Here is a 57055-nt window from a genome sequence, read left to right as displayed (position 1 = left end):
CCTACGACGTGAATTTCCAGCCGACGACGGTGGAGCGTGTCGACGGGGAAAAGAACATCACGATCGTGCCGGGCGAGGATCTCGGCGTGACGGCGACGTTCTTTGACTACGGCTATTTCGCTAAGACGACGGACGGCAAGGTGATCCCGACACGTGATTTCTCGGGCATCGAGAATCTCAAGGCCGTGACCTATGCTTACAAGTACAATGTGCACTACTGGAACGAGGCTGTGAAGCCGGCGGGCATCTACAATGTGCCGATCCAGATTGTGCCCGAGGTGAATCCGCTGACGCTGCGGCGCGGCGACACGCTGCAGCTGCGCATCTACAAGGATGGCGCGCCGTATGCGAATGCACCCGTGATCGCGGATGTGCTCGGCGACCTCACGAATGAAACGCAGGCCGATGCGAACGGCTATGTTACCGTGCGCATCGCGAACAACGGCCTCAACGTCATCGGCGTCGAGGTCGGCTTCCCGACGGACGATCCGATCGTGACGAAGAAGATCTTCAGCTCCCTCTCGTTCATCATCCCGGCAGAGTAAAATAGTATCGAACATAGAAAAGCGCAGCGGCTCGCGTCGCTGCGCTTTTTGTATGCGTATTTTCACATCGTAACCACCTCGGCACGGAGTTCAGCCCCGCAGGAGACGGGAGCTACCGCGTCACCGTCCGTGTGAAGGAGGAGAAGAGCGAGCATGTCCGTCTCTCCGTCAGCAACACGGGTTCGGAGTACACGGGCGACTGGCGCACATCGCTCACCTACCTCAATACGAATATCTCCGGCAATGCGGACACGTTTGGCGCGGCATTCGTCACCTCGCCGGGGCATTTCGGCGACGTGAAGGTCGGGGCACTCTCCTATCGGAAACTCATGCCGGAGTGGAACGGCGCGATCTCGGTCAGCGTTAGTCATGGACGCACAGGCATCGACAACTATCCCACGGGCACGAGCCTCTATGATCTCAATATCGGAGGCAAGAGCACGAACGTCGACCTGCACTATCAGCGTTTCCTCTCCTACACCTCGCGGAACAAGGATATCCTTGACTTCGGGATTGGCTACCGCAGCACGGAGAGCGACTACGGGTTCAGCTTTGGCGGGACGCCGATCAAGTTCGAAAACAACTACCGCGTCATCCTCGCTTCGGCGACCTACCTGCACAGCGAGCGCAAACCGAACAGCGTCTTCTCGTACAACGTGGGCGTTGCAACGAATATCAATGGGGATGCGGCAGACTATGAGCGCGTATCGCCGGGGTCAAATCGCCAGTTCAAACTCCTGCGCGCAGGCGTGAACTATCAGGCGCGCACGGCGGGCGACTGGATCGGCGCCGTACGCCTGAGTGGACAGTACACGAAGGATCACATCGTCCCCGCCGAGCAGATCGGTGCGGGCGGACAGATGAGCGTGCGCGGATTTGACGAGCGTGCGATCGGCGCGGACAAGGGATTTGTCGGCAGCATCGAGATCTACACGCCGGAGATCATGAAGCACACGCGACTCCTTGCCTTCACGGACTATGCACATCTCTCGAACAACCGCAGCGACAGGAACCGCAACCTGATCTTTGGCAGCGAGAGCATTGCGAGCGCAGGACTTGGCGTGCGCTACAGCGACGGGCAGTTCTCGCTCGCGCTCGACTACGCACGGATTCTGCGCGACGCGGACAAGGTGAACCTCAATGGGCAGAACAGCCGTCATTGGAACCTGACGGCGAGTGTGAACTTCTAAGGGCGTGCTCCCGATTAGGGGAAGCGAAGGCAGAAATTCATCTTGAAGGAACGAAAGGAAGGAACGGAATGAATCTTCGGAAGAAAATGCGCCGCAGCAGCCTTGCGGCACTCATCACACTCGCACTCACCAGCTCCGCACTCGCCATGCCGACGGGCGGCGAAGTCGTGGGCGGCAACCCTGACATTACCCTCAGCGGAGGCACATGGGATGCCGTTGCGAACAACGCAACCATCACGGCGACGAACGACGGTCAGATCAACTGGCAGGCATTCAACATCGCAAACGGTGAGACGCTGACTTTCAACATCGCGAGTAACAAGACCCTCGTCAACAATGTGACAGGATCACAGCTTTCCGACATCCTCGGCACAATGAATCAGACGGGTGGCGGAGATCTCGTGCTCGTCAACCCGAACGGCATTCATATCGGCGGGAACGCTGTGCTGAATGTTTCGGATATGACACTCTCTGCGCTTGGCATTGTCAAGGCGAACAACACGGAGCGCGTCCTACGGCAAAATGGTGAGGCTCCTATTACCATTGATGGGAACGCGGAGTTCAACGTCAGTAACCAACTCGATATCTTCGGCGGCAAGGTGAGCGTTGCAGACGGTGTCGTTTTCAATATGGGAGTTGTTGGCGGAACGAATGAGCCGATGCTCCAGATTAAGGCGGCGAACTCAGCGGCATGGACACTGAAGGACGGCGAGGATCTCACCGAGGAACTCGTCCACAATGCGGGCAACGATGTCGTCTTTAACGGCAAGGTCAATATGCTTGGTGGCAACCGCAGAGAGACCGAGATCGGCGGTGCAACAGTCTCTGCAACGGGAGCGAAGTTCCTCGGTGAGGAAGCGGAGACAACCATCTACGCTGCATCGAAGTTCAATGCGGATGAACGTGATACAGATGATGCGAAGGATGTCTTCACTGCGGACGTGACGGCAGCAAATAAAGTCTCCTTGGATGGTGTCACGGCAGAGGGCAAGTCCTTGCAGCTTGGCGGCGGCGTCATTGATGTCAAGAACAGCACGGCTGATGTCTATCGACTCGGGATGGAAGCTGTCGCGAGCTATCGATCAACCGGGAATGGTGCAGTGATGGATGATAAAAGTGCGCCCGACCGCACCATCAATATCGTAAACAGCATGCTAACGACGAATCAGGGCACGATCTACGGAGGCAAGATCACCGTCGCGGATGATGCAACAATTCGGATGGAAAGCGACGCGGGTCATGAAGCAGAAGTTATCATGATTGCGGGCAACCGCTTTAAGCGGCAACACGGTGATGATCATGGGAACGAGCTGCTTACCTATCGTGGCACACGGGGCAATGATCTCACGTTCCACGGAATGGTGAAGCATGAGACTGATGGGAAAGCATCGTTCGGTGTCGTGGGGTATACCGTCAATGCAGACCGTGCTAAGCTGCACGGGACAAGGACGGAGTTCTCGCTGAGTGCATTCAGCAAGTTCGACTACGACCAGACGGCGACAGATTGGAGGAGCTACTGGGGGAAAGCCGAGACGAGTGCTGCGAATACCTTGCAGGCGGATGGGTTGGACGTTCACACCAAGCGAGAGTTCTATGCGGATGGCGGCAGTGTCAGCCTCAAGAACAGCACAATCGCAACAGGCGGGTTTAATCTCTATGCGTTCACGCAGGATCGCGATGATGGCGACACGGATGTCGGCAATCGCGCCCATGAGCACAAGACAGCAGGCGTTGACAACGTCGTCCATCTGAAGAATGTCACGGTGACGCATCCTACGGGTGTGGACTACGACGGGACAAGAATCTTCGGCGGCAAGGTGACCATCGAGGACAGCAATCTTGGGGCAAATTCGTGGACGGATCTTTATGCAGGATCTTCGTTTGACCGTGTTTATTCGGGGCGCGGTGATCAAGAGGTCAAAGTAACCGTTACAAAGGACAACGAACTCGGTCTGTGGAAATCAGAGGTTGCCGCATACAATCTGAATCTCGGTGCGGGCAAGATCGGTGTATGGAAGGAGAGCGCGATTACAGCGACATCGGAGCTCAATGTCAACCCTGCTGCCATCGTTACGCGTACGGACAGCTCGGCCGCATCTCTGCTACGTGATGCGTCCTCCCATGTGAAGCTCGCGGGTACGGAGTCCACGGAGTTTATAGAGCAGGGAGCGGACAAACCCGCTCCACCCGTGCCGCAGCCGCCCGCACCGCCCGTGAACCCCGAAACACCGACGCTCTCGGAGGACGATCAGGCGAATATTGCCGAGGGCAATGCAAAGGCGCAGATTGCACTTACGGAGGCGACGCAGGAGGCACGCAGCGAAGTGCTGACCGAGACCATTGCAAAGCTGAATGAGAACGCAGCGACATCACGCCGCCAGACGGCAGGTGTCGTGGTCGGTGTCGTGCAGGCAATTGCCGAGAGCAGTACCCTGACGGACGCGGAGAAGACGGAGCTGCAGGTTGCAGTGCTGAACGCCTATGCACCCGTGCAGGAGGCAAAGGCAGGGCAGGACAACACTGTTTCCAGCGCAGTGGATGAGGCTGTCAGTGCGGTCGTAACGGCATCCGCCACTCCGGTCTATCCAGATGAAACTGAGGCGGAGGACGTCGTCTCCTTCGCGTAATAACGGTTTGTTCTGACGAAAAAGAAGCGGTCGCATCGTGCGGCCGCTTCTTTGTGTTGACATCTGTACGACTTCTGGTACAATGAATGCGAAAGGATGTGATTGTATGGTGGCGGTGAATTTCTCGGCGTTGCGCAGTAATCTGAAGACGTATTGTGACGCTGCGACGCGTGATGCGGAGACGATTGTTGTGACACGGCGCAATGAGGAGAATGTTGTTTTGATGAGCCTGGAGAGCTATAACAATCTGATGGAGAATGTCTTCCTGACGAGTGACCGCCGCAACTATGCGCATATTGTCGAGGGGATTGAGCAGCTGCGCGCGGGGCGCACGGTGATGAAGGATACGGCAGAACTGGAGCGCCTCTCCGATGAATAAGGTGTTCTCGGAGAATGCGTGGCGGGACTTCATGGAGTGGGTACAGGAGGATCGCAAGGTGGCGCGCAAGATTCACGAGCTGCTGACGGATATTGAGCGCAACGGTCACGATGGGCTAGGCAAGCCGGAGCAGCTGCGCCATGTGCTCGCGGGCTATTGGAGCCGTCGCATTACGCAAAAGGATCGGCTGATCTATACGTTCGACGAGAAAAATATCTATATTGCCGCCTGCAAGGGGCATTATGAGTAAGCGCGGAGCCATGGGATGAGGCTCCGCGCTTTTCACACAATATGATATTTCTTCCACGGGATCTGGTTTAGGCGGATACTGCTGAGAAAGTCTGCAATGTCTTTGCGTCCATAATATTGAGGCTTTCCGTCCTGCGTGAGGCTCATGAGGATGATCGGCATGCCGGGGAAGAAGCGCATGAGGGCGCGGCGTGTCTGTGTGGATTTGATGGTGTAGCGCGTTACTTCGGGCGCGACGTGGATGACGGCAAAGGTCACGCCCTTCTCGATGATGACGGCGCCTTCGATGGTCATGCTGCGCCTCCTTTCTGTATTTTGCCTATTCTAGCAGAGCCTATCGTCCAATACAATAATAAAATACCTCGGATAATTAAAATGATGTTGCGGAAAATGCAAGAAGCCCGTATAATATGCGATAAGGGGTATGAATCGCTTCATGGCTTTTTCATAGCCCGTCCTTATGATATTGACGGAAAATTTCAAAAAACTTTTCACTTATGTATACAGTTGTGGAAGGAAAAAGGATTTTTTCGTCGAATGTTGTTAAGGGTACTGATATTCAACGAAGACGGCGACCGGCGTAAGGCTCTGCGCCCAAGATGGTGCAGGGGCGGTTTTCTTGCGTTTCTTACGCCGCGGGACTGTCGGAGGAGGAATATGAAAGTCGTTTTATCGGTGTATCGGCGGCAGATCGTGTATGCGTTTGCGGCGGCTGTGCTCATCGGTGGGATCGCCCTGCTCGCTGCGGGTGAGATCACACTCATGGGTGGAGTCGCAGCAGGGGCGGCGGCTGCGGCGCTGTATTTCTGGCAGCTGGCGCAGCGCCTCATGCGTGCGGCGCGGCTGGGTGCGGCGGGAACGTCGCAGGTGCAGGTGGGGCTTGTACTGATGCTCGTGCTGATTGGTGCCGTTCTATGGGCGGCGACGACAGTGGGCGTGCACGATTTCTTCGCGGCAGTGGGAGGATTCCTCCTGATGCACGCGATCATGATGGTGCAGCTGATCGTGCGGACGATACGCGCCGATAGACGGAATCGCTGAAAGGCGGTTTCGACAGGTAACTGGGGGAGACCCCCCGAGGGAGGTAGAGGTTATGCACGAAATCGGTGTTCGCGAGGCAGTGCAGATCGCCGGATTTACCTTCAATTCGCAGACTCTGGTGATGACGTGGATTTCGATGGTCGTCGTCCTCTTCATCGGCTGGCTCGCAACGCGCAACCTCAGGGTTGTGCCGACATCGAACTGGCAGATGATGATGGAGACGGTGATCGAGGCACTGCATGACCAGGTCGAGGAGAATATGGGCCCGCGCGGGCGTGGATTCCTGTCCACGTTCATCGTGTCGCTGTTCCTGTTCCTCCTCGTGTCGAATTGGATCGGTCTGATTCCGACGATGGCATCGCCGACAAACGATCTGAACACCACATTGGGACTGGCTCTGCTGGTCATTGTCATGATGCACGTGCTGGGGCTTGCGGTGAAGGGGATGCACTATGTGGCGCATTTCTTCCAGCCGGTCGCACCGTTCATCATCATCAACATTGTCGAGGAGGTCGCGAAACCGATCACGCTGTCGTTTCGTCTATTCGGCAACATTCTGGCAGGTGAGATTCTCATTCACATCCTGCTGCAGCTTCTCGGGAATGGCTCCACCATCCCCTCGGTGATCTGGCTGGCGTTCAGTGTATTCGTCGGCATTGTGCAGGCGCTGGTCTTTACGATGCTCTCGACGGCGTACATCGGCGCTGCCATTAAGACCGATGACGGTCACTGATTTTTAAGGTTTTACGTGCGGCAAACGCACACCATCCAAGATTTTGTTCAATTGTTTAAGGAGGATCTTTTCATGGAAAACGCAATCATGGTCGCAGGCGCTCTTATCGGTGCGGGTCTCTGCTTTGGTCTTGCCGCGATCGGCGCGGGCATCGGTGACGGTCTTGTCACGGGCCGCTTCATCGAGGGTCTGGCACGTCAGCCGGAGGCGGGCGGCGTTCTCTTTACGCGTACGCTGATCTCGGTCGGTCTGATCGAGGCGCTTGCCATCATCGGCGTCGTTTTCGGCATCATCATGCTCTATGCAAATCCGCTGATTCACTAAGAAGAATGGATACGGATTTTGCAAAGGGGGCATAGGAATTGAGCGAAATTACGCAAGGGCTGATTGATCTCAACGGGACGCTGCCTGTCCAAATCATCAACTTCCTGATTCTCGTTGCACTCCTGCGCGCAGTGGCGTATAAGCCGATCGTCCGCATGATGGATGAGCGCAGAGCCAAGATCGCCGAGAGCATCGAAAAGGCGGACGCAGATGCGGCTGCTGCCGAGGCGATGCTGAACGAGTACAAGGCACAGCTCGCTGCCGCGCGCACAAAGGCACAGGAGATTGTTGATCTCGCCGAGAAGCGCGCCAGCGAGGATCGTGAGGCAAGACTGCAGGCGACGAAGCATGAGATCGAGCAGATGAAGAGGGCTGCAGAGCTGCAGATGGAGCGCGAGCGCGCCCATGCGGTTGAGCAGCTGAAGGCTGAGGTTGTCGCCCTGTCGCTCGCTGCGGCGGGCAAGATCATCCAGAAGAATCTGGAGGCGAAGGACAACGATGCCATCATTGGCGAGTTTATCGCAAAACTCGACGCAAACAAGATTGGTGATGCGCCATGCTGAACATGGAACTTGCACGCAAGTACGCACGCGCGATCTTTGAACTTGCCTGCGAGGACAATGCACTGCAGGAATACGGCGCGGATCTCGCGAAGGTGCAGCAGCTCTATCACGACTGCCCGGAGCTGAAGGCGTATCTCTGCAACCCGAACATCCAGCCGGAGGACAAGAAGTCCCTCCTGAAGGAGGTGTTCGAGGGCGGTGTGCGCGAGACGGTGCTGAACTTCCTCCTGCTGCTCATCGACAAGCGGCGCATGATGGTGTTCGACGCGATCAGCGCGATTTTCGGACAGCTCTCGAACGAGAAGCTTGGCATCGCCGTGGCGGATGTCACGACGGTGGAGCCTCTCGCACCCGCACAGCTGCAGGAGCTGACGGCAAAGCTCGAGAGCGTCACGGGCAAGCAGGTAACTCTACGCGAGCACCGCGATCCCTCGCTCATCGGCGGCGTGGTGGTGCGCATCGGCGACCGCCGCATCGACGGCAGCATCAAGGGACGTCTCGCAGCAATGACGGCAGAGTTAATGGCGAACTAGCGGGGTGACAGCGAAATATGAAAATGAATCCGGAAGAGATTACTTCCATTATCAAGGAACGAATCAAGAACTATGATGTCGATCTGAACGTCAACGACGTCGGCACGGTTCTTGAGGTCGGCGACGGTATTGCCCATATCTACGGGCTCGACAAGGCGATGGCAGGCGAGCTGCTGGACTTCGGCAACGAGGTCTACGGGCTCGTGCTGAACCTCGAGCAGGAGAGCGTCGGCGCGGTTCTGCTCGGCGGCGATACGGTCATCAAGGAAGGCGACACGGTGAAGCGCACGGGCCGCATCATGCAGGTGCCCGTGGGTGAGGCGATGATCGGCCGCGTTGTGGACGCGCTCGGTCGTCCGATCGACGGCAAGGGACCCATCGACACGAAGGAGTTCCGTCCGGTCGAGTCGCCGGCACCGGGCATTGCGGACCGCAAGAGCGTTCACGAGCCGCTGCAGACGGGTCTGAAGGCAATCGACGCGCTCGTCCCGATTGGACGCGGACAGCGCGAGCTCATCATCGGCGACCGCGGCACGGGCAAGACGGCAATCGCCGTCGATACGATTCTGAACCAGAAGGGGCAGAACTGTATCTGCGTCTACGTCGCCATCGGTCAGAAGGCATCGACGGTCGCGCGCGTCGTCAAGACGCTCGAGGACGGCGGTGCGATGGAGTACACCATCGTCGTTGCCGCAACGGCTGCGGACAGCGCACCGCTGCAGTACCTCGCACCGTATGCGGGCGTTGCGATGGCGGAGTACTTCATGTACAAGGGCGGTCATGCGCTCTGCGTCTATGATGATCTCTCCAAGCACGCGGCTGCGTACCGCGCAATGTCGCTGCTGCTCCGCCGTCCGCCCGGACGCGAGGCATACCCCGGAGACGTGTTCTACTTACACTCCCGCCTCCTCGAGCGCGCGGCGAAGCTCTCCGACGCACTCGGTGCAGGCTCCATCACGGCACTGCCGATCATCGAGACGCTCGCGGGCGATCTCTCGGCGTACATTCCGACAAACGTCATCTCGATTACCGACGGTCAGATCATGCTGGACACCGACTCGTTCTACTCGGGCATCCGCCCGGCGATCAGCGTCGGTCTCTCGGTCTCCCGTGTCGGAGGTTCGGCGCAGATCAAGGCGATGAAGCAGGTCGCAGGCACGATGCGTCTCGATCTGGCGCAGTACCGCGAGCTCGCGGCATTCGCGCAGTTCGGCTCGGATCTCGACAAGGCGACGAAGGCGCAGCTCGACCGCGGCGCACGCATGGTCGAGACGCTGAAGCAGGCGCAGTACAGCCCGCTCTCCGTTGCCGAGCAGGTGCTTGTCATCTTCACGGCGGTGCGCGGACACCTCACGGACATCCCCGTGAACAAGGTCGTCACGTTCCACACGGACTTCCTCAAGTTTATGCGTTCCTCGCATCCCGAGATCGCGTCGGCGATCACGTCGCAGCAGAAGCTCGACGATGCGCTTGAGGCGGACATCACGAAGGCGATTGCGGAGTTCAAGGACACCATCTCCTACAAAGAAGCGTAAAGGAGAGGTGACTGTATATGGCAAATTTACAGGACATCCGTCGGCGCATCCGCAGCGTCAAGAGCATCCAGCAGATCACAAACGCCATGGACATGGTCGCGACCTCGCGTCTGCGCCGTGCCAAGGAAGCGGCGAACAACAACCGTCCCTACGCCGAGAAGACCGCTGCGGTCATTCGGAGCGTGGCGGCGGCGGCAAGCGGTGTCTCGCATCCGCTGCTCGAAAAGCACAGTGAGGGCAAGCGTCTGATCCTCGTGATGGCGGCGGACAAAGGCCTCGCGGGTGCGTATTCCAGCAATGCTCTCAAGACGGCGATGACGCTCGTCGAGGACAAGGCGAACACGCAGATCGTCGCGGTTGGGCGCAAGTCACGCGATTTCTTCAAGAACCGCGGCTTTGATATCGTGCACCAGCATGTCGGCATCAGTGAGCGCCCGAAGGCGCGCAATGCGCAGAAGCTGGCACGGGTTCTCATCAGCGCGTTTGAAGAGGGCGGCGTGAAAGAAGTCTACATGGTCTACACACGCTTTGTGTCGGCGATCACCTGCGTGCCCGAGATCGTAAAGCTCCTCCCCTTTGAGGCAGAGAGCGAAAACGCGGCGCACGCGCAGGCACAGTACATCTATGAGCCGAATGCCGAGGAGGTGCTCGGGGCGCTGCTGCCGCAGTACCTGTTCACCACCATCTATGCGGCGCTCCTCCAGTCGGCGGCGAGCGAACTGAGTTCACGCATGAACGCAATGAGCAACGCGACCGACAACGCAGGCGAACTCATCGGGAAGCTCGACCTCTTCTACAACAAGGTACGTCAGGCGGGCATCACGAACGAGATCAACGAGATTGTCGGCGGCGCCGAGGCACTCAAGTGACATCCATGCACAATGGGTACATGGAGGTAAGGAGGTTTTCCATTGGCAAAAGGTAAAGTCGTACAGGTCATTGGACCTGTCGTAGATATTGAGTTTCCGGCGGGCGAACTGCCGGAGATTCTGAACGCCATCAAGGTCACGGGCAAGGCAGCCGACCAGGAGATCAATCTCACGGTCGAGGTCATGCAGCATCTCGGCGACAGCGTCACGCGCTGCATCGCCATGAGCTCCACCGACGGCCTGATGCGCGGCATGGAGGCCGACGATACGGGCGCACCGATCAAGGTGCCCGTCGGCGAGGCGACCCTCGGACGCGTCTTCAACGTCCTCGGCGAGCCGGTTGACCACAACCCCGAGCCCGTCGGCAACAAGGAGAGCTGGCCGATTCACCGTCCCGCACCGAAGTTCGACGATCAGGAGACATCGACCCAGATCCTCGAGACGGGCATCAAGGTCGTCGATCTGATCGCTCCGTACTCGCGCGGCGGAAAGATCGGACTCTTCGGCGGCGCAGGCGTCGGCAAGACCGTTCTCATCATGGAGCTCATCCACAACATCGCGACCGAGCACGGCGGCTACTCCGTCTTTGCGGGTGTCGGCGAGCGTACGCGTGAGGGCAATGACCTCTGGTCGGAGATGACCGAGTCGGGCGTTATCGACAAGACCGCGCTCGTCTACGGTCAGATGAACGAGCCGCCCGGAGCGCGTATGCGCGTGGCACTGACGGGTCTGACGATGGCGGAGTACTTCCGCGACGTGCAGGGTCAGGACGTGCTGCTCTTCGTTGACAACATCTTCCGCTTCATCCAGGCCGGTTCCGAGGTCTCGGCTCTGCTCGGACGTATGCCGTCCGCCGTTGGCTACCAGCCGACGCTGACGACCGACGTCGGCGCACTGCAGGAGCGTATCACCACGACGAAGAAGGGCTCGATCACATCCGTTCAGGCGGTCTACGTCCCTGCGGACGACCTGACCGACCCCGCACCGGCTGCGACGTTCACCCATCTGGATGCGACCACGGTTCTCTCGCGTCAGATCGCCGAGCTCGGCATCTACCCCGCCGTCGATCCGCTCGACTCAACCTCGCGTATCCTCGACCCGCACGTCATCGGGCAGGAGCACTACGAGGTCGCGCGCGGTGTACAGGCGGTGCTCCAGAAGTACAAGGAGCTGCAGGACATCATCGCCATCCTCGGCATGGAGGAACTCTCCGACGAGGATAAGCTGACCGTCTCGCGTGCGCGCAAGATCCAGCGTTTCCTCTCGCAGCCGTTCGCGGTCGCAGAGGTCTTTACGGGATCGCCCGGTAAGTACGTTGCACTGAAGGACACGATCCGCGGCTTCCGCGAGATCCTCGACGGCAAGTACGACGAACTTCCCGAGGCTGCCTTCTACATGGTCGGCGGCATCGAAGAGGCGATCGAAAAGGCGAAGAAGCTCAAAGAGGAGGAGTAACGGATGGCGACCATCAAGCTGGAGATTGTATCTCCCGACCGCATGGTCTACGCCGCCGATATCGACATGCTCATCGCCCGCTCCACGGGCGGCGAGATCGGCATCCTGCCGAAGCACATCCCCCTCGTCACGGGACTTCAGCCGCATGCCATGAAGATTCATGTCGACGCCAAGGAACAGCTCATCGCTGTGGCGGGCGGCTTCATGGAGGTCACACCCGAGAAGATCACCGTTCTCGCAACCGCTGCGGAGGAGCCGATCGACATCGACATCAACCGCGCACAGCGTGCCTACGAGCGCGCACAGGAACGCCTGCGTCTCCTGCGCGAGAGCCCTGAGACAGAGGGAAGCATCATCGACGAACAGCGTGCCTCCCTCGCTCTTAAGCGCGCCGCAGCGCGTCTGCAGACCGCAAAGGCACAGACGCCCGGAGCGTAAGACTTGGAATGGAAACGCCCCAACCGCATTGGTTGGGGCGTTTTTGTGCGTTGCTGTCGAATGATTGCAATTTCATCCATGTTCTGATGCTCAAAAACTATGAGCTTGCTCCTTGCTGCAGGGGATCTTCGCCGTATTGATTTTTTCCCGCAGTACCTTTCTTTACCGCACAGTAGAACCAAAAACCGGACTGTACATACGACAAAATCCGAAGGACATGCTCATCATCAATCGGGAGAGATATGATACCAACAATTAAAATGAGGCGTGCCGCACCCGGGCCATGCCCCATGTCTTCCAAACGGCGGGCAGCGATACAATAATTCGCGATCTGGAAAACAAATGCGGTTACCATTGACAGAACTTCAAATGGCTTCGTGTCATCGAGCACGGCAAAAAGCAAGAAAAAGCAAGGGAACGCCAGACCCGCTAACGCAAATGATCTCTTGATAAATCTCTTTCGATTCAAACGCCCATGAAGCTTGAAAAAATTCTCTATAATGCCCTCGTCCGGTTTGCGCGGAGTGCCGCTCATTTGTGTGTGCACCTCAGGTGTGGCAATCGCTGAGCCGCACGCCCGACAATACTTTGCGCCGTCCTCAACAGGATTTCCGCAATCTTTGCAGAACATTTTCCATCGACTCCTTCATGCCTCAATTGTATATCTATTAGGAATCACCGATAAACTGTTATTCCGTACAAATTCGGTCAGCTTCGCACACTCGTCCTCGGTGAAGCCTCTGTACTTCGTGCAGACAATGCTCGGAAGCAGGAACTCCGCCGTCTCAAAGCCGTGTTCCTGCGCGCTCTCCATGTGTACGAGAATGCTCTCACCTTTTGGGGCAGAGCAGTGAATATCCGAAAACGTCGTGACAATGCCGTCAATGGTGCTGTAGTAGTGTTTCATAATGACGCCTCCTTATAGAAAGTATACGTCAGACCGTGTTTTCGGTCAATAGATTCAATGAGACAGAAGTATTATAGACGGAGCACACTGAATATGCTATGATGAACCCCATACCGTCCACAGAAAGGAGGCATCTATGAATCTTGCCAACTACCGCACGTCCATCATTCTTGCCGTCACGTTTACGCTCCTGCTCTCAACGTTCTGGTTCTATCAGGACTTTGCGTTCATCATCTTCCTCTCACTGCTCCTGCAGCTCCTCCTAAAGCCCGCTGTGGACTTCATGGAGGCACGACGGATGCCGCGCTCGATTGCGTCGGCAATCGCCATCATCGCCTTCATCCTCGTGCTCGCCGCACTCGCGAGCATCATCTCGCGCTCCGTCCTTCCATCCTTTCAGCAGTTCGTCGCGGAGCTGCCGACCATCGGTCAGAGCCTGCAGCAGCTTCCCTTTCTCTCGGACACCGACTTCGTCCAAGATGAGTTCGTGAACATCCTCGACCGTCTACGCAGCGTCGGCGCAGAGCTGCTGCGCGCCTCGCTCTCCTTTCTCCTTGTTGCATTCGGGAAGGTCATCGACTTTGTCATCATCATTTTCGTATCGTTCTATCTTCTGAAGGATGGTCTCACGATCAAACTCTGGCTCGCGGATCTCTTTCCGCACACCGCGCGGCGGCGTGTCCTCCGCCTCTTTGACACCCTGCTCATCGCACTGCGCGCCTACATTTGTAGTCAGATTGTCATGTGTGTTATCACGGGCGTTGTCGTCTTCGCTTATTTCAAACTGATGGGGCTGCCGTATGCCTCGGTCTTTGCCCTGCTGTCGGGCGTCAGCGAGTTTGTCCCCGTGCTGGGACCCACCGTCGCCTCGACCCTCGGCACGCTCATGACCGCCTCAGCAATGCGCGAACTCACCGTGCAGACTGCACTCTTCTACGTCGCGCTTACGCAGGTCAACCACAACATCGTCTATCCCGCCCTCGTCGGCAAAAGCCTCCACCTCCACCCCGTCGCCGTCATCCTCGGTGTCGTCTTCGGCGGCGAAATCCTCGGCGCGGCGGGCATGTTCCTCGCCGTTCCCTTCATCGTCATCATCAAGATTGTGATCACCGACATCTACCGCGACCGCAGGGAGATGCAGAGTGCGGAGGAGGAGTGACCCGATGTGGGAAAGCCGCCGGCTTTGCAATAACAATTCATACAGAAAGAAGCAGATGCAATGAAAAAGAAATTCTCTGAGATTCCGAAGATCGTATGGTTTCAGCTGTTCCTGCTGGCACTCGGCTACGCCTTTTATTCGGCGAACCGTCTGTCGTTCGGTGTCGGGCTCAAGGCGGTTGCGGCGAGCATTTCGCTGACCGCTGTTCAGCTCGGTACGATCAGCACGATCTTTACGCTTGGGCAGGCACTCATTGACATTCCCGCAGGCTATCTAGCAGACCGCTTCGGACGCAAGCGGCTGCTTGTCATGAGCATGGTCGGCCTCGGATGCATGACGGCGCTCGTGACGACCTCATCGAACTTCATCAGCGCGGCGTTTTGGCGCTTTATGTTCGGTGTCACAGAGGGCTGCTGGAACATTGTCATGTACTCGGTGGCCGGCTCGATCTTCCCCGCAGCGCGGGCGATGCTCAACGGCCTTATGATGACGTTTTACTCGATCGGCGCATATGTCGGCCCTGCCTACTACGGGTGGAGCCTTGAGACTACGGGCGAGTGGAGCATCGGGCTTCAGTACATGGGGGCTGTGACGGTTGTTTTCGGACTCCTGCTCATCGTGGGGTTCAAGTCAAAGTACACGGACACGTCCAAGGATGTCAAGCAGCTTCATCTGGTCGAGGCGGTGCGCACCGTCGGCTTCAATAAAGTTGTCTGGCTTGCCGTGCTGATTCAGATTTTGAACATCATCCCGTACTGGGGATTCGCGTCGATGGGGCCGTATCTCTTCATGACGTACAAGGGGTTCAGTGCGACGGAGGCGGGGCAGTTTTTCGGCGCGATCTACGGCATCGGAGGACTCAGCGGTGTCCTCCTGGGGTTCTTCGCCGATCGCTTCGGACGGAGGCCAACGGTGCTCTTCCTCGCTGCGCTCAATGCCCTCTGTGCGCTGCTCATCTTCCACGTCATGCCGCAAAACTCGCCGCTCCTCTACGTCGTCGGCGCAGTCATGGGCATCGGACTCCATGCGATCTACGTGCTCGGCTATACGATTGCACAGGACGGCGTGAGCCGGCAGCAGATCGGTCTTGCAACGGGCATTGTCGGCGCATCGAGCTACTTCCTCTCGTTCTTCTCAGGCCCCTTGATGGGCTTCCTGACGAGCACACTTGGCCATGCGGCGGCACTCGATATCATCGTCGTCGCCTTCGAAGCCGTGCTTGTCGTCGTTGCGTTCTTTATGAAGGAGACGCAGCACAGGGCAGAATTGAAATGACAGTGGCTGCATCCAAGTAAAAATGGGATTGTTGTACGAACATCAACGTACAACAACCCCATTTTCGTTTCCGTTAGTTTTTCGAGAGCAATGCCTCGGTCAGCGCGTCCATGATCTCCTCCTCCCAGATATAGTTGCCGCTGAACTGTCCCGCGCTGCGCGGATCATCGTCCTCGGCAACAGCTTCGCCGTTCATGATGTAGACGAAGCCGTCCTTTGTCCCCGGGCGGAAGAATACGCCGGAGAGGAGACCGAACGCCTCGCCGTTATGGCCGACGAGATCGATCTCGTGTGTGCGGTTGACGCGCGATGTGCTGCCGCCCGCGATTTGTACCTCGCCAAGGCCATAGGAGAGCAGCGTGCCGCCTGCCGTACTCCCGTTTTTCAGCATCGGATCGTACTGCCACTGGGGGCGCAGCATCTCCGCGATCGAGGTGGGGGACAGGATCTGCTGCCCGCGGTAGTTGCCGCCGTTCATCAGCATCTCGAGGCAGTGTGTCAGTTCCTCGTAGGAGATGCGCAGCCCGCCCTGTGGGGAGAGCATTGTCGCATTCGTGCCGGGGACATAGCCCTTGAGCGAGAACCAGCCTTGAATGTCCTCGGCGTACGGGTTTTGCAGGTAGATGGACTCCTTCTTCGGCTGCCTGCCGCCGTAGTCGTCCGCCTTTCCGTACCAAGGACCGTGCTCGTCCCAGCTGCCGTTCTCGTCTTTCTTTTGATAGATCGTGCCGAGCTTCGCAAAGTCCTTTTTGGCGAGGTTTCCGGGCACGTAGTCCGCCTTCGTGTTCAGCTGCTTCAGGATATGTTCCTTCTGGTAGAGATCAAAGCGCTCGCCTGTGACCTTCTCGATGATTGTGCCAAGGAGACCATAGTTGATGTTCGCGTAGCAGAAGTAGCTGCCGGGTGCCTCCTCTGCAGGCGCGAAGTGATCGCCGTTTTCGTAGTAGCGTCCCTCGGGTGTGAAAAACTCGCGCACGCTGACCGAGGGCGGGATGCTGTAGACCTTGCCGTCGCGCAGCGAGGATGTGTGGCTTGCAAGCATCCGCACTGTAATCGGTGTGTTTGGGTGTGCGGGGTTGCGCAGGGGAAAGCCTAGGTAATCACTCACATCGTCGTCGAGACTGAGTTTGCCCGCCTCAACCAGCTGCATCAGCGTGAAGATCGTGAACTGCTTCGACACGGAGGCAATGCGAAAGCGCGTGTCACGCGTGATCGGCTCTGCCGCAGTTCCGTCCTGCGTAAGAAAGCGACGGCTGCCCGCAAAGTGACTGTAGACTTCCTGCCCATTTCGATAGAGCACAACGCCGAGACCCGGAACCTGCGTCCCCGTATCGCCGAGCATCGCATCCAGACGCTTCGTCAACTGTGCCTCTGCGGCGGGGGAGAGGGCGGCGCTGCCCACGGTCATGGGGAATGTCTGCATCTTATGTGAGGCGGGGAGCGGTGCGGGTGCGGCGGGGGCGTTGTTCGAGGCGGCAAAGGCTGCGGGCGCGCCCAAGACAAGCGTCACGCCGAGTACGAGTGAAAGACGGCGCAGCGTGTAAGTTCTGTTTCGCATAGGAGACTCCTTTCGTACAAATAAGATCCGCGCTGACTTCACGGAAGAATTGCAATATTGATTATAAAATAAAAGCGATCTATCGTACAATGGACTTTATGCCTAAAACGAAGTGATTTGCAAAAGAATTCTGTATACTTTTTCGTAAAACACAAAAAATGACAATATATATTTACCTATAAAACTATTGGAAAAAATGATAAATTCGAACTTTTAGGTATATGTTTGCAGGAAATCTTTGTATCTATGGCGTATTCTATATCCATGCGCAATACTACGTCTTTTTTTGTACGAGGAAAATGCAAGAGGAGGAAGACTGCCATGCGAAAACTCGGACTCATCGGCGGCATCGGACCAGAGAGCACAATTCCCTACTATCACGATATCCTTTACGGCGTTCAGGAGCGTGTCGGCAAACCGTATTTCCCGCCGATGGTCATTGACAGCTTGAGCTGTTTCGAAGTCATGCCAATGGCGTCAGCAGGGAAGCGGGAGGAGCTTGCCGCATATCTCCTTGGCAGCATTCGAAATGTCACCGCCGCCGGAGCGGACTTCGCCGCGATGGCCTGCAACACGGCGCATCTCGTCTTTGACGAATTGGAGCGGGAGTCGCCGATTCCTCTCGTCAGCATCGTTGACGTGACGCGCGACCGTGCCGCAGCGCAGGGATACCGAAAGGTCGGCCTCCTCGGCTCAATCGGGACGATGACGGGCGGCTTCTTTCAAAAGGTTTTCGATCAGGCGGATATTGCCATCGTTACGCCGCACATGGAGGAGCAGACCTACATCGAGCACAAGCTGCTGAGTGAAGTGGAACTCGGGAAGATTCTACCCGCGACGCAGGAGGGCTTTCATACGATCACTGCACGTATGGCGCGCGAGGACGGCATTGAGGCCGTCATCCTTGGCTGCACCGAGATTCCCCTTATCTTTGCGGGAATGGAGTCGCCTGTCCCCGTCCTCGACACCATGCGTATCCATATTGTTGCCCTGATTGAGGAAATTATGAAATAAAGCGATGATTGCCGATCGATTTTCGACCACGCATACAAAAACCGCCGCACAATCGTGCGGCGGTTTCGTGTATATGGGAAGTAAGGAAGAATGGACTGTGATTACGCAAGCATGGAGCGGAGGAACCAGATCTGCTTTGCGTAGTTGGTGACGTGATCCTCCATGAGGTTCGCAACGCCGAAGCAGTCATGTGCATTGGCAGCCTTGCGGATCTCAAGTGCCTGATCGCGGAGGAGTTCGAGATCAGCAAGTGTGATCTCGAGTGCCTTCTTCTGATCGACCGCCTCATCGCCGAGCTCCTTAATCGTTGCAATTTCGAGGTAGCCCTTGAGGCTCGCGACCGGCTGTGCGCCTGCCATCTTGAGCAGCTCTGCGGTCTCGTCGAGCACGTCCGCGAATGCATCATAGAGCGACTCGAGGTACTCGTGGACGGCCTTGAACTGCGAGCCGACAACGTTCCAGTGGAGGTTGTGCAGCTTGATGTAGCCGACGCCGATGTTGGCGATGTAGGCGTTGAGTGCGTTGTTAAGGTTTGCATCATTTGCGTGTGACATAGTGAAAAATCCCCTTTCATAATTTTGTACTGCAGATACCTTGTGTATCTGTTTCATATCTCATTACGTGTGCTATTATATCCCAGAAGTTTTTTCTTGTCAATAGTTATTATTAAATATTTTGTTCATAAATCAAAAAAGAACTGGTGCACGAAGTCGTTTCGACTCGTGTAACAGCTCTTTGTTAGCGTTTCTCGGACGCTCAAGGCGCCCCTACCACCGCTCACGCGGTCCCCCTCCCCCATCGGTACGGGGGAGGCTTTGCGTTACAGTATATCAGTCCTTCACATTGCGGAAGGCGAGCGAGTAAAGGAGCACGACGGCAAAGCAGAGGACGGGGAGGTAGAATGCAGTGCGGATGGCGGCGACATCAGGGGTGAAGCCGCTGACGAGTCCGGAGAGGGTGCCGCCGTCGACGAGTGCGCCCATCATCGGCGTGATGGGGATGGAGCCGAGCGAGACGACGGTCTCGATCATGTCGTAGCGGTCAAGCGGTATGTGCGCGACGGCAAATCCGGTCGCCGTGGGCGGATGTGCATGCACGACGGAGCGCACGTCTGCGCGATCCTTGTAACAGCGCAGGTGCATCTTGATCTCTGAGGAGGGACGATAGCCCTCGTTTGCCTCAAGGATGTTGCCCTCACGGTCGATGCGCACGAGTTTCTCCGGCGTGATAAAGCTCTTGCTGATGCCGGTCGGCGTTGCGAGCAGGGTGTCGTCGTCCAGGAGGACGGTGACGTTTCCGTCGTTCGCGGCGACCTAGCCGAGCTGCCACATCTTGTGACAGACATCGCAGATCGCGTCTTTGATTTCCTTTATATTTTCCATTTCTCTCACCTTTCAGGCGTCCGTGACGACACCCTTTTGCAGTATGATGTTGGCGTACAGTGCGGATTCGCCCGTGGTGACAATGGCGTACGCCGTGCGTGCCTCGTCGTAGAAGCGGAACCGCTCGATCGTGCCGACGGCTGCCGCGCCGCGCGCGTCATGCTTTGCAATGATCTCCTTGTACGTGTCCCAGATCGGTGTTGCAACGGGATCGCCCGGCATGACCTCCATGAGGCTGACCGGTTTGTCGACGTAGGGGTCGAGCGGGAACAGTGTGAGGATCGCGTCGAGGAGTTCGGGAACGCCGTGCCCGTCGGCGCGGATGACGATGCAGTCCTTACCGACCGATTCGGCGGGGAAGTTGCCGTCGCCGATGACGATGCGGTCGCTGTGCCCCATCTCGGCGAGCACCTTGAGCAGCGCAGGGGAGATGATCTTGGGGATTCCTTTCAGCATGGGGTCAGCCCCTTCCATTTTTCAAAATGTGCGTCCCATTGGTCGGTGTTCTTCGGCTCGTACGCCGTGATGTCAGAGGAGGCGCGGATGAGTGCCCGTGCCTCGGCGAGATCCTTGACCTCGCCCGCCGCAATCAGCTGCAGGGCGATATTGCCGAGGACGGTTGCCTCAATGGGTCCCGCGAGGACGGTGCGTCCGCACGCGTCTGCCGTGAGCTGGGCGAGGAGCCGGCTCTGGACGCCACCGCCGATGAGATAGATCTTGTCGTAGTGTTTGCCCGTGCAGGTCTCGATCTCCGTGAGTGCCGCGCGGTAGGAGAGCGCGAGGCTCTCGTCGATGCAGCGGATGACGGCGCCCACGCTCTCAGGAACGGGCTGCCCCGTGCGCTCGCACGCGGCGCGAATGCGGAGCGGCATGTCGCCCGAGGGCAGGAAGGCGGGATCGTCGGAGCGGATGAAGGAGCGCTGTGCGGGCGCTGCCGCTGCCAGCTGCTCGAGTTCGCCGTAGCTGTACTCGTGCCCCTCGCGCGACCATGTGCGGCTGCGCGCGTCAAGCATCTGGGTTGTCGTTGCAATCGAGTACTCGGTCTTCTTCTCCCCCGAGAGGAAGTAGTTGAGGAGATCCGGCATGAGGAGCAGTGTCTTTGCACGTTCGAGGAGTTCGGGGCGCTTTTGCTTCAGCGCAAGCAGCTGGAAGATCGTGTTGATCTCCATGATCTGATTGCCCGTAATGCGGTAGAGCGTGTCGCGCGAAATTTTTTGAAACGCCTCGCCTGCCATGCCGACGGTGCGGCGGTCGCGGTAGTGGACGGGATTCTCGATGAGCGCGCCCGCGCTGTCGAGGAGACCGAAGTCCACGCCCCAGGTGTCCGTGCCAATGCTCGCGATCTCATGCCCGCGCGCCTTCAGCAGCCCCTGCTTCATCTCGTGAAAGAGCCGCAGGACATCCAAGTACATCGTGCGTCCGAGGTGGACGGGGTCGTTTGTGAAGCGGTGCAGCTCCTCCATGCGGATGCGGCTGCCGTCGTAGGTGCCAAGGACGGCACGGCCGCCCGAGGCACCGAGATCGAAGGAGAGCACGCATTTTTCGTTTGTCATGAGAGCGCTCCTCCCCTCCTTATTTATATATGGGGCCGTATGCGGCACAGGCGCGATAGTCCTGTCCCTCCGCATCCATGCCGAACGCGTTCCACGCGGCGGGGCGGAAGACATCGACGTCCGCGACGTTGTGCATGCAGACGGGGATGCGCAGGATGGAGCAGAGTGTGATGAGGTCGGCACCGATGTGTCCGTAGCTGATCGCACCGTGGTTCGCGCCCCAGTTGTTCATCACATCGTAGGCGGAGCGGAATGCGCCCTGCCCCGTCAGACGCGGGGTGAACCAGGTGCACGGCCAGGTGTAGTCCGTGCGCTTCCAGAGCTTGTCCGAGACCTCGTCGGGCAGGTTCACCGTCCAGCCCTCGACGAGCTGCAGCACGGGGCCAAGACCCTTGACGAGGTTGACGCGCACCATGGTCGCGGGCATCTCGCCGCGCGTGAGGAAGCGGGAGGAGAAGCCGCCGCCGCAGAAGTAGCCGTTGTCCGCTGGGCACCACTCGGTCGCATCGAGGCACGCCTTCTGATCTTTTTCCGTGAGCTCCCAGAACGGCTTGATCACGGAATCTGCGCCGTCCTTGATCTCGCCGCACGCATCAAGGCACGCTGCACCGGAGTTGATGAGGTGAATGAAGCCCTTGCCTTCCTTTGCACGTCCCTCCAGATCGTAGCCCGTCGCTTTTTTGACCGCCTCGGGGCTCCAGTAGGTACGCACGTCGGCAAAGATCTGGGCGCGGTTCGTGAGCAGCTTGTTGAAGAGCATCGCAACGCCGTTCAGCGTGTCGTTCTCCGTGGCAAGGATGTACGGCTCGCGCGCACCATTCCAGTCGAACGAGGAGTTCATCATCGCTTCGGCGAAATCGCCGTTCGGGTAGAAGTCCGTCCACTGGCGCTGCCCCTGGAAGCCGCCCGCAATCGCGTTGTGCCCGAGCACCTCTTCCTCGCAGCCCTTCGGCAGATTCTTGTTGCCGTTGTAGAGGTCTTTGATGATGCACATCATCTTGACGACGAATTCCCACGCCTCTTCCTTTTCGGCGTCGGACTTGCGTGCAAATTCGGGGTTCTTGTCAAAGCCCTCCTTGCAGTGCTCCTTCGTCCATGCGAGTGCCTTCTTGTACTCCTCCGGGTCATAGACACCCTCCGTCATGCGGCGGATGATCTCGACCTCGTCGACGGATTCGACGCGCATGCCGAGGTACTCCTCGAAGAACTCGGGGCTGATAATCGAGCCGCCGATGCCCATGGTGATCGCGCCGATCTGGAGGTAGGACTTGCCGCGCATCGTGGCGGCGGAAACGGCAGCGCGGCCGAAGCGGAGCAGCTTTTCCACAACGTCGGCGGGAATGCCCTCGGCGTCTGCCTCCTGCACGTCATGGCCGTAGATGCCGAATGCGGGCAGCCCCTTCTGTGCGTGGCTCGCGAGGACGGAGGCGAGGTAGACTGCGCCGGGGCGCTCCGTGCCGTTGAAGCCCCAGACGCCCTTGATCGTCATCGGATCCATGTCCATCGTCTCGGAGCCGTAGCACCAGCAGGGCGTGACCGTCAGCGTGATGTCCACGCCTGCGCGGCGGAACTGCTCTGCGCACGCCGCCGCCTCGGGGACGCGGCCGATGGTCGTGTCCGCGATGATGACCTTGACGGGATCGCCGTTTGTGTAGCGCAGGTTCTCCTCGAAGAGCTTCTTCGCTGCGCGTGCCATGCCCATCGTCTGCTCCTCAAGTGCGCCGCGTACGTCGAGAACCCCGCGCCGCCCGTCGATCGTCGGACGAATGCCGATGACGGGATAGCCGCCGATACATCTTGTTTCTGCCATGATGATTTCCTCCGTTTCGTAATTGATTCATCGCTATGATGAATATTTGATTTTTTCTGTCATTCCTGTATTATAGCGTTGAACGGAGGGCGGCGCTTGTGCTATACTATGTAAAAATTGTACGATTTTATCTTTTTGTGAAACTCAATATATCTTGAGAAGCACTATCATCAAGAGGAGAGCGTGAAAAATATAACGATCTTAGTTGAAAATGCGACGATATTATCTTTTGCAATAAAGGGGGACAGACGGTGAAACACGAGGGATACAACGAATTCCGCACGCGCGGGCGCTTTGATTTTCCAATCGAATTCCATCATGTCGATCGCAATCATCCGCGCTTTCACATGCCCTATCACTGGCACATCGAGTATGAGATCGTCTACATCGTACGCGGTGGGCTGACGCTCTCGCTGAACGAGGATGTGGTGACAGCGCAGACGGGGGATATCATCTTCATCCGCGACGGCATCGTGCACGGCGGTGCACCACTCGATGAGGAGACCGTCTACGAGTGCATTGTGTTCGATCTGAAGAAGCTGCTGCAGGGGAGCCAGACCACAGGCGCGCGCGTACAGCCGATTCTCGAGCACGAACTCCTCATCAATAAATACATCCCGGGCACAACGGCGGATGTCCCCGGGATGATTGCCATGCTGTTTGCAGCGATGAAGGAGGCGTATGCGGGCTATGAGATGGTCGTGACAGGGATGCTCTACAGCTTCCTCGGCGCGGTGCTCCGCCACGGACTCTGCCACGCGCCGAACGCCGCGCTGCGCGAGAGCAGCCGCCGGCGCGTCATGCAGCTCAAGAAGACCTTTCAGCTCATTGACGACGCCTACGACCAGCCGCTCACCCTCGGCGATCTCGCCGCAGCGGCAGGGCTGACTCCGAACTATTTCTGCCGGTTTTTTCAGAAGATCACGCACCGCAGCCCCATCGACTACCTCAACTACTACCGCATCGAGGCGGCGTGCATCCGCCTTGCGCAGGGCGATGAGAGCATCACGGAGATTGCGCTCGCAACGGGGTTCAACGACATCAGCTACTTCATCAAGACGTTCCGCAGGTACAAGGGAATCTCGCCGTTGAAGTATCAGAAGACAATTTCCTCTTGACAAAAAATAACTTTTGTATATAATTCATATCAACAAAATATGTGTTTTGAAAATGGAAAAGGGGACTTACCATGAGCGAGAAAAAATACCATTTTGAAACCCTGCAGGTGCGCGTCGGACAGGAGGAGGCGGATCCCGTCACGGATGCGCGTGCCGTGCCGATCTATCAGACGACCTCCTATGTGTTCCACAGTGCGCAGCATGCCGCCGACCGCTTTGCACTCAAAGATCCGGGCAACATCTACGGGCGGCTCATGAACCCCACGCAGGATGTGTTCGAGAAGCGCATCGCGGCGCTTGAGGGCGGCGCGGCGGCACTCGCGTTTGCCTCGGGGGCGGCAGCAATCACGGCGACGTTCCAGGGGCTCGCCCATGCGGGCGATCACATTGTCGCGCAGCAGACCATCTACGGCGGCTCGTACAACCTCCTCGCGCATACGGTGAAGGAGTGGGGCATCGACGTGACCTTTGTCGATCCGAAGGCGGGGGCACAGGGCTTTGCCGATGCGATCCGTCCGAATACGAAGTGCGTCTTTATCGAGACCGTCGGCAACCCGAACGCCGACCTCATCGACATCGAAGCGGTCGCGCAGGCAGCGCACGCGCAGGGCGTGCCTGTCGTCATCGACAACACCTTTGCCACGCCCTACCTCCTGCGCCCCATCGAGCACGGTGCGGACATCGTTGTGCACTCGGCGACGAAGTTCCTCGGCGGGCACGGCGCGAGCCTCGGCGGCGTGATCGTAGACGGCGGAAAGTTCGACTGGAAGGCATCGGGCCGCTTCCCGCACCTCACCGACCCGAACCCGAGCTATCACGGCGTGAGCTTCGTCGATGCGCTCGGTCCTGTTGCATTCGTTGTCTATATCCGCGCACTCATCCTGCGCGACACGGGCGCGGCAATCGCACCACAGAGCGCGTTCTACTTCATCCACGGGCTTGAGACGCTGTCCCTGCGTGTCGAGCGTCATGTGGAGAACGCGCTGAAAGTGGTGGACTTCCTCGCGAAGCACCCGAAGGTGGCGAAGGTCAATCATCCGTCTCTCGCCAACCACCCTGACCATGAAATCTACAAGCGGTACTTCCCGCACGGCGGCATCTCCATCTTCACGTTCGACATTGTGGGCGGGCGCGAGGCGGCGTTCCGCTTTATCGACAAACTGACCCTGTTCTCGCTGCTGGCGAACGTTGCGGACGTGAAGTCGCTCGTCATCCACCCCGCGACCACCACGCATTCGCAGATGAACGAAGCCGAGCTTGCCGCCTCCGGCATCGGTGAGGGAACGGTGCGCCTATCCATCGGCATCGAGCACATCGATGACCTGATTGCGGATCTTGAGGAGGCACTCGCCGAGGTTTGAGGATGTTGTGAGCAGTAGTGCGGGCGTCACCGCACCTCCGAAAAAAGCCCTTGCCAACGCGCCCCTCACTGTGCTATAATGCGTCATGTCGCATAAGCGCATGGAGAGGTGTCCGAGTGGTCGAAGGTGCTTGACTCGAAATCAAGTGTGGTGATGAGCCACCGTGGGTTCGAATCCCACCCTCTCTGCCAGTAAAATCAAGGCTTCCGAGCATTTCGCTTGGGAGCCTTTTTCTGTTCTGTTTTTATTTTTGACAGCCTTTTTGACAGCATGGCTGTCACTCGGAATATTTTTCTTCACACTTGACTATTTTTTTCGTGATACCTTCCTGCATCTGTGTGGTGTTGTGAACGTATCGATCCATTGTGAACGCTACTGAGGAGTGGCCGAGGCGAACCTGTATCTTCTTTGCGCTGATCTCCTGCTCTGCGAGGAGCGTCGCGTGCGTGTGCCGGAACGAGTGAAAGCGTAGATCGGCGGGAAGATGCAGACGTTTCTTGAGGTCGGCGAAGATGTGTGTCACGGCGGTGAGCGTCATCGGCTGTGTTTCGTCGCGCAGGGAGCGAAAGATATAGTCCTTTTTCGTAAGGCGGATTCCTTGCTGGAAAAGTCGCTCTGCGAGCTTCCTTTTCCACGCGAGGAGGTTCTGCACGGTTGTAGGGGAGAGTGTGACCGTTCGTGTGCTGTACGCCGTTTTAGGTGTTCCCTCGCACTCCTCTCTGCCTCTCTTGCGTGCTTTTGTGACGTGGACGAGTGCGGCGTCCACATCGAAGTCCGACCACCGCAGGGCGATGATTTCACCGCGCCGCAGTCCGGTGCTCCATGCGAACTTAAATAGATGCTCAATCTGTGATCCGCGTACCTCGTTCATAATCGCATGGTAAATTTCGGGGGTGACAATCCTGGCAGCTGTCGTCGTGTGCTTTGGCTTGCGTATAAACTCCATCGGGTTGTTCTCGACTAATTGCTCAAATTTTGCTGCCTTGAACATGGACTGCAGGAGCGTGTAGATCGCCTGTCTCGTGCGGTCTTTTTTTATATCCGATAGGATTCGCTTTATCAGTGCAGGCTTTATGTCGTTGATCTTCATACTCTCCGGGATGGCGGGGAGTACATATTGCGATAGAAACCTGTGATAGGTTGTCAGCATCGACTCCTCGAGTTTGTCCACGTCGCGCTTTGTCTGCAGGAATGTCTCTGCAAAATTGTGGAACGTATCTACGAGGAGAAAGTCAGAGAAATTTGCCGCAAGAACACACCGCCGCTCTGCTTCGAGGTCACGCAGACTGTAGGCGTAGATGTACCGCTTCACCTTCTCGCCCGTAATCGGATTCTCGACGGTCACGCTCGACTGATAGCGTCCGTCCTTGCGTTTTGTTGGCATGATAAAACACCTCCAAAGGATTCGTTGTGGAATAATCCCCGAAGGTGTGATATACTTTCGTTTGAGAGTGCGTATATCTCTACGGGGATACGTGCGACCGCTCATCGTGCTACCAGCACGGTGTGCGGTTTTTTATGTGGGAAGAAATGGCCTTTTTCCAAGCTCGATGCGAGGCGGTTAGACCATAGCAGAATGCTCCGACCTGTGATATACTGGATGCGTTGCCGCCCCTACACATGGCAATGAGAGGGGGTGTGTATATGCTCACTATCTCTTTTCTTCTCTCCATCTTGGCTGGTGTAATTGCCAACTACGTCAGCAAATGGCTCGATGAGAGAGACGACGGCGACGAGCCTAGGCGTTAGTCCCTGCCTGCAGTATGGGAACAGAAAAGCCCCCAAGGTGCGAACTTGGGGGCTTTTCGTGTGTATAACTCACTATCTCGTTTGCCATAGATAGTATAGCACAAGTCCCCGATGATATGCAAGTGATATGTTCCCGCCGCCCTAGGTGTGGTCTTTTTTTATGCCCTCCAACCATCCGAGAGAAAACGGCGCACATGATCTTCATCAATCACTAGACGGTGTGAGTTTGGGTAGGATCGTCAATATCACCTCACTGATCGAGCGTAGTCCTGGATGAGTTCGCGCCAAATGTTTTCCCAATCCGAGATAGGACAAAAGCTCAAACTCATACCGATAGTTCTCCAGCCAGGATGAAAAGAAATACATATCCGGAAGGGGCTTGAAAAGATGCTCGCGCAGGTAGCCCTCATACATCTCGGCGACAGGAATACCGCCTAAATAACGTGCGTCCTCTGCATATATCTTAGGAAACGCTGAAAAATTCTTTTGTTGCAGGATTGAGCTCCGAAATATTACAATAGAGGAAAACAGCAACACGACGAGAGAGAGGCAACATCATTGTGCAGCAAACCTTTACCGACATGGAGTACGCAAACCGCAAGAGAACAACACGGCGTGAAGCCTTTCTGCAAGCCATGGAATCCATCATTCCTTGGAACGAATGGATGGCACTCATTGCGCCGTGCCATCTCCAGAAAGAGCGCGGCAGAAAACTGATTCCACTGGAAACGATGCTGCGCATGTACCTCATGCAGAACTGAGTCGCTTCTCAGCAAAAAAGCATAAACGAAAACAGCGCCCCGCCGATCATTCTCGGTGGGGCGCGTTTCTATGCAAATATTGTGCGGTCAGCCCTCGGAGTCGCCCATCCACTCTTCGGAGAAGACGGGGGCATCCTTGACGAGGGCGACGATCTCCTGCCGCGTCTTCTCGATCTCTTCGGGGGAGAGGACGGTGGTGAGCGGTTTTGCGAGCAGGGAGCCGATGTAGGCGATGTCCTCCTCGCGCATTCCGCGCGTCGTGGGGTTCGAGGTCGAGAGGCGCAGGGCGTGGAGGAAGAGGCCGGAGTTCATCGTGGGGACGTTGTCGGTCTTGACGCGGATGCCCATCTGACCGATTGCCTTGACCGCAGCTGCGGTATCAATGCCGGCGGCGGCAGAGGCGAGGACGAGGTGGGTGTCCGTGCCGCCGCAGAGGACGGAGGCACCATGGTCGGCGAGGGTGCGCGCGAGCACCTGCGCGTTCTGTACGACCTGCGCGGCATAGCTGCGGTAGCGGTCGCTGCCCGCCTCGCGCAGGACGACGCCGAGTGCGGCGAGGTGGTTCATGTGCAGCGCCTCATGCCCCGTGTTGATGACGGCGGCGTCCATGCGTGCGGCGATGTCGCGCTTTGTGAGGAGGACGGCACCATCGGGACCGCGCAGCGAGTCGCGCGTGGAGAAGGTGACAACATCGGCGAGCGGCACGGGCGAGGGCACGAGCTTTGCCGCGACGAGGCCGACGGACTGGCTGATGTCGACCCAGAGGTAGGCGTCGACGGTCTGCGCGATCTCGTAGAGGATCTGATAGTCGATGGTACGCGGGTAGCTGACAGGCGAGAAGATGATGAGCCGCGGCTTTACGCGCTCCGCCTGTTCGCGCACGGCACCCCAGTCAATCTCCTGTGTGCCAGGCTCGATGCCGTAGTTCTCAAAGTCGTAGGAGAGTCCTGCGACGTGATCCTTTTTCCTGAGGTTGAAGGAGAGGACGGTATCGCCCGATTCCAGCAGCGCCTGAAAGACGACACGCGAGGCGGCGACGATGTTGCCGAGGCGCACGATGGCATGGTCGCAATGGAACAGCTCCACTGCGCGCGCGCGGACGATGGCATCGAGGTGCAGACCGCCGCTCGTGGTCTCGTCGTGGCGGTCAAAGAAGCTGTTCGTGAGGACGCTGCCCTCGAGGTACTTTGCGAACGGCGACATGGCATTCATGTTCGGCATGAGGGAGAGGGTGTAGCGCTGGCGCTGCCGCTCCTCCTCGAGCAGACCGTAGATCTCGGGGTCGAATGTCTTCAGGTGGTTGGCGACTTCTTCACGTTTCATGGGCAATTCTCCTCTTCCGTAAAAATGGGGTTCGTTCAGTCTTGTCTTTTCAGTATAGCACAATGCGCCGCATAAATCACTCATTTGTTGACGCTTCTGAATATTTTACAATGAAAACCTCCGACCGCACACTTCTGCACGCGGTCGGAGGTTGTTTGATGCTCCGTTATTTGAACAAGCTCTTGAGGATGGTTTTCCGCTCGTTGGCGACGTGCTCGTGGACGCTGCCCGTGTCGGAGGTGGGCGCGACGGTCTGTGCGGTTGCGCCCTCGTTCATCCACTCCTCGGAGAAGGTGGGCTTATCCATGAGGAGCTTTGCGATCTTCATGCACACCGAATCCTCCTCCTCGGCCGGGCATTGCCCGCTGAGGGTGCGCGCGAGTACGTCGGCAATGATGGACATGTCCGCCTCCTTCAGTCCGCGCGTGGTCGGGTTCAGTGTCGAGAGACGCAGCGCGGAGAGCATGATCTCGGGGCGCATGGTCGGGATCTTGTCGCGCTTGACATAGATGCCCATGCGTCCGAGGGCGTGCACGGTGTCCACGATGTCAACGCCCGCCGCAGGAGCGGCGAGGATGAGATGGGTCTCGGTGCCGCCTGCGAGGAGGTTGATGCCCTGCTCCTTGAGGGCTGCAGCGAGCGCGCGGCTGTTCGCGAGCACTTGCTCCCCGTACGCGCGGAAGCGCGGCTGTGCAGCTGCATGCAGGGCAAAGCCGAGCGCGGCGAGGTGGTTCATGTGCAGGGAGATATGCCCCGTGTTTGCGACGGCGGCGTCCATCTGCGGCGCAAGCTCCTTCGTGCAGAGGAGGATCGCGCCGTCAGGCCCGCGCAGCGAGTCGTTCGTCGGGAAGCTGACAACATCGGCAAGCGCTACGGGCGAGGGGATGAGCCCCGCTGCAACGAGCCCGACGCACTGCCCGATGTCGACCCAGAGATATGCCCCCACGGCGCGCGCAACGGCGGCGAGCCGCTCGTAGTTCGGCACGCACGGATAGCTGACAGGTGAGAAGATGATGAGGCGCGGCCTCACGCGCTCGGCGAGCTGCATGACCTCGTCCCAGTCCACCTTTTGGAGGGCAGGGTCAATGCCGAAGTTCTCGAAATGGTAGTTCAGCCCCGCACAGTGCTCCTCTTTCCTGCGGTTGAAGGAGAGGACGGTATCGCCCGGCTGCAGCAGCGCAAGAAATGTGACGCGCGAGGCGGCGGCGATGTTGCCAAGCCGCACGACAGCGTGCGCGCTGCCGAAGAGTTCCTGCGCGCGCGTGCGGACAAGCTCCTCGACGGAACTGGCATGACGTGCCCCGCAGCCCTCGAGGGTGCTGTTTGCGAGCGCACTCCCCTCGAGAAAGGCGGCGAGCGGCGACATGGCGTTGACCGTCGGGATCAGCGAGAGGGTGCAGCGCTGCCGCTGGATCTCGTCCTGCAGGAGGGTGAAGATCGCGGGGTCGAATGCCTTCAGATGGTTCAGCATTTCTTCTTTTTTCATGATATTCTCCTCATCATGCTGCGGCGCACAGTTGTGTGCCATGCAATGACAGGTGTACCCGTGGGCACACCTGTCATGCGGTGAACGACATACTTTTCAGTTCATTCACGGTTCAGCATAATGAGCGGAGAAGTCCGCTGCTGCCGCTTATATCTAAGTTTGGATTAGAACGGCCAGACGAGGGGGATGACGACAAGGCAGACGATCAGCGAGACGAAGACGAGCGGAACGCCGACCTTGACGTAGTCCATGAAGCGGAACTGTCCGGGGCCGAGAACGAGGGTGTTCGGCGGCGTCGCAACCGGCGTGGTAAATGCGCAGGATGCCGCAATGCCGATCGCCATGACGACCGGATATGGGGAGACGCCGATGGACTGCGCGATGGAGATCGCAATCGGCGCGAGGAGCGCGGCTGCCGCCGTGTTCGACATGAACTGCGTCAGGCCGCACGAGAGGGCGAACATTGCACCGACGATGAGCATCGGGGACGGATGGTCGCCGATCAGGCCGACGACGAAGTCTGCAATGAGCTTGCCTGCGCCGCTGTGATCCATCGCGCTGGCGAGCGGGAGCATACCTGCGAAGAGGAAGATGGTCGTCCAGTCAACGCCCTGATACGCCTGCTTCTCCGAGAGGCAGCCCGTGAGGACGCAGAGGAGACCGCCGATGATCGCCGAGGTCTGCATCGGGACGTTGATCTGCTTTTCGAGCACCATTGCGATGACAACGCCGATCAGGATGACAGCGCAGATGACCATCTTGCGCGGATCCTTTGCCTCCTCCGCCTCACCTGCGACCGCCTCGCTGTCCACGAGCTTGCGCGGGCAGAGCTTGCGGCCGATCGTGAGCATATAGATCATGCCCGCGATGGAGAGCGGGATACCAATCCATGCGAATTCGAAGAAGCCGAACGGCGTTAGTCCCGAGGCACCGAGCGTCGCGCTCATGAGGATGTTCGGCGGCGTACCGATCATCGTGATCGTGCCGCCGACGTTTGCCGCGACGGCGAGCGCCATGAGCTGCGGCGAGACGGGCAGTTTTGCCGCTGCGCAGATCTGGATGACGACGGGCATGAGGCACGCGACTGTCGCCGTGTTCGAGGACACGGACGAGAGGACAATCGTTATGAGCATCAGTGCCGCCATTAATGCACGCTCGTCATTGCCCGATTTTTTGACGACGGCGATGCCGATTTTTTGCGCGAGTCCCGTCTGGAACATCGCGGCGCCGATGATGAACATGCCTGCGAAGAGGACAACGGTGGAATTCGACAGACCTGAGAAAACCTGTGCCGGGGTGAGCACCCCCAAGAGTCCGAGCGCGATCGCCGCGCCCATTGCCGTGACGGCGAGCGGGATAATCTCTGTGGCGAAGAGGAACGCCGCCACCCCGAGAACACCCAATGTCAGCATTGCTGCATCCATGAATACATCTCCTATTCATACAGTTCGTTCGGGATTGCTGCGGGTATCAACAAGCCCGATTAGTTTCCGTAGTATATTTCGGAAACTTTCTTTCGACGAATTCTTATAATTCTCTCTCTATTCCGTTTTTCCTGCTATATTTTGGACAAAAGCCCTATGAAACTTTGACATTGAAATGATAAACAACAGTTATTATTTGCCTGCATTCATATATAGTGTTGTTTATTTTTCGAAACGGAAATGGCATGAGGTTCATAGAGAAAATGCAAAATCGCTTGACATACACATAGGCTTTAATTATACTGTCATACGAATTCATTTCAATCAAAATTCATAAGTAGATTCGGTGCCCGAGAGGGCGTAACAGGGAAATCGGGGACTGCCGACCCATGTGGGCGGCAGATCTGAGAGCCGATGCGGTCCCGCCGCTGTAATGCTGAGAACGTTCCAATATGTCACTGACAGAGCTTTTCTGTTGGGAAGGCGGAGCGGACGATGATGCAGAGCCAGAAGACCTACCGAGTCTCGTGCGCCGGAGCGCTGCGCCCATGCGTCGCACTTCTCTGCATCCTGCGATGGACAGGACGGCAGGCTTTTTTCGTGTGAGAAAGTCCCGTTCTGCTGTGGACGGGACTTTTGCATGATTTGCGCGATGAATTCAGGAGCTATGGATTATTGGGGGGGGACGGGCTTTGTCCGTCTATATCAAGGAGGAAAATGGAGATGACAAAACGAAAGCTCATGTGCGCGATTGCACTCGCGACGGCTGGCTCGGTCTGGATGGGAGCTGCAAGTGCTGCGGAGAAGACGGAGACGATGGACTCCTACGAACTCGCACCGGTCGATGTGGAGGGACAGCGGCAGGCGGAACCTGCGGAGGAAGAGGCGACGATGCCCGGCGGATTTGTGAGCAGCAAGCCCTCGGTCGGACTGCTCGGATCGCAGGATGTCATGGATGTGCCGCTTGCGGTGACGGAGATCAGCCACAAGACGCTCGAGACCTTTGCAACGCCGACGGACGGCGTGAACGGCGCGCTCGTGCTGAACCCTGCCGTGCGTGTGCAGACGGGACATCTCTATCAGGATATTGCAATCCGCGGTTTTCGCATCAACGGGCATGCAAGCTATACCAATGGGATTCCGGGGATGTTCGGGCAGATGAATCTGCCGTATTACTGGGTGGATCGCGTCAGCGTGATCGCAGGACCGAACATCGGCGTGAGCGGTGCGGCGATCAACGAGGCTGCGGCGGGGACAGTCAACTATATCTCCAAGCGTGCAGAGAGCGATGCGGCGCAGGCGAAGATCTCCTATCTCGGCGGCAAGTCTGTCGAGGAGGCGGTCGATGTCAGCAACCGCTTCGGCAAGGACGACCGCTATGGCGTGCGCATTACGGCGACGAATCAAAATGGGGAGACGGCGGTCAAACATGAGAAGATGGATCGTCAGACCCTCTTTGTCAATCTCGACCGGCATACGGAGAAGTCGACGACAAACTTCCTCATGGGCTATGTGCATACGAAGCAGAAGGCAGGCCCCACGCGCATCAATTTTGATTTCAGCCCGGGTCATGTGACGCACCTGCCGCGCGCACCCAAGCTCTCACGCAGCTACAAGCCTTCGTGGTCGTACAATGCGTATGACAATGTCATCATGACACTCAACCACGAGCAGAAGCTTGCGGAGCATCTCACGGCGTTCTTCAACGCGGGCTATCATCACGAGGACTGGTACGGCTATATCGACGGCTCGCCGAAGGTGGTCAACGACGCGGGTGACTTTACCATCAGCATGGAGCACTATCCGCTCGCGTTCTCGCGCTACTATCTGAATCTCGGCCTGAAGGGCGACTTCAAGACGGGCGACCTCACGCATGACTATGTGCTCTCTCTCGACCAGAACTGGGCGCGCAGCTATGGCGGCACGTATCGCCCCTTCACTTGGAGCGGCACGGGCAATATCTACCGTGACAACAGCTGGGCACAGCCGGATCTGCCCGAGAAGGAGGCTCCGTACCAGCGCAAGACGCGCCTGCGCGGCTGGCATGTGGTGGATACGATCAAGACGGCGGATGAGCGCACACAGGTGACGCTTGGTCTGCACGGGCACAATGTGCGCATTGTGCAGGCGTCGGGGGCGCGCACGGACACGAGCGCGATCTCGCCGATGGTTGCGGTCAGCTATAAAATTACGCCTGCGGTGACGGGCTACGCGGCGCATACGGAGAGCTTCGGCCTTGGCACGATGGTCGCAACGGGCAAGGGCTATGCAAATCAGGGGGATATGCTCGATCCCGCAAAGACGAAGCAGAATGAAATCGGTGTGAAGGTGCAGGGCGGCAACTTCCTCCACACGCTGAGTTATTTCGATATTCGTCAGGCAAACAGCGTTGATGTAATGAAGTCGGGGCTGAAGTATCTGCAGTACGACGGTGAGCAGCGGAACAAGGGCGCTGAGTGGGGCTTTACGGGAACGCTCGCGGAGAAATGGGATCTGATGGGCGGCATTACGTACCTTGATGCGCGTCAGAGCAAGACGACGAACGGCGCAAACGACGGCAAGCGCGTCGACGGTCTGCCGTATTGGTCGGGGGCGCTCGGTCTTGTCTACCGTCCGACGACCGACTGGTCGTTGATTGCGCGCATGAACTATATCGGCGACAGTGTGATCAATAGAGGTCAGATTGCCGTGCCCTCGCATCTCCTCTTTGATCTCGGCGCGACCTATCGGACGAAGATGGGCACGACGCCCGTGACGCTCTCGGCGATGATCTACAATGTGACGGGCAAGGACTACTGGAATCCCGTTGCGGGGCAGGGGACGAGTCTTGCCCTTGGCGAGCCGCGCACGTTCACGTTCTCGGCGAATTTTGAGATCTGATGCATCATATTTGGCGAAACGGCCCCGTCGGCACCCTTGCGGTGCTGCTGGCGGGGCTTCTTGTTGTGTCCGGACTGGTGGGGCTGACGCTCGGCGTGCTGCCGCTCTCCCCTGGGGATGTGGTAACGCTCCTTGGTGGGGGATCGCTTGGCGATGCCGCACAGACGGAAACCGTACGCGCCGTTCTGGAGCTGCGTCTGCCGCGCATCCTGCTCGCGGGAGGTGTCGGGATGGGGCTCTCGCTCTCGGGTGTCGTTATGCAGGCGATTTTTCGCAATCCGATGGCGGATCCCTATATTTTAGGCATCTCGTCCGGCGCGTCGCTCGGTGCCGCGTGTGCAGTGTTCCTCGGGATTGGCTCGATGTTCGGCGCGGGTGCGATTGGGGTCGGTGCCTTTGTCGGGGCTGCACTGCTCTCTGCTCTGATTACGGCGGCTGCCGGGGGCATGCGGCGCGACCTCTCCTATTTTCTCATCTTTGGCATCGCACTCGGAGCCGTGTGCAGTGGACTCACGGGAGTGCTCATCTACTTCGGGGCAAACTCCACGGGGATGGATGTGACGCTCTACTGGCTGATGGGGAGTATTGCTGCGGCAAAGATGCCGTGGGTGCTCGCGCTCTTGGCGGTGCTTGCGCTCGTATTCCCGTTCTTCCTCACGCAGGCGCGCATGCTGAACCTCATGCCGGCCGGAGAAGAGGCGGCGATTCCGCTCGGACGAAGTCTGCTCCCATTCGTGCGCGGCTATCTCGTGCTGAATGCGCTACTGGTCGGGATGATTGTGATGAACGCGGGACTTGTCGGCTTTATCGGGTTGCTTGTGCCGCATTTTACACGCATGCTTACAGGGGCGGATCATCGACGTCTCGTGCCCGTGGCGGTGCTGCTCGGCGGGATTGTTGCCGTCTGGGCGGATATCCTCGGCAGAGTGCTTGTCACGGGGGTTGACATTCCCCTCGGCGTGATGCTGGCTCTGTTCGGTGCGCCGGCGTTCATTGTTATGCTGTTGCGGCGGGCGTACCGATTTGGAGGTGTAGGATGAGGATCGAGGTCGCGGGCATATCCGCGCAGTATGGAGAAAAATGTGTGCTGAAGGATGTCTCTGTCACGTTCGCAGCGGGGCAGGTCACGGGACTCATCGGACCCAATGGCAGTGGCAAGTCGACGCTGCTTAAGTGTATCTATCGGGTTCTGAAGCCGACGGGCGGGCAGGTTCTCCTCGGTACGCATGACCTCTGTGCGCTTTCCTATCGGGAGAGTGCGCAGAGGACAGCGGTGCTTGCGCAGCATCACGGCGCGGATTTCAATTTCTCCGTGCGCGATGTCGTGCTTATGGGACGTACGCCATACAAGGGAATCACGGAGGGAGACAGTGCCGAGGATGTGGAGATCGCGCGGCGTGCGATGCGGGAGACGGGCGTCCTACCGATGGAGGCGGAGAGTTTCTCCATGCTCTCGGGCGGTGAGCAGCAGCGCGTTATGCTGGCGCGTGCGTTGACGCAGGAAACGCCCTGCCTCATCCTCGATGAGCCGACGAATCATCTGGACATTACATATCAGCTGCAAATTATGGATCTGATTGCAGCGCGCGGGATGACGGTGGTCGCGGCAATCCACGATCTCAATATTGCCGCGATGTACTGTGACCGCATTGTCGCCCTACAAAAGGGGGCGCTCATTGCCGAGGGGGCACCCGCTGAGGTGCTGACGCCCGCGCTGATCGAGCAGCTGTATCATGTGCGTGCGGAGGTATTCCCACGTGCGGATGGACGTCCTGCCGTGGTCTATGAGAGGGGGCGTGCGGATGCATGAGGCTGTGCGGAGTACCCTTGCGGCAGCTGCCGTTGTTCTCCTTATGATCTATGCGCTCGGGCAGGGCATCATCACGCTCGGCTTTGGGGAGACGCTTTCCTATCTGTGGTTGACGGTGACGGATCCGACGGGGGCGGGCAGCATTCGGCAAGATGTGCTGCAATATCTGCGCTTGCCGAATTTTGTGATTTCGTTTCTTGTCGGCGCGGGTCTGTCGGTCACGGGCGCGGTCATGCAGGCGGTGGTGCGCAATCCGCTTGCTGACCCCTACCTTCTCGGGGTCTCCTCGGGCGCAAGCCTCGGTGCCGTCCTCGCCATTGCTCTTGGTGTCGGAAGTCTTTTCGGGATGGACGGGACGGGGGCATGTGCCTTTCTGGGGGCGGGAGCTGCCAGCCTCCTCATCCTTGTCATCGCGTCCGTTACGCGGCGCAGCGGTGGGAGCCTGACGCTGCTGCTCGCCGGCTTCGCACTGAACGCGGCATGCTCGGCGGCGGTCAGTTTCATTGTAGCGGCTCTTGCAGAGCCGAGCAAGACGCGCTCCATCCAGTTTTGGATGATGGGCGGCATTGTGACGGGCGGATGGATGTCGGCACTCACGCTCCTCCTCATTACGACGGCGGGCGTCCTCTACTTCTGCACACAGCGGCGCATCCTCGACCTCATGCTTGTGGGCGATGAGCTCTCTCTCAGCATGGGCCGCGATCTCGCACGCTATCGGAAACTCTATATCGCCGTCACGGCATTGATGGTTGGTGCCGCCGTCTACACGGCAGGGATGATCGGCTTTGTGGGACTCCTCGTTCCGCATGTCGTACGCCTCGTCACGGGAAGCACACACAGGCGCGTGATTCCGATGAGTGCGCTCGTCGGCGGTGTATTTCTCGCCTGCGCGGACATTCTACGGCGCAATATCCTGCCAGGGATGGAACTGCCCATCGGCATCGCGACGGCGCTTGTCGGCGCACCGCTCTTTCTGTGGATGCTCCTCCGTCGGAAATATGGAGGTGCCTCATGAGGCGCGTCTCCCTGTTTCTACTGCCGCTGCTCCTTCTGGGTGGGTGTATGCAGGAAGCGCAACACACGGATACCCCGGCGGCGGATGAGGTCACCATCGAGAACATCAGCGTTGAAAACTACTTCGAGACCGGCATCAACCGCGAGTCGTTTACACATGTGCCGCAGCGTATCGTCGTCATCGGCGCGAACGAGTCAGAGACGCTGCTGGATCTTGGTGTGACGGAGGGGATCGTGTCGGCGACACCCTCGCAGAACAATCCGACGTATGGGATCAAGGCGTGCAATCAGGCGGCGTTTGACACGCTGCCGCAGATGAGGCGCGCGGAGATCAATACGGAGCGTCTGCTTGCGCTCCGTCCCGACCTCATCGTTGCGCAGCAGGAATTTTTCTCGAAAAATCGGCTGGGCAGTACGGCATACTGGAACGAGCGTGGAGTTGCGACGATGGTGCCGCTCAATACGACAGCGCCCGGGAAGCTCAACCAACGCGAGACGATTGTACGCGAGATGAAGTTCGTCCGCGATCTGGGTACGATCTTTCACAGGGAACAGGCGGCGGAACGGATCATCGGCGACACCTACGCGCGGATTGACTTCATACGCGCGCAGACACAGGAGCGCACGCCGCCGAAGGTGATGGTGCTGGATTTCATCAGTATTATTGCCTCCTATGGGCGCGATAAGATTGCAGGGGATATGGTTGCCGCCATCGGCGGGGACATTCCGCATACGTCGGCGGCGGTCAGCCCCGAGCAGATTATGGCGGAGAACCCCGATGTCGTCTTTCTCGTCTCCTATGGGGACGATGAGGGGCAGCTGGCGAAGATTCGCAGCAATCCCGCCTTTCGCAACCTGAACTTCATCTGTACGGGGCGGCTCTATCCCATCCCGCTGAAATTCGTCTACGGGCCGCAGACGCGAACAATCGACGCGATTGGCTATATGGCGAACTGTATGTATCCGGGGCTGTTTGACTTTGCACCGGAGTATGATTTTGGCGTTCGATTGCTGAAGGAGTGAGTCTATGCGTATGCTTGTTGGGGCGCTCGCACTCATGCTCATGCTCGCAGCACTCGGTTGCGGCTCTGCACCTGCGGGACAGTTGGGCGGCTACGCCGTGACGGATGCAGAGGGGCGGACGGTCGCCTTTGCAGAAAAGCCCGTGCGCGTGCTGAACTATGCGCTCTGGCTGGATGACGTTGTGCTCGGACTCGTGCCGCCTGAGAGGCTTGTGGGAATCGACCATCTGGCGGACGATCCGAACAGCTCGAATATCGTGGAGATTGCAGAGAAAATCCCCGTGAAGCTCAATCAGCCGTCGGCGGAGCAGGTCGTTGCCCTGCATCCGGATGTCGTCTTTCTCGATGCGGGAAAGGATGCCGCGGTCGCAGAGACTCTGCGCGATCTCGGCATCCGCGTCGTTGCCTGTCAAAAGCCGCGCACGGCGGACGAGGTGCGGGTAGTGGTGCGCCTTGTCGCCGCCGCGCTCGGCGAGGAGGAGAAGGGGACGGCACTCATTGCTGCCTACGATGCGGAGTGTCAGGCGCTCGCCGCGCGCGTTGCAGAGATTCCGCCTGCTGAGCGCAAGACGGTGCTCGTGATCTCAATGTCGCCGACGTTCGGGAGCAAGGGCGGGCTGTTCGATTATCTCTGCACGATGGCGGGCGTGCGCAACGGCGCGGTGGAGATCGGCCTTGAGGCAGGGCAGGCGCTGACGAAGGAGCACATCCTCGCGGTGAATCCCGATGTCATGATCGTGCCCGTCTGGAACGATCACGGCAGCTATGACATCGAGAAGTTTAACCGCGAGTATCTGGACGATCCCGCCCTGCAGACGGTGAAGGCAATCCGAAATCAGCAGATTGTGCGTCCGCATGAGGGCTATATCTACAACGCCTCGCAGGACATGGTGTTCGGTGCGCAGGACATTGCACACATGGCCTACGGAGATCTGGTGGATCAGCCCGTGGAACGTCACCTGAGCGTGGCGGATAAGGAATAGGATTTCAAGGGGGACTTATGAAAAAGAAACAATGGATGGCAGGAATGGCGTGCGCGCTCTGCGCATTTCTGATTGCAGCACAGGCGGCAGAAGCAGATGAGGGGAAGAACGCTGTCACAACCGCAGACATCAACGTGACGGCGCAGGGCTATGAGAAGGAGACGCTCATGACGCCCGCAGACACGACGGTCTATACCGCCGAGGAGCTGAAGAAAACGGGCGCACGCGATGTGATCTCCGCGCTGAAATTCAAGAACGGCGTGCATTTCACGAACATGGGACCCGACGGGCAGACGTGGATCACGGGCAATGCGGGCACGAATCTGCGCGGCGTGGAGAATGGGACGCTCGTCCTCATCGACGGCGTGCCCGCGTCCTTTAACAACGTCAGCCATCTTGATATGATGAGTCTCGACGCTGTGGAGCGCGTGGAGGTCGTCAAGGGCGGCGGCTCCGTGCTCTACGGTTCGGAGGCGTTTGGCGGTGTCGTCAACGTCATCACGAAGGCTGCGTACAAGAATACGGTGCGCGTTGCAGCGGGTGACCGCGGACAGCGCGACTATGCGGCGACGATCAATCTCGGCAAGGTCGGGATTGCCGTCAGCCGCAGCTACTACGGGCAGACTGGGAATCTGACAGATACGCGGGGGAATTTGATAATCAATGGCGTATCGACGCCCTATGCCATCGGATTTGGCAAGAGCCGCAAGGATCACGTGAATCTGACGTACAAGATCAGCGACGAGCTGCGTCTTTCCTATATGTACAGCGGGAAGAATCACTCGATTCACTACAATGACATGGCGGGCGGGCTCCTCAAGTATTTCAAATACGACGATGACGAGCATTTTGCCAATCTGAACTATCAGGGGGCAAAGGGCTGGTCTGGAAATGTTTACTACAACTACCGTTCAATCTCGAACCCGGACTACTTCATCGTCAATTCGAGCGTCGTCGAGTGGGAGAAGAGTCATCACCACCACTATGGCGCGGAGGTGAAGAAGGTCTGGAAGGACGATGTGAGCACGACCCTCGTCGGACTCTCCGCCAAGCGGCAGACCTATGTTAACGAGAATCAGAAGTACAATAACTCCAGCAACAGCGCTGGCACGGTAAAGCCCTATGCGAAGTTCGGCCCTTACGGAATGAATGAGTATTCGCTCGTCGCCTCCTATGACCGTGACCTCAGCCCTGTGACGGCGGCGATCCTGAGTACACGCGCGGACTGGGTGAAGTCCTCGGCGGGCGACTACAGTGCCTTCCTCCCGCAGCTGCAGGTGACGACGCGCCTCGACCGGGACAGTGCCGTCTATGCGAGCGTGGGGAAATTCTTCCGCATGCCGAACTTCCGCAATCTCTACTACGCGAGCTCCGTTATGGTGCCGAATCCGAATCTGAAACCCGAATCCGGCTGGAACTATGAGGCGGGCTATAAGTACGACCACAAGGGACGCCGCTTCACCGCGAGTGTTTTCCATACGGATGTGCGCGACCAGATCGTCGGCATCAAGGGGGCAGACGGCAAGAGCTACCAGACGAATGCCGCATCCTACCGAAATACAGGCGTGGAACTCTCCTATGCACAGGATGTGAACGCGCATGTCAGCTTTAACACGGGCATTACCTACGGCAATCCCGAGCGCAAGTACAAGGCGGGGCAGGACTGGGTACGCGCACTCGGCCGCTATCAGCTGACGGCGGGCGTGAACTATGAGAACCGCGACCTCTCGGCGGCACTCAGCCTCAGCTATTGGGGTGATCGCGGGTACAACAGCTCGAGCGGGGAGCGGACGAGGTTTTACCCCATCTCCGGCAATCTCCTCATCTCGAACCTTCACGTCGCCTACCGCTTTACACACGATCTCACGGGCACGTTCGACGTGGACAATCTCTTCAATCGCCGCGACTACACGAACAGCGGTACCTACCGCACCGTCGGGCGCTCCTTCCTCGTCGGGGTGAACTATAGCTTCTGAGTGATTGTGCTCTCAAGTACGACCTATAACAAAAAGACGCGATACGAAGTCAAAACGATTTCGTATCACGTCTTTTTATGGTTGAACTTTCTCAAATCGCCATTCCTGCGGTGCGTCGGGGTACTTCGCACGGTCGACCGCGCTCAGGAACATTGCGAGCGGGCGCGCATACATGCCGTACGTTCCGTAGAGCGCCTGATAGACGACGAGCATTTCGCCCGTCTCCGTGTGTTCCGCCGTCGTCTCGATGCGGTAGAGATTGCCCTTGAAATGCCGCCAGATCTCACCGTGCTTTGGTATGTCACGCATGATATGTCCTCCTGATAACTCTTGTAAATGAGATTGCCTGCGTATGATTATACGGAGTGATTGAAATGCTGTCAAAAGTCCTTTTTGTGCACATTTTTATAGAAGAAAACTATGCGAATACTTTTCTTATCGCGAAAATTCGTGTAAAATTGACAGTAGAAGGATGGAGGAGCGGACGTATTGCCCAAAAGACATAGACTACTCCACGGTATAAGGAGTGTGATGAGATGAAACATATGGTAAGGCTCGCGGGTGGGGCGCAGGTGCCTGCGCTCGGTCAGGGGACGTGGTATCTTGGCGACTCGGCGGAGACGTACGCGCGCGAGGTAGAGGCACTGCGCGCAGGAATCGAGGCGGGCATGACCCTCATCGACACGGCGGAGAACTACGGCGACGGGCGCTCGGAGACCCTTGTCGGCGAGGCGATTCGCTCGTATGAGCGCAGCGCCCTCTTTCTCGTGTCGAAGGTCATGCCGTCGAACGCGTACGGCGCGCGTCTCATGCAGTCGCTCGACCGCAGTCTCTCTCATCTCGGGACGGACTACCTCGACCTCTACCTCTATCACTGGCGTGGCGAGCGGCCGCTTGCGGAGATGGTCGCGGCAATGGAGGGGGCGCGTGCGGCGGGCAAGATCCGTGCGTGGGGCGTGTCCAACCTCGATACGGCTGATATGGAGGAACTGTGGAGGATCGATGGCGGCAGGAACTGTGCGGTGAATCAGGTGCTCTATCACATGGGCTCACGCGGGATCGACTACAGCCTCCTCCCGTGGATGCGGGAGCATCATGTTGCGTTGATGGCGTACTGCCCGCTCGCGCAGGTGGGGCGGCTCGGCTGCGACCTCCTCGGGAGCAGCGTACTCGGAGAGATTGCGGCGAAGTACGGCGCGACACCGGCGCAGATCGCACTCGCATGGGCAATCCGCGACGGCAATACGATCGCCATTCCGCGCACGGGGCGGCGGGAGCACGCCGTCAGCAACGCGGGCGCGGACGCATTCGACCTCACGGCGGAGGACTGCGCAGCGATTGACCGCGCATTTCCGCCGCCGACGCGGAAAGAGCCGCTGCATATTGAGTGATGAGGAGGAGATGTAATGAAGATTGTTGTACTCGATGGATATACGGAGAATCCCGGCGATATCAGCTGGGCGCCGCTCGAGGCACTCGGTGAGGTGACGGTCTATGACCGCACGTCGCTCACGGAGTCACCGCTGATCGCCGAGCGTATCGGCACGGCGGAGATCGCCGTTACAAACAAGACGCCGCTCACGCGCGCCGTGATCGACGCCTGTCCGAATCTCAGGGCAATCGCCGTGCTCGCGACGGGCTATAATGTTGTGGACACTGCATACGCGCGCGAGAAGAATATTCCTGTCATGAATGTGCCTGTGTATGGTACGGACAATGTCGCACAGTATGCGATAGCGCTGCTCCTCGAAGCCTGCTCGCAGGTGGGGCTTCACGACCGCTCCGTTCATGCGGGCGACTGGACGAAGAGCATTGATTTCTGCTATTGGCAGCGTCCTCTGATCGAGGTCAGCGGCAAGACGGCGGGCATCGTCGGATTCGGACGCATCGGGATGGCGGTCGCCCGCATCCTGCGAGCGATGAACGTTCGCGTCCTCGCCTACAGCCGCTCGGAGCGTCCCGAGGGGCGGGCGCTCGCGGACTATGTGCCGCTTGATACATTGTTTCAGAAATCGGATTTTATCTTCCTACACTGTCCGCTGACACCCGAGACCGATGGAATCGTGAGCGCCGCAAACATCGCAAAGATGAAGGACGGCGTCATCATCGTCAACAATGGGCGTGGACAGCTCGTTGTGGAGGCGGATCTCGCGGCGGCACTCACGAGCGGCAAGGTCGCCTATGCCGCCGTCGATGTGGCATCGACCGAGCCGATCCGCGCGGACAATCCTCTTCTCACCGCACCGAACTGCATCATCACACCGCATATCTCGTGGGCAACGAAGGAGGCGCGCGCGCGCATCATGCAGATGACGGCGGAGAATGTGAAGTCGTTCATCGACGGCAAGCCGATGAATGTGGTGAACTGAGGAAGCTCTGACCAACAAAAAGCCCGTTTGGCATTGTGCGCCAAGCGGGCTTTTTCAAAAGGCTGTCCATACTTGTTTTATATTATCGTATATGATAACATAAAGGTAAAGGAGGAATCGTATGCGTTGGAATGTCCAATTTTATCAACGAGAGAATGGGGATATACCTGCCTATGAATTCCTTTGTTCCCTGCCGCCGAAGCTTCAGGCAAAAGCGTTTTCTGAGATTGAGCTGTTGGAAAAATGCGGGACAGCACTCAAAGAACCCTATGTGAAGCCTCTGGTCGGAAGGAAATATCAAGGTCTGTGGGAATTGCGCGTACGTTTTTCTTCAGACAGTGCGCGTATTTTTTACTTTTTGCGTGCGGGAGACACGTTTGTTCTGCTGCATGGATTTCGAAAGAAGACGAACAAGACGCCGTCAAAGGAATTGGAACGTGCTATGGCGTATAAAGAGGACTACGAGAGGAGATGGAGCAATGAAGACGGGGGTTGAATTGTCCGCTATTCGCGCAAAGCTGATGAAAAATGAGGCGTTCGCGGCAGAGTATGAGCGTCTGCAGCCGCGCTATGAGTTGATTGCTCAGATTATTGCAGCGCGTACGGGGCAGAATATGACGCAGAGCGAGCTTGCGCGCCGTATGGGTACGCAGACATCGAATATCAGCCGCCTTGAAAGCGGCACATACAATCCGTCGCTTGATTTTTTGATTCGTACGGCGCATTCTCTTGGCAAGGAGCTGCAGATTGCGCTGCGCTGACACGGCACTTTTTCGGAAATATGTTTGACTTTTGTTGTAAAGAAAAAACCGCCCATTCTGGCAGGTGAGCGGTTGTTGAAATAAAATAACCCAAAGATTGGAAAGATGCCGCATAGGGCGTTCTTTCTATGTCTATTAGAACAGGAGCGTATTCGATTGACAAGAGGTTATTTCTCTAGCACGACAACCTCGTAGGGGCGCAGCTCTGGCTCAAGTCCCTCGTAGTTGCCGAGGAGCTTTGTCCAGCCTGTGTCCGCAAGAGATTCGAGGGTGTCCTCCATAAGAGGCACATTTGCCGCGCGGAAGTTGCAGTAGACGCGCAGCTTTTGCTCCGCATGGGCGCGCTCGTAGGCGATGATGCTTGCGTTCTCGCGCTCGAGGAAGAAGATGTCGCCCTTCTGGATGATGGGCTGCTCCTTGCGCAGACGGATGAGTGTCTGATAGAAGTGAAAGACGGAGTCCGCGTCCGCACGCTGTGCCTCGGCGTTGATCGTGCGGTAGTTCGCAGGCGGGGCGAGCCACGGTGTCCCCGTGGTAAAGTCCGCGTTTTCGTCTGCGCTCCACTGCATCGGCGTGCGGCTGTTGTCGCGCGAGCGCGCGGCGAGGATGGCGAGTGCCTCCTCCCGCGATTTCCCCTCGTCGAGGAGGATGCTGTAGTAGTTGAGGCTCTCCACGTCGTGGTACTGGGCAATGTCCGTGTACTTCGCGTTCGTCATGCCGAGCTCCTCGCCCTGGTAGATGTAGGGCGTGCCGCGCATGAAATGGATGCACGCGGCGAGCATCTTCGCTGACTCCGCATGATAGCGTTCGTCGTCGCCGAGACGGCTGACGATGCGCGGCTGGTCGTGGTTGCACCAGAAGACGGCGTTCCATCCGCCGCCCGCCGCCATGCCCTCCTGCCAGATGCGGAAAAGGTTCTTGAGCGCCATGAGGTCCGGCTCCTGCAGTGCCCACTTCGCCCCATCCTTATAGTCGATCTTCAGATGGTGGAAGCTGAACACCATCGAGAGTTCCTTCTCGGCGGGGTGCGAGTAGCGGATGCAGTTCTCGAGGGTGGTGGAGGACATCTCCCCGACGGTGATCATGGCGTCGATCCCTGTGTCGCGCGTGAGTTCCTTGAGGAATTCGTGGACGTGGCGGCCGTCCGTGTAGAAGCGGCGGCCGTCGCCCTCCGTGTCGTTTTCGAAGACGGCGGGCTTGGAGATGAGGTTGACGACATCGAAGCGGAATCCCTCGACGCCCTTTTCCTTCCAGAAGCGGACGACGTTCTTCAGCTCCTCGCGCACGCGCGGGTTCTCCCAGTTGAGATCTGCCTGCGTCACGTCGAAGAGGTGGAGGTAGTATTTTCTGAGTGCGGGGACATACTCCCACGCGTTTCCGCCGAATTTCGAGACCCAGTTCGTCGGCGGCGCGTCGGGCGTGCCGTCCTTGAAGATGTAGTAGTCCATATAGGCGGGATCGCCCGTGAGCGCGCGCTTGAACCACGCGTGCTCGGTCGAGGTATGGTTGAAGACCATGTCGAGCATGATGCCGATGCCGCGCGCCCGTGCCTCGCGGATGAGTCTGTCGACGTCCTCCATCGTGCCGAAGCGCGGGTCGACGGCGCAGTAGTCGGCGACGTCATAGCCGCCATCGTTCTGCGGCGAGATGAAGAACGGCGTGAGCCAGAGGAAGTCGACGCCGAGTTCCTTCAGGTAGTCGAGCTTCGCGGTGACGCCGGGCAGATCGCCGAGGCCGTCGCCGTTCGTGTCATAGAAGGATTTCGGGTAGATCTGGTAGACGACCTTGTCCTGTATGTTCATGTTGTTCTCCTTATTGTATCTATAATAAGCTTCCCTCACTTTTGCGGGGGAAGCTTATATGCCGTGCCTCAAAGCCTCCCCCTCCACAGAGGGGGAGGCGAACCGCGCAATATATCCATTATGAGCCTATTAGACCATAGAAAGGTGTTTCGGTCAACGGGGGACTTTTGGAGTGAGAGCAACTTGTGATATAATTAAGTCAAATTGCCATATACGTTGTGCAGCAAGCACAGGCTCGAACGAAAGAGAGGGATAATATGAACCTGCGGAACGATGCCGACGGTATCATCAAGGAATCATTGGCGGAAATCCTGCCGGATGCGGCGGTGGAAAAGGCGCTGAAGGGACATACCTTTGCAAACGGGCGGATTGTGCTCGTCTCGGTCGGCAAGGCGGCGTGGCAGATGGCGCGCGCGGCGGCAGACGTGCTCGGTGAGCGCATCGACACGGGGCTCGTGATTACAAAATACGATCATGTGATGGGCGAGATTCCGCGCGTGCGCTGCATGGAGGCGGGGCATCCCGTGCCCGATGAGAACTCATTTGCTGCGACCCGTGAGGCGCTTGCGCTGACGGAGAACCTCACGGCGGAGGACACGGTGCTCTTCCTGCTCTCGGGCGGCGGCAGTGCGCTCTTCGAGCAGCCGCTCATTCCTGCCGCAGAGCTGACAGATCTCACGGAGCAGCTGCTCGCCTCGGGTGCGGACATCGTTGCAATGAATACGCTGCGCAAGCGCATGAGTGCGGTGAAGGGCGGCCGCTTCGCGGAGCACTGTGCGCCCGCTGCAGTGTTCTCGATTGTGCTCAGCGACATCCTCGGCGACCCGCTCGACATGATCGCATCGGGCCCCGCGCATCCCGACAGCTCGACAGCGGCAGATGCGCACGCTGTCGTGGAGAAATACAGGCTGCGTCTCTCGCCCACCGCGACCGCGCTCCTCGACAAGCCGCTGCCGACGGCGCTGCCGAATGTGGAGACGCATATCACGGGCAGCGTGCGCGAACTGTGCGCGGCGTCAGCGGCGGCAGCAGAGCGGCGCGGCTATACGCCCGTCCTCCTGACCGATCAGCTGGCCTGTGAGGCGCGCGAGGCGGGACGCTTCCTTGCGGCGATTGCGCGCACGCACGCGAGCGAAGGATCGTACGCCTATATTGCGGGCGGCGAGACCGTTGTGCAGCTGAGGGGCAAGGGGCGCGGCGGGCGCAATCAGGAGCTTGCCCTTGCAGCGGCGGAGGGCATCGCAGGTCTCACGAACGTCGCCGTGTTCAGCGTCGGCAGCGATGGGACGGACGGCCCCACGGATGCGGCGGGTGGCTATGTCGACGGCGGGACGGTCGCGGCACTCGCACGCGAGGGGAAGAGTGCCGCGGCGGCGCTCGCCGAGAACGATGCCTACCCTGCGCTGAACGCCGTCGGCGGGCTCATCATGACGGGGCCGACGGGCACGAACGTCAACGATGTCGCCGTGCTGCTGATTCGCGGATGAGCTTTTCTTTCAGGAGGGACGCATGACCGAATTCGAGGAGATTCTGACCGCGCGCGCGGCAGAGGTGCAGATTCCGTTGACGGAGGAGCAGGTTGCGCAATTCAACGTCTACAACGAGCTCCTTGTGGAGTGGAATGAGCGCATGAACCTCACGGCACTGACCGCGCCCGCCGACGTCGCGGTGAAGCATATCATCGACAGTCTGACGGCGTACGATACCGCGCTGTTCGATGCTGCGCAGACACTGATCGATGTGGGGACGGGCGCAGGACTGCCGGGAATTCCGCTCGCCGTCTATGCGCCGCACATCGAGGTGACACTGATGGATGCGCTGGCAAAGCGCGTACGCTTCCTCACGGAGGTGACGCGCGCGATGAATCTCACGAACGTGCGCTGCATCCACGCACGGGCGGAGGAGGAGGCACGCCAAAAGGAGCACCGCGCGCACTATGACATCGCTGTGAGCCGCGCGGTGGCGCGCATGCCTGTGCTGCTCGAGTACACGCTGCCGTTCGTGCGCGAGGGCGGCTCCGTGCTCGCGCTCAAGGGACGCGCGTACGCAGAGGAGGCGGCAGAGGCGCGCGGGGCGGCGGAGCGCCTTGGGGGCGGTGTGATCACGGCGCGTCCCGTGCAGCTGCCGGGGCTTGACGATGTGCGTGCAATTCTCTCGGTCACGAAGGAGCGCCCGACGCCGAAGGCCTATCCGCGCCGCGCGGGACAGCCGGAGCAAAGTCCGCTGAAATAATTTAATAAAGGATTTATCTGCTTTATGTCGAAAATAATTAAAGACGTATATGCGTATATTTGCTGTGCAATTTTCGGTGCGGCATAAGATAAGGAAAGCGATTCGATAAGGGGATGACGAGATGAAACGATGGAGAGGTCTTGCACTCGGAACGCTGACGGCATTCCTCCTGTCTGCACCCGCTGCAGATGCGGCGGAGGCAACGACTGCGGCTGTGCGCACGGCGGCGGTGGATGAAGGTGCCGCACGGGACGCAGCGCGCGCGGCAAAGGCTGCAGAACGTGCGGAGCGGCAGGCTGCACGCGCGGCGGCGAAGGCAGAGCGCCAGCGGGCAATCGCGGATGCAAAGGCTGCGCGTGCAGAGGCAAAGACGGCACCGACTGCATCTCCTGCGAAGGCGGCTGAGGTGGCTGCGCCCGCGTCGGGAGAATCGGCTACATCCGCTGCCGTGGAGTCTGCTGCTGCGGAGCGCACGGCTGCACCTCCTGCACTCTCGGAGAAGGAGACGGCTCGTCTGGAACGTCAGCAGATGCTCGCTGACCGCAAGGCGGAGCGCGCAGCGGTGAAGGCTGAGCGCAAGGCGGCACTTGCAGCGGCACGTGCGGAGAAACGCGCGGAGGCTGCGGCGGAGCGTGCAGAGAAGAAGGCGGCACGTGCGGAGGAGAAGGCGACGAATAAGCGCGATCGCAAGTCTCGTTATAAGACGCTCTTCGTGGACAACGGCTTTACCTACTATATGGATGTGCAAAATACGCGTTGGGTGCCGCGCCCCTACAACAGCTCGGAATATATGATTGATGCGTGGGTGCGTCTCGTGGAGAATACGACAGGGGAGCCTGTGGCGGAGGATGGAAAGATCCGCCCGGCAAAGTATTTTCTCGAGCATTACTATATCAGCCCGCAGCGGCATGAGATCATGTTTATGTCGGAGCTTGAGGTAACGGGACGTCCAGATAATGCAGTAAAGGAGCGCGCGTACGATCCGAAGAACTGGGAGCAGCTCGTGCCCGGCTCGATTGAGGATGCACTGTATGAGGCGATCAAAGCGCGAATGAAGGGGGCGCCCGGCAGCGGTACAGGCGGCATGAGTGTCCGTGATATGATAGAGGAATACGCACGTATTTCGTTCTAAATGAGTGTAGATAGAGGGAATGGGGGGCTCATTTTGCAGGAACAATACGGTGAGCGCGATCTCTGTCAGGTCACAGGGCTGCTAAACATGATGCAGTTTATGCGCCACGCATCGGCGCATCTGCAGGATGTGTTGGCGGATCCGCTGACGTTCATGTATTTCGATATCGAGAATTTCAAGAGTTTTAACCAGCGCTACGGATTCCAGCAGGGCAACCGCCTGCTGCGCTATGTGGCAGATCTCCTGCGCGAGACGTTCGAGGGGAATCTCGTCGCGCGCTTTAACGACGATCATTTCGCGGTGGCGACGCACAGCGAAAATCCAGCGGACTGCATCCAGTTCATCCACGAGCGCATCCGCGTCTATGATCTGGGGCTGCCGATGGAGGTAAAGGCGGGGATCTACCACCCACCGGAGGATGTAACGGATGTCGCGCTCATCATGGATCGCGCGAAGATTGCCTGCAACAGCATCAAGAATACCTACGATCTGACGTGGGCGGAGTTTGACCCCGCGATGGAGGAGGAAATTAATTTCCGCAGCCATATCATTCGCTCATTCCAGGAGGCGATGATCGAGGGCTATATCGAGGTGTTCTATCAGCCTGAGATACGTACGATGACGCGTGAAATCTGCGGGTTCGAGGCGCTCGCGCGCTGGCGCGACCCTGTGCATGGGATGATCTCGCCGGGGGTGTTCGTGCCCGTACTTGAGGATGCACATCTCTCGCCGCAGCTCGACCTCTACATCATCGAGCGGGTATGTCAGGATATCTCCCGCATCCGTCGTGAGCTGCCGAGCTGGGAGCTGCTGCGCGTGTCGGTGAACCTCTCGCGCGCGGATTTCCGTCTGATGGATATGGTGCAGGCGGTCGAGGATGTCCGTCTGCGCTACGATATTGCACGTTCGTTGCTCAACGTCGAGGTGACAGAGGGCGCGCAGAGCGATGATGAGAAGTTCCTGCAGGGCGAGATTGCACGCTTCCGCGCGGCGGGGTACGAGGTCTGGATGGACGATTTCGGCAGCGGCTACTCCTCGCTGAACAATGTCAAGGACTATGTCTTTGACGTGCTGAAAATCGATATGAATTTTCTGCGCTCGTTCGATACGAATCCGAAGTCCGCGATTGTCATCCGCTCGATTGTGAATATGGCGAAGGAGCTCGGGCTGCATACGCTCGCGGAGGGCGTGGAGACGGAGGCACAGTTCGAGTTCCTGCACGAGATCGGCTGCGAGAAGGTGCAGGGCTATCTGTTCAGCCCGCCGATGCCGCTCGACAAGGCGATCGCATACTGTCATGGGGAGACGGCGCAGGTGAAGGTGGAGCCGCTGCGCCTCGGCAGCTACTATGCGGAGATCGGTGCGATCAATGTGCTCTCGAGTGAGGCGATTGAGCGGCGCGGTTCGCCGGAGATCGGGGATGCGCTCTCACTTGCGGTGCTCGAGGAGGAGGGCGGGGAGATCCGCTATCTCTATCAGAGCCGCATGTTCAAAATGTTCCTGCAGAGCATCGAGCTGGATGAGGACAGCGTGCATACGCCGCACTACGAGCGGCGTAAACGCCAGAATGAGCGCATGATCGCGCGCATGATGGAGGAGGCCGACCGCACGGGGCGCGAGGTCTATACGGACTTTATCACGCGCAACTCGTTCAACTCGGTGCGCCTGCGGCTCGTGACGCGCGATGTGGATGATACGCGTGCGGTGTTTCTGATGGCGACGGTGAACATCTCGCGGTTCAGCCCCGAGGCGGGTTCAATGCAGGAGGCACTGAACCAGATTGTTGCGCTCTATGACCGCGTGGATCTCTTCGATCTCGGCTCGCGCAAGCTCACCCAGCTCTATCGAGATGTCTATGAGCCGAACTATACGCAGGAGTATGGGCACTTCGAGGAGCTGGTCGCCCACTATGCGGAGGAGAAGATTCTTCCCGCCGAGCAGAAGCTGTTCAAGAAGTTTTACAGTGAAAAGCATCTGCGTGCCGTCCTTGAGGATAAGGCGGGGCGTGAGGAGGTCGCGGTACTGTTCTACAAGCGTATGCCGGACGATGGGCGCATGTTGCGGCTGCACCATCTCGTGCCGTTCCGGCTCGGGCAGCGCGACTATGTGATCTCCTGTGTGCAGGCGATCAATGAGAATATCATCACCGCCGTGACGGCGGCACTCGCGGAGGATACGTAGGCAGGCAGGGCTCGGTTGGTACGTGGAGCGTATGCGCAGTATGCTGTAGAAGGGGCGCCTTGGACGATCAAAGGCGCTCTTTTTTGTACGCATCTTTTATGCCCATCGCGCTGATACGATTTTTGCATCGTATGTTTTCTTTTGTTATACTTCCTTTGATAGAAACATTTGTTTGAAGGAGGTATATCAAATGAAAGAACGAAATGACGTGAGGACGCCTGCAGAGCGGCAGGAATGTGCGGTGCGTGAGACCCGTTGGGCACATCTGCCGCTGACAAAGGCGGAGGAGGATGTGCTGATTGCGCGCGCGGTGCGCGGGGAGGCGGGCGCAATGGCGGAGATGCACGCGCGGTACCGGGGGCTGATCCTCGCCGAGTCCCGCACCTCATATCTCAGGAATGCCGCACTCGCGGCGGATGCGGAGAACATCGGCGTGCTCGCCTTTATTGAGGCGCTGCATGACTACGATCCGAAGCATGGCGCGCCGTTCGCGGGATTCGTGAAGGGGCGCGTGCATCACGCGCTCTATACGGAGTTCCGCCGCGAGCGGCGGCTCTGGGAGCGGACATCACATCCCGAGCAGACGGCTGATGGGCGGGATGCGTGGGAGCACTGCGGCGGGACAGAGAATCCGACGGAGTGCGCAGATCTGCGGCTTCTTGTGCGCGGGCTGCTGAGAAATGTGATGCACCGCCTCACGGAGCGCGAGAAGGAGATCCTCTCCCTGCACTACTTCCGCGATCTGACACTGCGGCGCATCGCTGTGCTCCTCGGCACCTCGGCGAGTGCGGTCTCCAAGAGCAAGGCGAATCTCCTGCGCAAGCTGCGCGCAGGTGCAGGGGTTGCATATGTATGAGAAATGTGGTATTCTGGCTGTGAGGGAATATGGAATTGTAAAGGAGATGTCCTACATGGCACAGACCAGCATTAGCATTCGCATGGACGCTGAACTCAAAAAGAACTTCGAGACCTTCTGCGGCGCAGTCGGCATGAATATGTCTACGGCGATCAACATGTTTGCCATCGCCTGCGTGCGCGAGCAGCGCGTCCCGTTCGAGATCTCCGCGCAGCGTGCGCTGCCGGGCGAGTCGCTCGATCTCTTTACGGATACGACGTGGAGCGACGGGGAGAATTGAAAAAAGAGGGGCGGTCGCCCCTTTTTATGTGAGGAGCGCCTTGGACGATCAAGGCGTTCTTTTTTTGCGTTTTTTTCAGCATGTGACTATTGCAACAGAATCGCGAAAGATTCTCATCTATAATGAACGCATAGATGATAGATATTTTCAATCATATAGATGGGAGCGATACCAATGGCTGAAGAAAAGAAGAACGAACCGGGACATGAGTTCCTTGCGCGTCTGGGCAAGACGCGGCTGCGTCCGGGCGGGCGCGAGGCGACGGAGTGGCTGCTCGGCCACGTTGACTTTACGGCAGATACGCGTGTGCTTGAGGTTGCTTGCAACATGGGCACGACGATGGTCGCCCTCGCAGAGATGCACGGCTGCCGCATCACGGGGCTGGACATGAACCCGAAGGCACTGGAGAAGGCACGTGCGAACATCGCGGCGCACGGGCTGAACGATGTGATCGACGTGGTGGAGGGGAATGCGCTCGCGCTGCCCTTCCCCGACGCGACGTTCGATGTCGTCATCAACGAGGCGATGCTCACGATGCTGCCGCGTGAGAACAAGGCAAAGGCGATTGCCGAGTACTTCCGCGTGCTGAAGCCGGGCGGTGTGCTCCTCACGCACGATGTCGCGCTGCGCGTGACGGATGAGGCGGAGGCGGCGGAGCTGCGTGCGGGCATCTCCCGTGCGATCAATGTGAACGTCGATCCGCTCCCGCACGCACTCTGGGAGAAGCTCTTCCGCGACGCGGGCTTTGCCATCGAGGTGCAGACGGGCGATATGACACTGCTCGACCCTGCGGGGCTCGTGCGCGACGAGGGATTCGACGGTGCGATGAAGATCATCCGCAACGGGCTGCGGACGGAGAACCTCGACCGCTTCCGCAAGATGTTCAACTTCTTCTTTGACCACAACAAGGAGTTTTCATACATCGCCATCGTCAGCAAAAAGTAGCTAGGGAATCGCTGATAAAATGAAGTCCGTCAGATTGGCGTAGATTTTTTCGTCCGAACAAGGAGACAAACCGGACGACGGTGCGGGCAAAAAAGATACGTCAAGATGGCGTGGCTGAATTTATCAGTGCTTCCCTAGATCAGGAGAGCGAACGAAGGCATCCATGTGTCGGACAGATGAGGAGGAATCGTATGCGAATGACAAAGCAGAGGGCTCTTGCGGCGGCGGTCGCGCTCACACTTTCGGGCACGGTGCACGCCGTCTATGCAGAGGATACGCAGGCGCAGAAAGAAGGCTATGAGACAGCTCCCGTTGTGGTGACGGCATCGGGCTTTGAGGAGGATGTGCGCTTTGCCCCCGCGAGTATCTCGGTCATCAAGGCGGATGAGATCGCGCAGCGCGGCTATACGGATCTCCGTCAGGTGCTTGATATGGTGGAGGGGGTCGACACGTTCGGCGCGACGGGGCGGTTCGATACACCTGCGGTCTCGATTCGCGGGATGGACGACGGCTATACGCTGCTCCTCGTGGATGGGGTGGCGCAGGTGGGACCCGGCATCGCGGGCGGGATGATGCGCAGCTTCAACCAGCTCGCGAACACGAGCCTGCCCACACCGAGCCAGATCGAGCGCATCGAGGTCGTGCGCGGCCCGATGTCGACACTCTACGGCTCGGATGCGATGGGTGGTGTCATCAATATCATCACAAAGAAGGTGACGGACGAGTTCCACGGCTCTGTCTCCGTCGGCAGCATCCTTGAGACGACGGACGGCAAGTCGAACACGATGAAATACAACTTCAACGTGGCGGGGCCCATTACGCGCGGCAAGGTCGGGATGCAGATGCGCGGCAGCTATCTGAAACGCGGCCCGTCAGCATTCGGTGTGGACAAGGAAAGGCGCGACTACGACAACTGGAATCTCGGGACGCGCGTGACCTATACGCCCACCGCAGGCCACAGCTACTATCTCGACATCGACCGCGGGCAGAACATGCGCGACGGTGATTTTGCCCAGCGCGGCAAAATGAAGCCGCCCTCTCCGCCCGCACCGTCAAATGCAGAGGTGGTGACGAAACTCGACGGTGATGTGGCGCAGCGGTTCGACCGCATGAAGATCGTGCTCGGCGCGGAGAACAAGGTCGGCAAGGAGGGGACGTGGACGAATACCCTGTCCTTCCTGCGCAACGAGATGCACCTCGATGTAGATATGACGGGGACGGCAAAGCCGAACATCCTACCGCTTACGATCCCGATCCGCTCACAGATCCGCAACAATGTGAAGAATGACTTTGTGACGTTCGATACGAAGTATGTCACGCCGCTCGGCGACGATCACACACTCGCGGTTGGGGCACGCTGGCAACGCGAGGGGGTGGACTACCATCTGAAGCGGAAGATTGCGCCAGCGGGCGCTGCTCCTCCAATGTTTGCTCAGATGATGCACCGGCGCAGCTCCGATGACAACGGCAGTCTCTCGCGTTCGAGTTGGGCACTCTACGGCGAGGATACGTGGGCGCTCACGAAGAAGCTCGTCTTTACCTACGGTCTGCGCTACGATCATCCCGAGGACTACGACGACAATCTCAGCCCGCGCGGCTACCTCATCTATATGCCGAACCGCAACTTCACGGTGAAGGGCGGCGTTGCAACGGGCTACAAAGCTCCGACGATGCTTCAGTCTGCGCCCGTAGACATCCACCTCAATATCACGGGCGAGATCTATCGCGGCAACACAGGGCTGAAGCCGGAAAAGTCGACGACGGAGGAAATCGGGTTCTACTACCACAACGAGCACGATACGGATGCACACGTGACGTTCTTCCACACGGATTTCAAGAACAAGATCGACCTCGGCGATGCGGTGAATGTCGCGGGCATCGGTGACGTCCGCACCTACGAGAATGTTGGCAAGGCACGCATTCACGGCGTAGAGGTCGGAACGAAGTTCGCGATCGCACCGAAGGTGTCGGCGGGGCTGAACTGGACGCTGCTCACCAGCCAGATAAAGAGCGGCAAGAATGTCGGTCAGCCGCTGCGCTCCACACCGAAGCAGGCAGTCAACCTGAGACTCGACTGGATGCCGACGGATGCGACGGATGTCTGGCTCAGTGCGCAGTACCGCAGTGGGATGTACCGTTCGAAGCAGGCAGCAGGGATCGCCTCGCACTATCGTCCGTTCACCGTCCTCAACATGGGCGTGACGCACAAGCTGCGTGATGGGCTCTCCATGCAGTTCGCCGTCAACAATCTGCTGAACCGCAACTTCGACCAGACAAGGACGGCGGTAAACGGCACGAAGTACGGCGACTACTATGACGAGATCGACGCAGACGGCATCGCGGGCGGCTCCTATATCTCCCGCCGCAGCTACTGGCTCGGTCTGACGTACGACTTCTGATGATCAGATAAAAAAGAAGCTGCCTCCGCCGAAAATAAATCGGCGGAGGCAG

At 58.4% G+C, this 57055-nt stretch carries 52 protein-coding genes, 1 tRNA gene, 2 pseudogenes and 1 riboswitch (1 of these 56 cut by a window edge); of the genes and pseudogenes, 40 read left to right on the top strand and 15 right to left on the bottom strand.

What is annotated here, in order from left to right; all coding sequences use genetic code 11:
* From HMPREF9163_RS04715 to HMPREF9163_RS04695, 5 genes and pseudogenes are all read left to right on the top strand, one after another.
* Positions 1 to 545, top strand: the 3' portion of a protein-coding gene (locus HMPREF9163_RS04715) for a DUF4198 domain-containing protein (RefSeq protein ID WP_037346097.1). 178 nt of this gene lie to the left of the window's left edge; the window shows 545 of its 723 coding nt (coding positions 179-723); the start codon falls outside the window, past its left edge; the stop codon is at positions 543 to 545.
* Between the two features lie 128 nt (positions 546 to 673).
* A pseudogene (locus tag HMPREF9163_RS04710) lies at positions 674 to 1735 on the top strand (ShlB/FhaC/HecB family hemolysin secretion/activation protein); the annotation flags it as partial.
* Positions 1736 to 1803: 68 nt separating this feature from the next.
* Entirely contained in the window at positions 1804 to 4362 is a 2559-nt protein-coding gene (locus tag HMPREF9163_RS04705; protein WP_009440537.1) for a filamentous hemagglutinin N-terminal domain-containing protein, read from the top strand.
* 106 nt (positions 4363 to 4468) lie between these two features.
* Positions 4469 to 4741 carry a type II toxin-antitoxin system Phd/YefM family antitoxin gene (locus tag HMPREF9163_RS04700; RefSeq protein WP_009440536.1) on the top strand — a complete coding sequence of 91 codons (273 nt, stop codon included), beginning with the start codon at positions 4469 to 4471 and terminating at the stop codon, positions 4739 to 4741.
* The gene (locus HMPREF9163_RS04695) at positions 4734 to 4991 is read left to right on the top strand and encodes a Txe/YoeB family addiction module toxin (RefSeq protein WP_009440535.1); all 258 of its coding nucleotides are present in this window, start codon (positions 4734 to 4736) and stop codon (positions 4989 to 4991) included. Before HMPREF9163_RS04700 ends, HMPREF9163_RS04695 begins: the two co-directional genes overlap by 8 nt.
* A 32-nt stretch (positions 4992 to 5023) precedes the next feature.
* Here the strand turns inward: HMPREF9163_RS04695 and HMPREF9163_RS04690 are convergent, their stop codons facing one another.
* Positions 5024 to 5284, bottom strand: a complete 261-nt coding sequence (locus HMPREF9163_RS04690; RefSeq protein ID WP_009440534.1) for a hypothetical protein — start codon at positions 5282 to 5284, stop codon at positions 5024 to 5026.
* A 363-nt stretch (positions 5285 to 5647) separates the two neighbouring features.
* Between HMPREF9163_RS04690 and HMPREF9163_RS04685 the strand changes: the two genes are divergently transcribed.
* From HMPREF9163_RS04685 to HMPREF9163_RS04645, 9 genes are all read left to right on the top strand, one after another.
* Positions 5648 to 6031, top strand: a complete 384-nt coding sequence (locus HMPREF9163_RS04685; protein ID WP_037346093.1) for a hypothetical protein — start codon at positions 5648 to 5650, stop codon at positions 6029 to 6031.
* 52 nt (positions 6032 to 6083) lie between these two features.
* On the top strand, positions 6084 to 6764 hold the full coding sequence (gene atpB, locus HMPREF9163_RS04680) for a F0F1 ATP synthase subunit A (protein ID WP_009440532.1): 681 nt from the start codon (positions 6084 to 6086) through the stop codon (positions 6762 to 6764).
* 72 nt (positions 6765 to 6836) lie between these two features.
* Positions 6837 to 7088: a F0F1 ATP synthase subunit C gene (gene atpE / locus HMPREF9163_RS04675; protein ID WP_006690454.1), complete on the top strand. Its 252-nt coding sequence runs from the start codon at positions 6837 to 6839 to the stop codon at positions 7086 to 7088.
* 38 nt (positions 7089 to 7126) lie between these two features.
* The gene (gene atpF, locus HMPREF9163_RS04670) at positions 7127 to 7651 is read left to right on the top strand and encodes a F0F1 ATP synthase subunit B (protein WP_009440529.1); all 525 of its coding nucleotides are present in this window, start codon (positions 7127 to 7129) and stop codon (positions 7649 to 7651) included.
* Entirely contained in the window at positions 7645 to 8184 is a 540-nt protein-coding gene (locus HMPREF9163_RS04665; RefSeq protein ID WP_009440528.1) for a F0F1 ATP synthase subunit delta, read from the top strand. Before atpF ends, HMPREF9163_RS04665 begins: the two co-directional genes overlap by 7 nt.
* A gap of 17 nt (positions 8185 to 8201) precedes the next feature.
* Positions 8202 to 9719, top strand: a complete 1518-nt coding sequence (atpA, locus tag HMPREF9163_RS04660) for a F0F1 ATP synthase subunit alpha (protein ID WP_009440527.1) — start codon at positions 8202 to 8204, stop codon at positions 9717 to 9719.
* 17 nt (positions 9720 to 9736) lie between these two features.
* The gene (gene atpG / locus HMPREF9163_RS04655) at positions 9737 to 10588 is read left to right on the top strand and encodes an ATP synthase F1 subunit gamma (protein ID WP_009440526.1); all 852 of its coding nucleotides are present in this window, start codon (positions 9737 to 9739) and stop codon (positions 10586 to 10588) included.
* A 42-nt stretch (positions 10589 to 10630) separates the two neighbouring features.
* Positions 10631 to 12043, top strand: coding sequence for a F0F1 ATP synthase subunit beta (gene atpD / locus HMPREF9163_RS04650; protein WP_009440525.1), 1413 nt, complete (start codon positions 10631 to 10633; stop codon positions 12041 to 12043).
* Between the two features lie 3 nt (positions 12044 to 12046).
* On the top strand, positions 12047 to 12481 hold the full coding sequence (locus tag HMPREF9163_RS04645; protein ID WP_009440524.1) for a F0F1 ATP synthase subunit epsilon: 435 nt from the start codon (positions 12047 to 12049) through the stop codon (positions 12479 to 12481).
* Between the two features lie 97 nt (positions 12482 to 12578).
* Here the strand turns inward: HMPREF9163_RS04645 and HMPREF9163_RS04640 are convergent, their stop codons facing one another.
* Entirely contained in the window at positions 12579 to 13112 is a 534-nt protein-coding gene (locus HMPREF9163_RS04640; protein WP_037346088.1) for a DUF805 domain-containing protein, read from the bottom strand.
* 15 nt (positions 13113 to 13127) lie between these two features.
* Complete coding sequence (locus tag HMPREF9163_RS04635) at positions 13128 to 13388, bottom strand: hypothetical protein (RefSeq protein ID WP_009440522.1); 261 nt, start codon at positions 13386 to 13388, stop codon at positions 13128 to 13130.
* A gap of 136 nt (positions 13389 to 13524) precedes the next feature.
* On the opposite strand from HMPREF9163_RS04635, the gene HMPREF9163_RS04630 reads away from it, so the two are divergent.
* Together HMPREF9163_RS04630 and HMPREF9163_RS04625 are read left to right on the top strand one after the other, a co-directional pair.
* Positions 13525 to 14547, top strand: a complete 1023-nt coding sequence (locus HMPREF9163_RS04630; RefSeq protein ID WP_009440521.1) for an AI-2E family transporter — start codon at positions 13525 to 13527, stop codon at positions 14545 to 14547.
* Between the two features lie 60 nt (positions 14548 to 14607).
* Positions 14608 to 15822: an MFS transporter gene (locus HMPREF9163_RS04625; RefSeq protein ID WP_009440520.1), complete on the top strand. Its 1215-nt coding sequence runs from the start codon at positions 14608 to 14610 to the stop codon at positions 15820 to 15822.
* Positions 15823 to 15895: 73 nt separating this feature from the next.
* Here HMPREF9163_RS04625 and HMPREF9163_RS04620 read toward each other — a convergent pair whose 3' ends face one another.
* A complete protein-coding gene (locus HMPREF9163_RS04620; RefSeq protein WP_009440519.1) occupies positions 15896 to 17380 on the bottom strand; it encodes a serine hydrolase in 1485 nt (494 codons plus the stop codon).
* A 321-nt stretch (positions 17381 to 17701) separates the two neighbouring features.
* Between HMPREF9163_RS04620 and HMPREF9163_RS04615 the strand changes: the two genes are divergently transcribed.
* Positions 17702 to 18394: an aspartate/glutamate racemase family protein gene (locus HMPREF9163_RS04615; protein WP_009440518.1), complete on the top strand. Its 693-nt coding sequence runs from the start codon at positions 17702 to 17704 to the stop codon at positions 18392 to 18394.
* Between the two features lie 101 nt (positions 18395 to 18495).
* Here the strand turns inward: HMPREF9163_RS04615 and HMPREF9163_RS04610 are convergent, their stop codons facing one another.
* The 5 genes and pseudogenes from HMPREF9163_RS04610 to HMPREF9163_RS04590 all read right to left on the bottom strand — a co-directional run bounded on the left by HMPREF9163_RS04610 (position 18496) and on the right by HMPREF9163_RS04590 (position 23139).
* Complete coding sequence (locus tag HMPREF9163_RS04610; protein WP_037346086.1) at positions 18496 to 18948, bottom strand: DNA starvation/stationary phase protection protein; 453 nt, start codon at positions 18946 to 18948, stop codon at positions 18496 to 18498.
* 276 nt (positions 18949 to 19224) lie between these two features.
* Positions 19225 to 19692 (bottom strand): annotated as a pseudogene (locus HMPREF9163_RS12370) (class II aldolase/adducin family protein); the annotation flags it as partial.
* Between the two features lie 96 nt (positions 19693 to 19788).
* Positions 19789 to 20232 (bottom strand): RbsD/FucU family protein, encoded by a 444-nt coding sequence (locus HMPREF9163_RS04600; protein ID WP_009440514.1) that lies wholly within the window; start codon positions 20230 to 20232, stop codon positions 19789 to 19791.
* Positions 20226 to 21329, bottom strand: a complete 1104-nt coding sequence (locus tag HMPREF9163_RS04595) for a rhamnulokinase family protein (RefSeq protein ID WP_009440513.1) — start codon at positions 21327 to 21329, stop codon at positions 20226 to 20228. The genes HMPREF9163_RS04600 and HMPREF9163_RS04595 overlap by 7 nt, the downstream gene beginning before the upstream one ends.
* Before the next feature lie 19 nt (positions 21330 to 21348).
* The gene (locus tag HMPREF9163_RS04590) at positions 21349 to 23139 is read right to left on the bottom strand and encodes an L-fucose isomerase (RefSeq protein WP_009440512.1); all 1791 of its coding nucleotides are present in this window, start codon (positions 23137 to 23139) and stop codon (positions 21349 to 21351) included.
* 251 nt (positions 23140 to 23390) lie between these two features.
* Here HMPREF9163_RS04590 and HMPREF9163_RS04585 point away from each other — a divergent pair, with 251 nt between their 5' ends.
* From HMPREF9163_RS04585 to HMPREF9163_RS04575, 3 genes are all read left to right on the top strand, one after another.
* Positions 23391 to 24257, top strand: coding sequence for an AraC family transcriptional regulator (locus HMPREF9163_RS04585; RefSeq protein WP_037346083.1), 867 nt, complete (start codon positions 23391 to 23393; stop codon positions 24255 to 24257).
* A 71-nt stretch (positions 24258 to 24328) separates the two neighbouring features.
* Positions 24329 to 25618 carry an O-acetylhomoserine aminocarboxypropyltransferase/cysteine synthase family protein gene (locus HMPREF9163_RS04580; protein WP_009440509.1) on the top strand — a complete coding sequence of 430 codons (1290 nt, stop codon included), beginning with the start codon at positions 24329 to 24331 and terminating at the stop codon, positions 25616 to 25618.
* 102 nt (positions 25619 to 25720) lie between these two features.
* Positions 25721 to 25809: transfer RNA gene (locus tag HMPREF9163_RS04575), tRNA-Ser, on the top strand.
* An 86-nt stretch (positions 25810 to 25895) separates the two neighbouring features.
* Here HMPREF9163_RS04575 and HMPREF9163_RS04570 read toward each other — a convergent pair.
* Positions 25896 to 27002, bottom strand: a complete 1107-nt coding sequence (locus HMPREF9163_RS04570; protein WP_009440508.1) for a site-specific integrase — start codon at positions 27000 to 27002, stop codon at positions 25896 to 25898.
* A gap of 925 nt (positions 27003 to 27927) precedes the next feature.
* On the opposite strand from HMPREF9163_RS04570, the gene HMPREF9163_RS11705 reads away from it, so the two are divergent.
* Entirely contained in the window at positions 27928 to 28128 is a 201-nt protein-coding gene (locus HMPREF9163_RS11705) for an IS5 family transposase (protein WP_009440505.1), read from the top strand.
* 87 nt (positions 28129 to 28215) lie between these two features.
* On the opposite strand, the gene HMPREF9163_RS04555 is transcribed toward HMPREF9163_RS11705, so the two are convergent.
* The 3 genes from HMPREF9163_RS04555 to HMPREF9163_RS04545 all read right to left on the bottom strand — a co-directional run bounded on the left by HMPREF9163_RS04555 (position 28216) and on the right by HMPREF9163_RS04545 (position 32361).
* Positions 28216 to 29451 (bottom strand): glycine hydroxymethyltransferase, encoded by a 1236-nt coding sequence (locus HMPREF9163_RS04555; protein ID WP_009440504.1) that lies wholly within the window; start codon positions 29449 to 29451, stop codon positions 28216 to 28218.
* Positions 29452 to 29617: 166 nt separating this feature from the next.
* On the bottom strand, positions 29618 to 30937 hold the full coding sequence (locus tag HMPREF9163_RS04550; protein WP_037346114.1) for a serine hydroxymethyltransferase: 1320 nt from the start codon (positions 30935 to 30937) through the stop codon (positions 29618 to 29620).
* 164 nt (positions 30938 to 31101) lie between these two features.
* The gene (locus HMPREF9163_RS04545; protein ID WP_009440502.1) at positions 31102 to 32361 is read right to left on the bottom strand and encodes an SLC13 family permease; all 1260 of its coding nucleotides are present in this window, start codon (positions 32359 to 32361) and stop codon (positions 31102 to 31104) included.
* A 327-nt stretch (positions 32362 to 32688) separates the two neighbouring features.
* Positions 32689 to 32899, top strand: a riboswitch (cobalamin riboswitch).
* Positions 32900 to 33084: 185 nt separating this feature from the next.
* Between HMPREF9163_RS04545 and HMPREF9163_RS04540 the strand changes: the two genes are divergently transcribed.
* The 7 genes from HMPREF9163_RS04540 to HMPREF9163_RS04510 are packed head-to-tail and all read left to right on the top strand — an operon-like array spanning position 33085 to position 42046.
* Complete coding sequence (locus HMPREF9163_RS04540) at positions 33085 to 35241, top strand: TonB-dependent siderophore receptor (RefSeq protein WP_157049418.1); 2157 nt, start codon at positions 33085 to 33087, stop codon at positions 35239 to 35241.
* On the top strand, positions 35241 to 36281 hold the full coding sequence (locus HMPREF9163_RS04535) for an iron ABC transporter permease (protein WP_009440498.1): 1041 nt from the start codon (positions 35241 to 35243) through the stop codon (positions 36279 to 36281). Before HMPREF9163_RS04540 ends, HMPREF9163_RS04535 begins: the two co-directional genes overlap by 1 nt.
* Positions 36278 to 37051, top strand: a complete 774-nt coding sequence (locus HMPREF9163_RS04530) for an ABC transporter ATP-binding protein (protein ID WP_009440497.1) — start codon at positions 36278 to 36280, stop codon at positions 37049 to 37051. Before HMPREF9163_RS04535 ends, HMPREF9163_RS04530 begins: the two co-directional genes overlap by 4 nt.
* Entirely contained in the window at positions 37044 to 38066 is a 1023-nt protein-coding gene (locus HMPREF9163_RS04525; protein WP_009440496.1) for an iron ABC transporter permease, read from the top strand. Before HMPREF9163_RS04530 ends, HMPREF9163_RS04525 begins: the two co-directional genes overlap by 8 nt.
* Positions 38067 to 38113: 47 nt before the next feature.
* Positions 38114 to 39088: an ABC transporter substrate-binding protein gene (locus HMPREF9163_RS04520; protein ID WP_232296664.1), complete on the top strand. Its 975-nt coding sequence runs from the start codon at positions 38114 to 38116 to the stop codon at positions 39086 to 39088.
* Between the two features lie 4 nt (positions 39089 to 39092).
* Complete coding sequence (locus HMPREF9163_RS04515) at positions 39093 to 40070, top strand: ABC transporter substrate-binding protein (RefSeq protein ID WP_009440494.1); 978 nt, start codon at positions 39093 to 39095, stop codon at positions 40068 to 40070.
* A 17-nt stretch (positions 40071 to 40087) separates the two neighbouring features.
* On the top strand, positions 40088 to 42046 hold the full coding sequence (locus HMPREF9163_RS04510) for a TonB-dependent siderophore receptor (RefSeq protein WP_009440493.1): 1959 nt from the start codon (positions 40088 to 40090) through the stop codon (positions 42044 to 42046).
* 75 nt (positions 42047 to 42121) lie between these two features.
* Here the strand turns inward: HMPREF9163_RS04510 and HMPREF9163_RS04505 are convergent, their stop codons facing one another.
* A complete protein-coding gene (locus HMPREF9163_RS04505; protein ID WP_009440492.1) occupies positions 42122 to 42355 on the bottom strand; it encodes a DUF1653 domain-containing protein in 234 nt (77 codons plus the stop codon).
* A 227-nt stretch (positions 42356 to 42582) separates the two neighbouring features.
* Between HMPREF9163_RS04505 and HMPREF9163_RS04500 the strand changes: the two genes are divergently transcribed.
* From HMPREF9163_RS04500 to HMPREF9163_RS04485, 4 genes are all read left to right on the top strand, one after another.
* Positions 42583 to 43437 carry an aldo/keto reductase gene (locus HMPREF9163_RS04500; protein WP_009440490.1) on the top strand — a complete coding sequence of 285 codons (855 nt, stop codon included), beginning with the start codon at positions 42583 to 42585 and terminating at the stop codon, positions 43435 to 43437.
* 15 nt (positions 43438 to 43452) lie between these two features.
* Complete coding sequence (locus tag HMPREF9163_RS04495; RefSeq protein WP_009440489.1) at positions 43453 to 44415, top strand: D-2-hydroxyacid dehydrogenase; 963 nt, start codon at positions 43453 to 43455, stop codon at positions 44413 to 44415.
* 121 nt (positions 44416 to 44536) lie between these two features.
* Positions 44537 to 44911, top strand: a complete 375-nt coding sequence (locus HMPREF9163_RS04490) for a type II toxin-antitoxin system RelE/ParE family toxin (RefSeq protein WP_009440488.1) — start codon at positions 44537 to 44539, stop codon at positions 44909 to 44911.
* On the top strand, positions 44895 to 45176 hold the full coding sequence (locus HMPREF9163_RS04485) for a helix-turn-helix domain-containing protein (RefSeq protein WP_009440487.1): 282 nt from the start codon (positions 44895 to 44897) through the stop codon (positions 45174 to 45176). Before HMPREF9163_RS04490 ends, HMPREF9163_RS04485 begins: the two co-directional genes overlap by 17 nt.
* Positions 45177 to 45343: 167 nt before the next feature.
* Here HMPREF9163_RS04485 and treC read toward each other — a convergent pair whose 3' ends face one another.
* On the bottom strand, positions 45344 to 46978 hold the full coding sequence (treC, locus tag HMPREF9163_RS04480) for an alpha,alpha-phosphotrehalase (protein WP_009440486.1): 1635 nt from the start codon (positions 46976 to 46978) through the stop codon (positions 45344 to 45346).
* 257 nt (positions 46979 to 47235) lie between these two features.
* Here treC and HMPREF9163_RS04475 point away from each other — a divergent pair, with 257 nt between their 5' ends.
* From HMPREF9163_RS04475 to HMPREF9163_RS04440, 8 genes are all read left to right on the top strand, one after another.
* Complete coding sequence (locus tag HMPREF9163_RS04475; protein WP_009440484.1) at positions 47236 to 48465, top strand: glycerate kinase; 1230 nt, start codon at positions 47236 to 47238, stop codon at positions 48463 to 48465.
* Between the two features lie 22 nt (positions 48466 to 48487).
* A complete protein-coding gene (rsmG, locus tag HMPREF9163_RS04470; protein ID WP_009440483.1) occupies positions 48488 to 49210 on the top strand; it encodes a 16S rRNA (guanine(527)-N(7))-methyltransferase RsmG in 723 nt (240 codons plus the stop codon).
* A 121-nt stretch (positions 49211 to 49331) separates the two neighbouring features.
* Positions 49332 to 50342, top strand: a complete 1011-nt coding sequence (locus HMPREF9163_RS04465) for a hypothetical protein (protein ID WP_009440482.1) — start codon at positions 49332 to 49334, stop codon at positions 50340 to 50342.
* Entirely contained in the window at positions 50343 to 52523 is a 2181-nt protein-coding gene (locus HMPREF9163_RS04460; RefSeq protein WP_009440481.1) for a bifunctional diguanylate cyclase/phosphodiesterase, read from the top strand. It begins immediately after the preceding gene.
* A gap of 190 nt (positions 52524 to 52713) precedes the next feature.
* Entirely contained in the window at positions 52714 to 53379 is a 666-nt protein-coding gene (locus tag HMPREF9163_RS04455; protein WP_009440480.1) for a sigma-70 family RNA polymerase sigma factor, read from the top strand.
* A 55-nt stretch (positions 53380 to 53434) separates the two neighbouring features.
* Positions 53435 to 53659, top strand: a complete 225-nt coding sequence (locus HMPREF9163_RS04450) for a type II toxin-antitoxin system RelB/DinJ family antitoxin (RefSeq protein WP_037346078.1) — start codon at positions 53435 to 53437, stop codon at positions 53657 to 53659.
* A 174-nt stretch (positions 53660 to 53833) separates the two neighbouring features.
* Entirely contained in the window at positions 53834 to 54604 is a 771-nt protein-coding gene (locus HMPREF9163_RS04445) for a class I SAM-dependent methyltransferase (RefSeq protein WP_037346075.1), read from the top strand.
* A 191-nt stretch (positions 54605 to 54795) separates the two neighbouring features.
* A complete protein-coding gene (locus HMPREF9163_RS04440) occupies positions 54796 to 57003 on the top strand; it encodes a TonB-dependent receptor domain-containing protein (RefSeq protein ID WP_232296663.1) in 2208 nt (735 codons plus the stop codon).
* The last annotated feature ends 52 nt before the right edge of the window (positions 57004 to 57055 follow it).

The sequence above is a fragment of the Selenomonas sp. oral taxon 138 str. F0429 genome (assembly GCF_000318175.2).
GTDB lineage: Bacteria > Bacillota > Negativicutes > Selenomonadales > Selenomonadaceae > Centipeda > Centipeda timonae.
This window is presented reverse-complemented; position numbering and strand designations above follow the sequence as displayed.

Bases quoted from the DNA above. Each gene is read 5' to 3' on its own strand.
- HMPREF9163_RS04705 (WP_009440537.1), top strand. From the start codon at position 1,804: ATGAATCTTCGGAAGAAAATGCGCCGCAGCAGCCTTGCGGCACTCATC.
- HMPREF9163_RS04700 (WP_009440536.1), top strand. From the start codon at position 4,469: ATGGTGGCGGTGAATTTCTCGGCGTTGCGCAGTAATCTGAAGACGTAT.
- HMPREF9163_RS04695 (WP_009440535.1), top strand. From the start codon at position 4,734: ATGAATAAGGTGTTCTCGGAGAATGCGTGGCGGGACTTCATGGAGTGG.
- HMPREF9163_RS04690 (WP_009440534.1), bottom strand. From the start codon at position 5,284: ATGACCATCGAAGGCGCCGTCATCATCGAGAAGGGCGTGACCTTTGCC.
- HMPREF9163_RS04685 (WP_037346093.1), top strand. From the start codon at position 5,648: ATGAAAGTCGTTTTATCGGTGTATCGGCGGCAGATCGTGTATGCGTTT.
- atpB (WP_009440532.1), top strand. From the start codon at position 6,084: ATGCACGAAATCGGTGTTCGCGAGGCAGTGCAGATCGCCGGATTTACC.
- atpE (WP_006690454.1), top strand. From the start codon at position 6,837: ATGGAAAACGCAATCATGGTCGCAGGCGCTCTTATCGGTGCGGGTCTC.
- HMPREF9163_RS04665 (WP_009440528.1), top strand. From the start codon at position 7,645: ATGCTGAACATGGAACTTGCACGCAAGTACGCACGCGCGATCTTTGAA.
- atpA (WP_009440527.1), top strand. From the start codon at position 8,202: ATGAAAATGAATCCGGAAGAGATTACTTCCATTATCAAGGAACGAATC.
- atpG (WP_009440526.1), top strand. From the start codon at position 9,737: ATGGCAAATTTACAGGACATCCGTCGGCGCATCCGCAGCGTCAAGAGC.
- HMPREF9163_RS04645 (WP_009440524.1), top strand. From the start codon at position 12,047: ATGGCGACCATCAAGCTGGAGATTGTATCTCCCGACCGCATGGTCTAC.
- HMPREF9163_RS04640 (WP_037346088.1), bottom strand. From the start codon at position 13,112: ATGTTCTGCAAAGATTGCGGAAATCCTGTTGAGGACGGCGCAAAGTAT.
- HMPREF9163_RS04635 (WP_009440522.1), bottom strand. From the start codon at position 13,388: ATGAAACACTACTACAGCACCATTGACGGCATTGTCACGACGTTTTCG.
- HMPREF9163_RS04630 (WP_009440521.1), top strand. From the start codon at position 13,525: ATGAATCTTGCCAACTACCGCACGTCCATCATTCTTGCCGTCACGTTT.
- HMPREF9163_RS04625 (WP_009440520.1), top strand. From the start codon at position 14,608: ATGAAAAAGAAATTCTCTGAGATTCCGAAGATCGTATGGTTTCAGCTG.
- HMPREF9163_RS04620 (WP_009440519.1), bottom strand. From the start codon at position 17,380: ATGCGAAACAGAACTTACACGCTGCGCCGTCTTTCACTCGTACTCGGC.
- HMPREF9163_RS04615 (WP_009440518.1), top strand. From the start codon at position 17,702: ATGCGAAAACTCGGACTCATCGGCGGCATCGGACCAGAGAGCACAATT.
- HMPREF9163_RS04610 (WP_037346086.1), bottom strand. From the start codon at position 18,948: ATGTCACACGCAAATGATGCAAACCTTAACAACGCACTCAACGCCTAC.
- HMPREF9163_RS04600 (WP_009440514.1), bottom strand. From the start codon at position 20,232: ATGCTGAAAGGAATCCCCAAGATCATCTCCCCTGCGCTGCTCAAGGTG.
- HMPREF9163_RS04595 (WP_009440513.1), bottom strand. From the start codon at position 21,329: ATGACAAACGAAAAATGCGTGCTCTCCTTCGATCTCGGTGCCTCGGGC.
- HMPREF9163_RS04590 (WP_009440512.1), bottom strand. From the start codon at position 23,139: ATGGCAGAAACAAGATGTATCGGCGGCTATCCCGTCATCGGCATTCGT.
- HMPREF9163_RS04580 (WP_009440509.1), top strand. From the start codon at position 24,329: ATGAGCGAGAAAAAATACCATTTTGAAACCCTGCAGGTGCGCGTCGGA.
- HMPREF9163_RS04570 (WP_009440508.1), bottom strand. From the start codon at position 27,002: ATGCCAACAAAACGCAAGGACGGACGCTATCAGTCGAGCGTGACCGTC.
- HMPREF9163_RS04555 (WP_009440504.1), bottom strand. From the start codon at position 29,451: ATGAAACGTGAAGAAGTCGCCAACCACCTGAAGACATTCGACCCCGAG.
- HMPREF9163_RS04550 (WP_037346114.1), bottom strand. From the start codon at position 30,937: ATGAAAAAAGAAGAAATGCTGAACCATCTGAAGGCATTCGACCCCGCG.
- HMPREF9163_RS04545 (WP_009440502.1), bottom strand. From the start codon at position 32,361: ATGGATGCAGCAATGCTGACATTGGGTGTTCTCGGGGTGGCGGCGTTC.
- HMPREF9163_RS04540 (WP_157049418.1), top strand. From the start codon at position 33,085: ATGACAAAACGAAAGCTCATGTGCGCGATTGCACTCGCGACGGCTGGC.
- HMPREF9163_RS04535 (WP_009440498.1), top strand. From the start codon at position 35,241: ATGCATCATATTTGGCGAAACGGCCCCGTCGGCACCCTTGCGGTGCTG.
- HMPREF9163_RS04530 (WP_009440497.1), top strand. From the start codon at position 36,278: ATGAGGATCGAGGTCGCGGGCATATCCGCGCAGTATGGAGAAAAATGT.
- HMPREF9163_RS04525 (WP_009440496.1), top strand. From the start codon at position 37,044: ATGCATGAGGCTGTGCGGAGTACCCTTGCGGCAGCTGCCGTTGTTCTC.
- HMPREF9163_RS04520 (WP_232296664.1), top strand. From the start codon at position 38,114: ATGCAGGAAGCGCAACACACGGATACCCCGGCGGCGGATGAGGTCACC.
- HMPREF9163_RS04515 (WP_009440494.1), top strand. From the start codon at position 39,093: ATGCGTATGCTTGTTGGGGCGCTCGCACTCATGCTCATGCTCGCAGCA.
- HMPREF9163_RS04510 (WP_009440493.1), top strand. From the start codon at position 40,088: ATGAAAAAGAAACAATGGATGGCAGGAATGGCGTGCGCGCTCTGCGCA.
- HMPREF9163_RS04505 (WP_009440492.1), bottom strand. From the start codon at position 42,355: ATGCGTGACATACCAAAGCACGGTGAGATCTGGCGGCATTTCAAGGGC.
- HMPREF9163_RS04500 (WP_009440490.1), top strand. From the start codon at position 42,583: ATGAAACATATGGTAAGGCTCGCGGGTGGGGCGCAGGTGCCTGCGCTC.
- HMPREF9163_RS04495 (WP_009440489.1), top strand. From the start codon at position 43,453: ATGAAGATTGTTGTACTCGATGGATATACGGAGAATCCCGGCGATATC.
- HMPREF9163_RS04490 (WP_009440488.1), top strand. From the start codon at position 44,537: ATGCGTTGGAATGTCCAATTTTATCAACGAGAGAATGGGGATATACCT.
- HMPREF9163_RS04485 (WP_009440487.1), top strand. From the start codon at position 44,895: ATGAAGACGGGGGTTGAATTGTCCGCTATTCGCGCAAAGCTGATGAAA.
- treC (WP_009440486.1), bottom strand. From the start codon at position 46,978: ATGAACATACAGGACAAGGTCGTCTACCAGATCTACCCGAAATCCTTC.
- HMPREF9163_RS04475 (WP_009440484.1), top strand. From the start codon at position 47,236: ATGAACCTGCGGAACGATGCCGACGGTATCATCAAGGAATCATTGGCG.
- rsmG (WP_009440483.1), top strand. From the start codon at position 48,488: ATGACCGAATTCGAGGAGATTCTGACCGCGCGCGCGGCAGAGGTGCAG.
- HMPREF9163_RS04465 (WP_009440482.1), top strand. From the start codon at position 49,332: ATGAAACGATGGAGAGGTCTTGCACTCGGAACGCTGACGGCATTCCTC.
- HMPREF9163_RS04460 (WP_009440481.1), top strand. From the start codon at position 50,343: ATGAGTGTAGATAGAGGGAATGGGGGGCTCATTTTGCAGGAACAATAC.
- HMPREF9163_RS04455 (WP_009440480.1), top strand. From the start codon at position 52,714: ATGAAAGAACGAAATGACGTGAGGACGCCTGCAGAGCGGCAGGAATGT.
- HMPREF9163_RS04450 (WP_037346078.1), top strand. From the start codon at position 53,435: ATGGCACAGACCAGCATTAGCATTCGCATGGACGCTGAACTCAAAAAG.
- HMPREF9163_RS04445 (WP_037346075.1), top strand. From the start codon at position 53,834: ATGGCTGAAGAAAAGAAGAACGAACCGGGACATGAGTTCCTTGCGCGT.
- HMPREF9163_RS04440 (WP_232296663.1), top strand. From the start codon at position 54,796: ATGCGAATGACAAAGCAGAGGGCTCTTGCGGCGGCGGTCGCGCTCACA.